Here is a 47,022-nt window from a genome sequence, read left to right as displayed (position 1 = left end):
GATTAAGAGTCCGTTGCTCTGCCAGCTGAGCTAACTGCCCATGTCATTGACAACACAAATAATAATATCAATATTTGTGTTGTTTGACAAGCCCTTTTTTAATTTTTTTTGAAAAAAGCTGGCAAAAAGGTAAAATGGTTTATTAACTTTGCTTGGTGATGGTGCTTGCTAAGCGTTCAGAACGTGATCAATCGCTGCCAGCTCCTCAACGCTAAAGCTAAGGTTATTAAGTGCCTTAACGTTATCGACTAGTTGACTTGGTCGGCTGGCACCGACAAGGACACAAGCGATCTCCGGTTCCCGCAAGTTCCAGGCAATTGCCATTTCCGCCAATGACTGCCCCCGCTGTTGGGCAATTGCAGTTAGTTGGCGAACCTTATCGATGGTTGCGACCACCTGGTCTTCATGGAGGAACGGACTTGTTGACTTCGCTGCCCGGGAATCGGCAGGAATACCGTTAAGGTAGCGGTCGGTTAACAAACCTTGGGCAAGTGGGCTAAAGCAGACCGCTGCCTTTCCTTCTTCTTTTAGAACGGGTAGAAGATCGGTCTCAATGTGGCGATCAAACATGTTATAACGTGGCTGGTGAATAATAAATGGGGTATGGAGGTCCTTAAACACCTTAGTAATCGCCGCGGTTTGCTGACCGTTATAATTGGAAATTCCAATATAAAGTGCCTTTCCCTGGCGAACGAGTTGGTCGAGTGCTTCGGCCGTTTCTTCGATTGGTGTTTCAGGGTCCGGACGGTGGGAGTAAAAAATATCAACGTAGTCTAATCCTAACCGCTTGAGACTCTGGTCAGCACTAGCAATGATACTCTTGCGCGAACTCCAGTTACCGTAGGGACCAGGCCACATTTCGTAGCCGGCTTTACTGGCAATAACCATCTCATCACGGTAGGGTTTCATGTCCGCTGCCATCATCCGACCGAAGTTTTCTTCAGCACTTCCGGGGACCGGACCATAATTATTGGCGAGGTCATAGTAGGTGATTCCCAGGTCAAATGCCTGGTGGACAATGGCCTTTTGGTTTTCATACTGGTCAACACTACCAAAGTTATGCCAGAAGCCAAGACCAATTGCGGAAAGCTTCAGACCGCTATTCCCGACCCGGTTATAGCGCATTTGTTGGTAACGGTTTGAATTTGCTTGATACATTAGATCAACACCCCTGTTTTAAGGTAACTGGTGGCCGGCAGCTAAGTAAAGGTCGTACCACTCCTGGTTGCTTAGATCAATATCGGCCCCTTTGGCACTATCAGTAATGTGGGCGGGGGTCATCGTCCCCATGATCATTTGGATTTGGGCCGGGTGCTTAAGGATCCAAGCGGCAGCGACCGCATTCTTACCCACACCATACTTATCCGCTAACTTCTTCAGTTCTTTATTTAATTCTGGATAATCAGGGTTGTTAATGAAGGTCCCTTCGAAGTTGCCGTATTGGAATGGTGACCATGCCTGGATGGTGACGTGTTTGCGCCGGCAGAAGTCAAGGAGGCCGCCATCGTGATCCGTGCCGTCAGCGTTACTGATGTTAGTGTTAATTCCAAAGTCGACCATTCCGGTATGCATTAGGCCAAATTGCAGTTGGTTGAACATTAAGCGCTGGGTAATGCTGTCTTGAACCATTTGGAATTGCTGGGGGTTAAAGTTGGAGACCCCGAAGAACCGCACTTTACCGCTTGCCTGTAAGATGTCAAACGCGGCCTTAATTCCTTCAAGGTCCATTAATGGGTCCGGACGGTGGAGTAAAACAGCATCCAGGTAGTCAGTGCCCATGCGCTTTAGGACACCGTCAACCGCGTCAAGAATGTGCTGCTTGGTAAATTCGTACCGTCCCCCGAAAACAAAGCTACCGTGACTACGGGCCGGGTCGATGATAATTCCCACCTTGGATTGGACAAAGAGGTCTTCCCGGTTGACCTTAGCCAGTTTGAGGGCCTTACCGAAGACTTCCTCAGATTTGCCCTGGCCGTAGATATCTGCCGAGTCAATGTAGTTGATGCCACAGTCATAAGCGGTATCGAGGACCTTCGCTGCTTCAGCCGGTGTTTTGGCCTCCATCCGCATAATTCCCAGTCCCATAGCCGGAATCTTCAAACTGGTTGCACCGAGGTTAATTTGTTTCATATATAAAAACCGTCCTTTCAGTCAACACTTATTAGCTACCTTCATGGTAGTAAATAAGTGTTGGACCGACAAGACGGCACTTTATTTTTACCAGGTTACCTGTTGGTACCCTCGTCATTATTAGGGAACCAGTCACCGATATGGTCCGCTTCAAACTGGTGGTAGAGGTCGTGAAGCCGCTTTTCCTTGATTCGGCGGGTCTGGTCATTGTATTCACAGGTGGGGTGTTTGAGTTTATAGTCACCCTCGTTAAGGTAACCCCACGCACACATCACGTCCAGGATGGGGAAGAGTGACCGCCCATGGTTAGTAATACTGTATTCCACCTGGACGGGAACGGTGGGGATAACGGTGCGCTTGATAATGTGGTCCGCTTCTAGTTCGCGGAGTTGGGAGGTCAACGTCTTCTTAGGTGCTGTATCAAGGTAGCGTAAAATTTCACTATACCGCTTGGTTCCTGTCTTCTCTAAGTAGTGGAGGATCAGGGGCTTCCACTTGCCCCCAATTACGTTAAGGGTAATCTGGATTTCGGTCAGTGCTTCTTTCTTTGCCATAATGAAGTTCCTTTCAAATAAAAAAAGAGACTGAGGAAATCCTCAGTCTCTGTAAACCTCTGATGGGCAGTCAGGGGATCGAACCCTGGACCCACGGATTAAGAGTCCGTTGCTCTGCCAGCTGAGCTAACTGCCCATAACCTCTCAACAAGGTACTTTATTAAATTACCATCGAATCTGATTTTTGTCAATGTTTCCTGCTAAAAAAATTCAAATTAGCTGTGCTATAATTATACTAGCAAACAGAGAAGGAAATAATGATCATTTACACCCACTGGAGGGACTATTAAATGGCAAAAAAAATCTTAGTTGTTGACGATGAAAAGCCCATTTCCGATATCATTAAATTTAACCTCGAAAAAGAAGGATATGAAGTTGTCGTTGCCTTTGACGGGGAAGAAGCACTTGAAAAAGTGGAGGCGGAAAACCCAGACCTGATTATTTTGGACCTAATGTTACCAAAGATTGATGGCTTGGAAGTAGCCAAGCGGGTGCGGGCTAAGCACACGACCCCAATCATCATGGTAACCGCGAAGGACTCAGAGCTGGACAAGGTGCTGGGACTTGAGCTGGGGGCCGACGATTACGTTACCAAGCCATTTTCTAACCGGGAATTGGTGGCCCGGGTTAAGGCGAACCTACGGCGGGAAGCCGCGGTTCAGGCACCGGCTCAAGAAGAAAATACCGATATTAAGGTTGGTGACATCACAATTCACCCCGAAGCCTACACCGTTACTAAGCGGGGGGAAAATATTAACCTTACTCACCGTGAATTTGAGTTACTGCACTACCTGGCCCAACATATCGGTCAGGTAATCAACCGGGAACACCTCTTGCAAACGGTTTGGGGCTATGACTACTTTGGTGATGTACGGACGGTCGACGTGACCGTTCGGCGACTCCGGGAAAAGATTGAGGACAACCCTAGCCAGCCGAAGTGGTTGATTACGCGGCGTGGTGTTGGTTACTACTTAGCAAATCCTGATCAAAATTAGAGGCTAACTAGTTGTGAATAGCAAGTTAAAATTTTATCAATCAATTCGGGTAAAAATCGCCCTCGTTTTCGCGTTAATGCTTATGCTGACGTTGGAATGCGTTGGGGCGGTTTTTGTGCGTCAATTGGAGCACCAAAACCTGAATACGTTTAAACAAACAATTGAACTACCTTCATACGTTGATAACGCCCTAAGCGAACAGTTGACGCGGGGGAATACTAAGCGGGCCAACCAGTCCATCCGCCAAATCTTGTCAGAAGTTAATAACAGTAATATTTCTGAAATCCGGGTGATTGATAGTAAAGGGGTCATCCGGGGGACGAGTGCTTCGGATAGCCGGAGCGTCATTGGCCAAAAGTCAACGGATAGTATGGTAAAGGCGGCCCTATTGAATAATCGTTCCCATTCGGAAAACGTGTACGACAGCTCTAACCACAACCGCTACTACATCAATGTAGTCCCGCTTAACGATAATAATAACAACGTTGTGGGGGCCGTCCAATTGCGGGCCAGCTTGGAGAGCGTCTATTCCAACATCAACAGTATTACCTTAATCTACCTTTCAGCAGCCCTGATTACGATCGTCTTGTCACTATTCTTAGCGATCCTTATTTCCCAGGAAATTACCCAGCCAATCGAAGAAATGCGTAAACAGACGTTACGGATTGCACGGGGGGACTTCTCCGGCCAAGTTAAGGTGATGGGTAATGATGAGTTAGGCCAGCTCGCCGGGGCGGTAAATAACCTGTCCGTGCGGGTTGAAGAGGCCCAGGAGTCATCCGATTCGGAACGGCGGCGACTCGACAGCGTCCTCTCCCACATGTCGGATGGGGTGTTAGCAACGGACCGGCGGGGCAACGTGACGATTGTTAACAATATGACCCTCCAATTACTGGGGGTGGACCATGAGGACGACTTGATCGGTAAGTCAATTATTGATGTCCTTAACATTCGCCATGACTATACCGTCCGTCAGCTGATTAATGAGGATCAGCAAGAGATGATTATTGACATGTCCAATGCCGGAAATGACCTCATCTTAAACGCCTACTTCTCACCAATTCAGCGGGAATCAGGCTTCATCAGTGGGTTGGTTTGTGTCCTTCATGATGTTACCAGCCAACAAAAGGAAGAGCGGGAACGGAAGCAGTTCGTTTCTAATGTTTCCCACGAGCTGCGGACACCATTGACGAGTGTCCACAGTTATGTGGAGGCGCTAAGTGATGGTGCCTGGAAGGATAAGGAGATCGCGCCTAAGTTCTTAACCGTTATCCAAAATGAAACTGACCGGATGATCCGGATGATTAATGACCTGTTAAGCATGTCACGGATGGACTCAGGGACGACGAAGCTCAACCTAGAATACGTTAACATTAAAGAGCTATTCAATTATATTTTGAACCGGTTCGATATGATTATCAAAAAGGATGAAGATAGCGGCGAAAGTAGTAAGAAGTACACCATCGAGCGCTACTTTACCAACAAGGACCTGTGGGTTGAAATCGATACGGATAAGTTTACCCAGGTGATTGATAATATTATGAATAATGCCATTAAGTACTCTCCTGATGGTGGGGTCATCACGACCCGCCTGCTGGAGACCCATAATCACGTTATCTTAAGTATTTCTGACCAGGGGCTCGGTATTCCCCGTAAGGACCTCGGCCGAATCTTTGATCGTTTCTTCCGGGTTGATAAGGCCCGGAGTCGAAAGCAAGGCGGAACCGGCTTAGGACTTGCCATTTCCAAGGAAGTCGTTAACATGCTCGGTGGTCAGATCTGGGTTGACAGTGTTGAAGGGAAGGGTTCCACCTTCTACATTTCACTGCCGTACGTACCTTATGAAGAGGAGGATGATTGGGATGATCAAGAAACTAAGGACTAATTGGTTAGCAATTGCCTTGGCACTCGCGGTAATCCTCAGTCTCTTCTTGTCGAGCCTGATCTGGACGAACCCCTTCCAGTATGAGGGGGCTCGTCGGGAAAACATTCGTGGTAATCAGCAGTACACGACTCAGTCGATGGGGGATGTTTACTTGCCAACAACGGTGGTACGGACAGACCGCCGGGGCAACCAGACCACCCTATATAGTCCTGAAGTAACCCTTGTTCGGGAGATGCGGGATAGCATTCGCTCCTGGCAATTTGGCCGGGTATCCGCGGTTAAGACTAATAATAGTGATGTCTACCTTAGTTACCTCCGTCACCGTAATTCACTGATGTTAAGTTATCCGAATGCGGTCCCCACACTAATCTTTAACGAGACCTTTTCTCAGGAAATTAACAGTGACCAGGTGGGCCAAATTAACCACATCGTGATTCCGTTATCCGGGCCCCGGGAGGTCTACCTCCTTAGTGATCACCACTACGGGATTTACCGTCTCCGGGTCAACAAGGGCTCCTTTTCAAAGATCGTTCAATTGGCTAAGGGAACGAAGCAGATTCCCGTTGACCATAAAATTGTCAATGGCCAAACGATCACAACCTATCCCCGGGAATTTACCCTCCCCACCTTCGCCTTCCAGATAACCAACCAGAATATTGAAACGCTGAGCTCTAACCTAATTAGCGGTAGCCGGCAGAGTAATATCACGACGACAAGAAATGGCGACCGGACTATTTATACGAGTGGTAATAACCGCCGTCTATCCTATAACCGTGTGGTGGGAACCATTAATTACCGGTCCTACGCAAGTGATGAGTACCGGAGTACCGAACAGCTTTACTCTTACTTCTACAACCGCCTAGTCAAAACCGGGGTACAGCTAAATAATATCCGCTTTGATGGCACTAGTGCCCATGACCGGCGCTTTACCTACCGGACCTTTATCGACGGCTTCCCGGTTTTCAATGATGACGGCTACGGTAGTATCACGATGACGGATAAGAACGGGGCGGAACAGTGTCAAATGAGTCGCTATTCCCTGCAGGTACCGCTACCGACAAGTCAGCGGCAGGAAAAGCTCCCGTCGAGTACCACAGTCTTTAATCTGCTGCATGCTAGTCCCCACTTTAAGGAATTTAAGGGGCTACGGATTGGCTACCTCTGGAAGAGCGGCGGAAATAAAAAGGTGGTTAAGTTGACGCCGACTTACTTCGTTAAGTACCACGGCAACTGGGTTGATTACGAAGAGTTTGTAAAGTAAGGGGGTCAGTGAAGTGAACTTTAAACGAATTCAGTGGATTTTTCTAATTGCTTTTCTGGCCTTTGACATTATCGTCGGTTGTGAATTACTGTTACAGAATCGTTTTACCATTGCCAATGGTGGCCAGAATCGGCAGGAAACGGTGCTAAAGGAAATGCGGTCTGATTCAATTAGCTACGGGCCCCTCTCCAAGAGCCAGCCGAACGCCTACTATATTTCTGGTAGCCGGTCGGGCGATGGTGGCCAGCTGGAGCAGGAAATGACCAAGCTGCATAACCAGACGGCCCGCTTTGCCAACAGTCAACTAAACAGTGAATTTGATTCCCCCATTCGCGTTAACGCGGACCATCCGGAGTGGCAGCTCAATAAGTTGATCAAGCGGAGTCGGAACGTCCCCCTGGGAAGCCACTACCACTATAATGCCCAGCTTTCGGATAAAACGACCGTTGTTTATACCCAAATGGTCAAGCACCGCCCCGTGATGGTAAGTGATGGGCAGTTGCGTTTTCACTTAAATAATAACCACCAGGTCACTGGGTTTACCCAGGCCTATATTGAAAACGCGACGACCCTGCAGCAACGTTCGGCAACCATCAGTCAGCGGCGGGCGGTAATCTGGCTTTACCGTCATAATCAAATTCCAAATAATTCACAGATCCGGTGGGCGATGTTAGGATACACTAAGTTGTTAACGACCAATAACCGTAACCGGTCCGTCTATGTACCGACCTGGGCCGTCCAGATTAAAACCGCCGGTACTTACGAACGCTTGAACGTCAATGCCTTTAACAGTACGGTTATGAAGTCATCACCGGACACGGTTAACATGGACGGTATTAAATAAGCACAAAGGAGCAGTCGATAGTGGAAGAAAAAGATTCGTTACGTTACAGCATCCTTGCCAGTGGTAGCACCGGCAACGTTACTTATCTTGAAACCAACCACCACCGGATCCTAATCGATGCCGGTCTCAGTGGTAAGAAGATTGAGGGGCTGATGAAGAAGATCAACCGCTCCCTCGCTGATGTAGAAGCGATTTTTGTGACCCATGAACACACTGACCATAGCCATGGAGTCGGCGTATTGGCCCGGCGGTATGGAATGGCCGTGTACGCCAATGAAGGAACCTGGCAGGCAATGGCTAGTAAGGTCGGCAAGATCCCCGCGGAACAAAAGTTTTTGTTACCACCGAATAGTGTAAAAACCTTTGGGGATATGGATATTGAAAGCTTTAGTGTTTCGCATGACGCTGCCCAGCCGCAGTTTTACCAGGTTCACCACAATAACAAGACCTTCTGTATCTTAACGGATACGGGCTACGTCTCCGACCGGGTTGCGGGAACGATTCGCGATGCGGATGCCTACCTGATGGAATGTAACCACGATACCGAGATGCTACGGATGGGGCCGTACTCCTGGCCGCTGAAGCAGCGGATTCTTGGCGATGAGGGGCACCTATCCAATGAGGAAGGGGCCGATGCGTTGATGGATGTGGTTGGCCACCGGACCAAGGAAATCTTTTTGGGCCACCGCAGCCAGCATAATAATATGCGTTCCCTAGCCCACCTAACCGTTGCCAGCCTGATGAAACAGCATGATTTCGGTGTGGGCCATGACTTCCAACTGGCCGATGCCGAACCGGAGCAACCTAGTAAATTAATGGTCCTATAACAGTAAATTCAAAGATTCTTCACAACTATGCATTATGTTGAAAAGGAGAAATCGTTTGGAGGAATGAGTAATGAAAGATGATCAACCACAGCGTAATCGCTTTTGGGTTAAGGTAGCGGCCGTTGGGCTTGTCGCTGGTTTAATCGGGGGCGGACTGGTCCTAGGGGTGAACGGTGCCATTCAGCACTACCGTGAGACAACCGCAACGAGGGTTCCCAGCGGTTCTAACCGTTCGGGTGGCACTAAGGTAAACGGCAATAAGGCCAATCTGAATACGGAATCAACCAAGGCTTATAACTCCGTCCAGGGGGCCGTAGTTAGTGTCATTAACAAGCAGAAGGTCCAACAGAGCGACGGGATGGTTGGTCCGTTTGGTATTGTTATCCCCGGTGATGATAGCAACTCTAGTTCCAAAAATAGCGGTAAGTTACAGACGGCTAGTGAAGGTTCTGGGGTTATCTATAAAAAGGCGGGAAATAGTGCCTACGTCGTTACCAATAACCACGTGGTTTCGGGTTCTAACGCCCTCCAAATTATCCTAAGCAGTGGTAAGAAAGTGAATGCCCAGCTAGTCGGTTCAGATGCAGCAACGGACTTGGCAGTTCTCAAAATTAACTCAGCCGACGTAAAAACGGTTGCTGAATTTGGTAACTCCAATTCGATCAAGGCCGGTCAAGATGTACTGGCCATTGGTTCACCGATGGGGAGCGAATATGCCAACACGGTTACCCGGGGGATTATTTCGGCGAAGAACCGGACAATTAAGGCCGGGACCGATGGCACGTTGACGTCGGTTATCCAGACCGATGCCGCGATCAATTCTGGTAATTCTGGTGGACCGTTGATTAACATGGCCGGCCAGGTAGTGGGGATCAACTCGATGAAGCTCTCTTCCAATACCGATGGTTCTTCGGTTGAGGGGATGGGCTTTGCGATCCCAAGTAATGAAGTGGTCAGCATCATCAACCAATTGATCAAGAAGGGCGGCATTGAGCGGCCAGCACTGGGCCTGGGGATGGTTGACCTAAGTAATATCTCCGCGGACCAGCAAAAGACAATCCTGAAGTTACCATCCAGCGTGACGAAGGGGGTTGTCGTGGCCCAGGTTGCTAGTGGCTCGGCAGCCGATAACGCTGGTCTTAAGAAGTACGATGTTATTACTAAGCTTGGTAATACCCAGGTTAGCGATACCGGCGAACTGCGGGCGGCCCTATACAAGTACAAAGTTGGTGATACGACGAAGATCACCTTCTACCGCAATGGTTACCAGCAGACCGTGACGGTCCACCTTACAAAGGCGGCCGCTAATGATGATAGCAGCCAACAAGAGCAGGATGGTGAATAGTTAAGGGAGTCGGTTACGACTTCGTTCTTTAAGCCGACAAGTACAAAATGAGGTCCAGGGTTCAGCTTTTGCCGGACTTTGGACCTCATTTGTATACCACGGCGTTTGCTGTTGGGCGATATGGAGACTTTTCTTTTGGCCTAAGCGGACTAGTGTTAAAATAGCAATAATACATTTGATTGGACGGTGGAAAAAATGAATAATCGGCAGTTTAAATATCCAGATACGAAGGCCTATGAATTTGTAACTAACCGTCTTGCCAAGCGGGGGGTCAAGCTCGATGACTTGGCAGAGATTATTTACCAATCACAACGGGAGTTTGAACCAACCCTGACGATGGACCGGGTGCAAGAGTACCTCCAAGATGCACTGCACAAACGGGAACTATTAAATAACGCGATGGTGATGCTGGAACTAGACCGGCTAGTTGAAGAGAATAAGGTGGCAGAGCCCCTTTCCAGTATTATAAAAAATGATGTTGGCGTGTTTGGCGTTGACGAAACGTTGGCCCTGCAGATCGCTAATATTTACGGGACGATTGGGACCACCAACTTTGGCTACTTTGACCGGGTAAAAAAGGGAATTATCGCTAAGTATGACCACGACCAAAGCCACGTTAATACGTTTATTGATGACCTATTAGCGGCGATTGTGGCGGCCGTTTCGGGTAAAATTGCCCACCAGTATGCTTAAAATAGTTGAGAAGAGCACCATGAGGCGACAAGGATGCGGAATTTCGCATCCTTGTCGCTTCTTGTATACCGGGCCGCTAACTTTTGATCCTGAGATGACCCCGCTTGTAAAATGAAAACATGAAAGCACTGTGTACAACTGCTGGTCCTAATAGTGATAATTAGTAGTAGCGGGTACGTAAGGAAGTATGATTATCACTTTTAAAAACGAATAATCCAGGAATTTAAATCAGTTATTATTCAGCAAGCCACGGTCTGTTGCCTAAAGACCACAAGCCGTGTTATTTTAAGAAAGAATTATGAAAAAATTAACTTCTACTTTTAGCTGTGGATAAGTAGGTGGAAAACTTTTGCCTGACGGTTGACTAAATTAAGAATGCCGGTATGATACTATTCTGGACTATTTAAAGTTATCCACAGGCAGAACGCTATCCAGTGGATAAGTGGATAAACTTAGTGGATAGTTAGCGGCAATTGTTGATATACCGGCGTTTGTGTACTGATAACGCGAACGGTTGTTTTTGTGGATAACTGTGGATAAGTCGGTTCTCAGAAAGCGGTTTTATCTGAAGGGCAGAAGCGAACATTCGGAGATTAATTACTAGTTATCAACTGCCTGTGGATAACTGTGTGGATAACTTGTGGAAAGCGGTGGATATCTTGAATATTAAAATTATTGGTGTTGGTAAGTTAAAGGAAAAGTACTTCAAGGCCGGAATTGCGGAGTACCAAAAAAGACTGGGGCGGTTTTGTAAATTCCAAATTGTCGAGGTCCCGGACGAGAAGGCACCCGAGTCGCTAAGTCAGGCCGAAATGGACGAGGTAATGGCTAAGGAGGGGGAACGGATCCTCAGTAAGATTAAGGACCGGGAATACGTCTACGCCTTAGCAATTAAGGGTAAGGAGCGGACTTCTGAAGAATTCGCGGAAGAAATTAACCGCCTGACGACTTACGGCCACAGTGACATCACCTTCGTCATCGGCGGCTCACTTGGCTTGAGCCCGGCCGTTTTGAAGCGGGCCGATACGCAGATCTCCTTTGGCCGGTTTACCCTGCCGCACCAACTAATGCGCTTAGTTTTGAGTGAGCAAATTTACCGGGCCTTTACCATTATTAACGGCCTTCCCTATCACAAGTAGAGCGTGTGGTCACCATTCTTGGCTAAGTGAACTATACTAGAGGTGTAATTAATAAACGGATGGAGGAATTAAAGATGAAAAAAGTGGCAATTATTGTTGGCAGCGTCCGTCCTAATCGGCGGAGTATCCAGGTAGCTGAGTGGTTGCGTAAGCAGCTTGTGAAGAGTAATCGGGTTCAATTTGACATAGTTGACCTGCAACGGGTGAACTTGCCGATGATGGATGAGCCACACTTACCATTCACCGGCCTGTACACCCATGCTAAGACCCGGCAGTGGAGTCGCTTGGTACAGTCTTACGATGGCTTTATCTTTGTCTTCCCACAGTATAACTGGGGTTATCCAGCCGTTTTAAAGAATGCAATTGACTACCTCGCAAAAGAATGGCAGGGGAAGCCAGTTAGCCTAGTTACCTTTGGTGGCCATGGTGGTAGCCAGGCACAAATTGCTATGCGCCTGGTAATTACCGGCTTAAAGATGAAGCTGTTAGTGGTTAATCCCCAGATTGACCTGATGCCAACGGATTCGCTGGCACGGGCAGACTACCGCCTGCATACGCATGACGATGAGGTGGCACTGTTACGGACAGAGTTTGAAAATGTTTTGAAGTAAGTGACTAGGGGCTCGGCCCGAGGTCTTTTTGAAGTAGTATTAAAATCGGTGAGGCGGTGAAGACGAAGTCGGCAACGACTTCTGTCACACGCCCACTGATTTTTATTTTGGCCTGGTAACGTGATTGCCGCGCGATATTTTTTGTGATGATTGTCACCTAGTCGGATGGAGGTGCGGCTAAAATAGTAATAAATCGGTCTGATTAATTCGTGAAAAAGTTTGCAATCTCGGCGAAAGTGTGTAATTATTGAAAGCGTATTAAAAGTAAGTACAGAAAGAGGTTGTTATTAATGGAACGTCAATTTGATTTTCTGATGCCAAGTGTTAACTTCTTTGGCCCTGGTGTCATCAAGAAGATCGGTGACCGGGCTAAGATGCTCAACATGCATAAGGTTCTGGTAGTAACTGGGGGCCACATCGGAAAGATCAAGAACGGCCCAGTGGACCAAACTATAGATTCACTGAAGGCAGCCGGCGTTGAATACGTTATCTTTGATGGTGCCGAAGAAAACCCTAAGATTCGGGACATCAAGAAGGGAAAGCAAATCTACCTCGACAATCATTGTGACAGTATTATCACGGTCGGCGGGGGGTCTGCCCATGACTGTGGTAAGGGAATCGGTATTATCCTGACGAATGGTGATGACATCACTAAGCTGGCCGGGATTGAAACCCTGGACAAGCCGTTGCCACCATTGATGGCGGTTAACACGACTGCCGGGACTGGTTCTGAATTGACCCGTCACGCCGTAATTACTAACGAAGATACCCACCTTAAGTTCGTGGTTGTTTCATGGCGGAACATTCCACTGGTATCCTTTAACGACCCAATGTTAATGCTGGACATCCCACAAGCCACCACGGCCGCTACTGGTTTGGATGCTTATGTTCAGGCAATTGAACCATTTGTTTCCGTGGACCACAACGACATTACCGATAGTCAATGTGAAAAGGCCATTAAGATTATCCAAAAGTACCTGCCAGAGGCCGTTGCTAATGGTCATAACGTGGAAGCACGGACCAAGATGGTCGAAGGGGAAATGCTGGCTGGGATGGCCTTCAACAACGCTAACCTCGGCTACGTTCACGCAATGGCACACCAACTGGGTGGTCAATACGACGCTCCTCATGGTGTCTGCTGTGCATTGATGCTGCCAGTAGTTGAAGAATGGAACATCATCGCCTGCCCAGACCGCTTTGCTAAGTTGGCCGAAATCATGGGTTATGACATTTCTGGGCTGACCACGATGGAAGCTGCCCACAAGTCGATTGACGGCATGCGTGAATTAGCTAAGGCCATCGGTATTCCGGACTCCATCAAGGCCATCGGTGCCAAGCCAGAAGACTTCGAATTGATGGCAGAAAATGCCCTCAAAGATGGTAACGCCTTCTCTAACCCACGTAAGGGAACTAAGGAAGAAGTTGTTAAACTCTTCCAAAAGGCTTACGACGGTATTTATTAATTAGGGATAATAACTTTAATCCGTAAAAAGTAGCCAAAAAATCTTAACAGAAATAGCTGGAGCCTGTGACTTAAATCTGTTATATCGATTAAAAGTCAACAGCGCGGTACACAAATGGGGTCCAAAGTTCGGTAAAACCGAACTCTGGACCCCTATTTGTACTCGCGGGGGCATGACTACGAAGTCGTAACCGACTTCTGTCATGCCATACTGCATTGTGGTAGGAAATCGATTAAAATGAGGTTAGTTACACTAGGAGTCCCGATTAATTCTAAGGAGAATAGTTATGAAAGTATTGCATGTCTTAGCACAACTACCATCGAAAACGGGAAGTGGGGTTTACTTTTCCAATGTCATTAAGGGTTTAAAGGAGAGCGAGAATGCCTGTATTTATGGCTGCTTCCCCGAATTCGATAATAGTACGGTCCCCGGTCAGCACCAGTACCCGGTTGTCTTTCCCAATGCCGACTGTGACTTCCCGCTGCCGGGGATGAGTGATGTAATGCCTTACCGCAGTACCGTTTATGGTGAGATGACCCCCACGATGATTGCTAATTGGCGGCGTGCCTTTACGGCAACGATTAAGCAGGCCCTTGCCGAATTTCAGCCGGACGTTATCTTGTGTCACCACCTCTGGTTCTTAACTTCTTTGGTGTGCCAGCTAGCCACGGTACCGGTCTATGCCTTTTGCCACGGTACCGACTTACGGCAAGCAAACCAGCATCCGGCGTTAAAGGACCGTTACGTCACGAATTTGGACCGGCTCCAGCAGATTTTTGCGCTCAGTCACTTGGAAAAGCAACGGATCCAAGCGGTTTATGGCCTGCCGGCAGATAAAATAACCGTTATTGGCGGTGGCTATGACCCGGCCATCTTTAACCCCCAGGGCCGGGAAGCACACACGAATATTGAAGTAGTTTATGCTGGGAAGATCGCGGCTGCCAAGGGGGTCTTTGCCCTAATGCCAGTGTTTGACCGGTTAAGCAAGAAGTACCCGCAGGCCCGGTTAACCCTGGTGGGCAATGTCGGACCGGTAGCTAAGCAACGGCTGGCCCCCTACTTGCAAAATCCCCAGATTCACCTGCGGCCGGCCGTCCCGCAACGGCAGTTAGCAGACCTTTACCGCCACAGTGATATTTTTGTCCTCCCGTCATATTACGAGGGTCTTGCCCTGTCAGCGATTGAAGCACTGGCATGTGATTTACGGGTGGTAATAACCACGATCCCCGCACTACAGGAACAGCTCGGGCCACTGGTTAACAATAGTGGCCTGATCTCATACGTTGACCTACCACGGATTGTTAACCAGGACGAGCCCGTTAAAGCGGACCTTCCGGCTTTCTATGACCGCCTACAAGCGGCATTAGAAAAACAACTGACGGCGGTCAAAGAAGGACAGCCCTTCCCAACCGCCGTTCGGACCGCCATTCAATCTAACAGCTGGCCCCGGTTAATCCAACGGATCCAACAGATAATTGAAAGTAAATAAATTAATCCCCTTCGCGGTGCTCTGTAGCAGACGACCGTGAGGGGGATTAGTTATTTATTTTAGTGCGTTTTGGTATGGTGGAGTAATTTCCGGATAACCAGGTAGTAGACCAGGCCAATGACAAACCAGCCGGTCCCGAGAACCTTAGCTACCGGGTGTAAGTTGAGCAGAACGGAAAAGACAATTATAAAACCGATAATTGGAACGACGAGGTGCCGGAGGTAGTCGGTTGAATGCTGGCGCCGGATGTAGTGGTTGATCACGGCAAGGTGAAGAACACAGAAGGAGAAGAGGGCCCCACAGTTAACAACTGACGAAAGAGTCGTGGAATGGTTCATAAATAAGATCCCAATTACGATGGAGACCCCGGCAACCAATAGGGTCGAAACATACGGTGTTTTATACTTTGGGTGAATGGTGGCGAAGATGGTGGGCATGTTCTTGTCCCGGGCCATACTGTAGAGAACCCGGGCCAGTGCAGCCTGCATAACCAGGGCACTTGCCAACCCCAGGGCCAGGATAGTGATGATGGTGGTTAGAATTAAGAGTGGTTGACCACCAACCTGGTAAGCGATCCGGTAAAAGGCGGTGTTGATATCGCCGAGGGTTTTATAGTTGGGGTGGATAAGGCCCGCCATGTAGGTTTGGCTGACGAAAAGAAGACCGATCAAAAAGAGGGTCCATAAAATAGCTTTACCAACGACTTTATTACCACCCTTGGTTTCCTCAGCCATCGTACTAATGCCGTCGAAACCCAGAAAGCTAAGTACCGCAATTGAAACGGCACTTAAGATGGCGGTCATGCTAAAGGTCTGGGGATTGTAAAACGGCTTTAGGGTGACCCCTTCGCCGACCCCGTGGCACAGACCCCAAATCCCGCAGGCAAAGAAGATTGCGAGCGTAATTAGCTGGACGATAACGAAGATCTTGTTGGCCCGGGCGGTAAACTCAATTCCCCGGATATTAATAACCGTATTGATCACACAGAACAGGACTAGCCAAACGATTGGCGAGATGTTGGGAAGCAGTCCTTTTAAAGCATTGGCGGATAGAACATACAGGAGGGCGGGGATGAAGATGTAATCGAGCATGATCATCCAGCCGGACATAAACCCAATTGTGGGCCCAATTCCCCGCTGGGCATAAGCATAAACAGAACCGGCGATGGGAAAGGCCTGGGACATCTGACTATAGCTAACAGCAGTGAAAAACATTGCAATCATTCCGACCAGGTACGCCATGGCCACCATCCCCTTGGCCGGGACAGCGACGGAGCCATAAATCCCGAAGGGGGCCACCGGGACCATTGCAATTAGTCCGTAAAAGATGAGGTCCTTACAGGTTAACTTACGACTCAGTTCTTGTTTGTAGCCGAACTGTTCAAGATCATCGGCTGGTTTATCATTTTTTTCATCATTTGCCATACTGATCCCCTCTTAATTTAATACACGATTAGAAACAGATTAGTATAAGATAATAATAACATGATAAATAACCGTTATCAACATGTTAATTATTGATCAAGACTGTTAGGACGTGCATTGTCAACTAATTACGGTATAATTGACATATATGAATTAACTGCTTACATTTATCGGCTAGGAGGAATAACAATGCATAAAGTTGGTATTATTGGTTTAGGGCATGTCGGAACTACGGTTGCCCATATCCTATTGATGAAGGACCTGGTGGATGAGTTAGTACTAATTGACCAGGACGAGAAAAAGGTTGAGGCGGAGTACCTTGACTTTAGTGATTCCTTTGCGCGAACGTCATCATCGGCGGTGATCAAGTGTAACAATTACGCTGAACTGGCAGATGCCGACCTCATTGTAACGGCCTTTGGTGACGTCAGTGCGACTGCCCGGACCGGGGACCGTTTTGCCGAATTACCGATTAACCTCAAGAACGCGGCACTTGTCGGCAAGCAGATCAAGGAGAGCGGCTTTAACGGGATTTTAGTCAATATTTCGAACCCCTGTGACGTCATTGTTAACGCCCTTCAACAGGCGACGGGTCTGCCCCACCAGCGAATCTTTGGCACGGGAACCTTTCTTGATACAGCCCGGATGCAGCGGGCGGTAGGTGCTCACTTTGGCGAAGCACCCCAAAACGTCAGTGGCTTAGTACTGGGGGAGCACGGTAACTCCCAATTTACTGCCTGGTCGACGGTCAAGCTTGATGGTCAGGCGGTAACCGAGTTAGCCGACCAGGGACAGATTGACCTGGCACAACTGGACCAGGAAGTGAAGAACGCGGCCTTTAAAGTCGTCGCCGGGAAGGGGTACACTTCCTATGCTGTTGCCACGTGTGCCGTCCGCATGGTGATGGCCGTTTTCCAAGATAAGCATGAATTCATGCCGGCCTCCGTATACCTGAAACAGTATGGTTGCTACATCGGTTACCCGGCCATTATCGGCAAGCAAGGGGTTGAAAAGGTTAAGCCGGTCAGTCTAACGGCCGAAGAAACGGCCAAGTTGGAGAACTCTGTTAAGACCATTACCGCCAAGGCGCAGGACTAAGGAAAGTACAAGTTTCGTTCACTTTAATATCGTGAAATCGTCCACCAGCCAGTGCCCAAATTGAGCTATACTAGTTATTAAAATGACTATGGATGGTGAAAAAATGGTAAAGTCAGCCCGGAATAAAACAATTGATTTTGACCTGGCACATGCTCCGGCTGGTGTTCTAGCACAAATTAAGACAGCTAAGGATGATCTGACGACCCGGTCAGCAATTATCGACCAAAGCATTAACGGTGACTCATTTGCGATCCTACCGCAATTGCCGGACCACGTGGCTGATTTGGCGCTGGTTGACCCACCCTATAATTTGAATAAGCACTACGATGGCCTTAACTTTAAGCGGCTGGCGGATACTGACTACCAGTCCTTTACCCAGCGGTGGATTGACGCATTAAAGCCCAAGTTGACGGCCACTGCGAGTTTATATGTCTTTTCCGACTGGCAAACCAGTATTGCAATTGCCCCGATCTTGGCGCGCAACTTTACCATTAAGAACCGGATAACCTGGCAACGGGAAAAGGGCCGGGGGGCCAAAACTAACTGGAAAAACGGGTTAGAAGATATTTGGTTTTTGACCCAGGATGACAAGCAGTACACCTTTAACGTGGACCAGGTAAAGCAACGGCGGCGGGTCGTGGCCCCTTACCGGGAAAATGGGCAGGCCAAGGACTGGCAAGAAACGGCGGCCGGCCGTTTTCGTGATACCATGCCTTCTAACTTTTGGGATGATATTTCAATTCCGTACTGGTCAATGCCGGAAAACACGGGGCACCCTACCCAAAAGCCGGAGAAGTTGTTAGCCAAAACCATCCTGGCTAGTTCGAACCCTGGCGACCTGGTTATCGATCCCTTTGCCGGGGCGGGCTCCAGCATGGTAACGGCTAAAAAGTTGGGCCGGCACTATGTCGGTATTGAACAGAGTAAGCTGTATACGGCGTGGGGGGTCTACCGCCTCATGCAGGCTGACCAGGACCATAGTATTCAGGGCTACCAGGACGGGGTCTTTTGGGAACGTAACACGAGTGCCCTGCAGCGGGCCAGCCAACACAGAAAAGGTAATTAAGTTGAATAAATAATAAGCGGCATACGCATATTCTTGAATACGCGTATGCCGCTTTCTTATACCGTTAATTGATTACTTAGGGTAGCTAAATGAGTTGTCACCGCTCTGGGTAGCCAGGCGGATTAGGTCGGCGTTAGCAGTGTCGTGGTCAAGCGTGCCACCATCTTCTTGGTGCCGCCGGCCAAGGTCATTGTCACCACTGTCGCTATCAAGAATTACCCCTGGTCGGTTAGCAGCGTGGACCTCGTTATCCCCACTTGCGTTGTTAACCAAGTAGTGGCCGTGAACTGTTAAACGGTGGGCCGTAAAGTCGCCAGAAGCTAGGTCGGCCTTCCCGCCGTTGACCTTTACCCGGTTCAGTTCGATGTCGCCGCTATCGGTCTTTAGGCGGACTGCCCGTAAGTTAGTCCGGTCGATTTCAAGATCACCAGAATTAGTGGTTAACGTGCCACCGTTGAGTCGGCAGTTATTGACGCTTAGGTCACCTGCCGTCGTTTTAACCTGTCCCTGGGCGAGCCGTACCTTTTGTAGGTCAATGTCAGCGTTGTTCTTAACGGTCAGTTTTGTTAGCTGGCTTCCTTTTGGTACCGTAATGACGATCCGGTTAGTACTACTGGACCAACTAAAGTTGAAATGTTTAGTCCGACTGGCAGGGGCCTGGGTAACGGTGAGCTGGTCATCACTTACCTGGGCCTTAACGTTAGCTGACCGACGACCGGTGTACTGAACGTTATAGTCGGCCCCTTCCTTAATTACCACATCGGCAGTTGTTGCTGTAACTTTCACCCGGTTAAAACTCTTTTGGGTAAGCGTCCGGCGGCTGGTCTGAGTCACCGTCTCCTGGTTAAAGGGGTTAAACGGGTGACGGTGGCTAAAGAAGCCGACCAGGGCAACGATGGCGCCAACGACAATGAGGCTTCCGCCAATGCTAAGTGCCTTTTTCATCAGGCCACCTCCTTAAACTTAGTCTTGAGGTACTGAATTAGATTTTTACATCCCCGAATGAGCCATTTCCCGGCCCAGATCACGAGGGCGAAGACGATAATGAGCAGGCCCAGTAAAAGTATTCCGCCACCGAGGTAGAAAATCCCGGCCCACAAGTCACTGGCAAAGAGAGAGGCGGCAAGGGCAAAGGCAGAAACACTAAAGCCCAGTACGATCCCGATTAGGCCAATGACCAGGCCGAGCAGTTCTAGCGCCAGGGGAACCAGGATCAGGATAAGGACCACCACTAGACAAATGTAGAGTACTTTCTTCAGGCGCCGGTTATTGGCTGCGCTAAGTGGTGTACTAGTTGGCCCTGCCGAGGTGTCAGTGGTCTTACTAATGATTTCCTGGCTGAGCTGCTCGGGTGTTCCCAACTGGTCAACGATTTCCTTAACGGTTGAAAAACCGGCATCCTCGATGTATTCGTTGTAGAATTCAACGGCGTCGTCGCGGTCGTTAGTGCTGAGTTGGTTCAGCCGGCCCTTGAGTTGTTGGATGTATTGTTCGCGGGCGTTCATTGTGTTCCCCCCTTTTCGTTTGAATTGAAGACGCGGTCCAGGCTTTCCTTGTAGTCATTCCAAAGTTTCCGGACCCGGTTAAGGTGTTGATCACCCTTGGGTGTAATGCGGTAGTAACGGCGGTTGCGTCCCTGGTAATTCTGCTGGTAGGTCGTTACATAACCCCCCTGGTTAAGGCGGCGTAAGACCGGGTACATGGTTGATTCCGAAATGGAGATCACCTTTTGCATTTCCTGGGTGAGCGCGTAACCATAGTAGTCTTGTCGTTCGAGAATCGCCAGGACCATCCCGTCAAGGAGGTCGGCGGTAATGGTAATTTTCATGTTGACGCTCCTTTACTATCTTTTATCTAATATTATATCCTATATAGTATTATATTGGCAATAAGTAAGGGAAAAATAAAAAGGTGGATTGCACCACCTTTGCTAATTATTCTTTTACAAAGCCAGTTTGCTTAAGTTTGGCACCATACATCAGTGTGTTTTCGACTGGGCACTTCTTAGCAACGTCGGCCAGAAACTGTTGAATGTCTTCTGCTGACTCGTTACTCCGGATATGTGGTTCGTAACGAATCTCGGTAAACTTATAGCGGCTTTCCCCATCGACTTCTTCGCGCCCCAGGTCACCTTCAACGTTTACCCAGAAGGCCTGTAAGTCGAAGTGGCGTTTCCGGGCCAATTCAGTGGCGGTGATTGACTGGCAGGCGCCAAAGGATGCTAGGAGAATCTCCACCGGGTTCATTCCCGTATTCGTGCTTTCTGGTTCGTCAAAGGTAATTTCAAATCCCCGGGTACCGGCAGCCACCTGCATCCCCGTAGTGGTCTTAGTGGCTTTAACTTTATATGTGCTCATTATCACAAACCTCCTCTTTTGTCCCGAGTGTACCCGATCCGCTAGTGGGGTGCAATCAATATGCTTCTTTGACCTGGGAAATATTAATGCCTATAATTTAGAGTATCAATTGATGATGAAATGGGGAGGTTAGGATGAAATATTCGCACCGGTTAAGCGACGCCGTTCATATCTTGGTATATTTAGAAATTTTAGGCAGTGCCAGTAGCTCTACCATTGCCGACAGTGTCAACTCTAATCCCAGCCTAATTCGGCGCCTAATTGCCCGGATGGTTAAGGCCCAGATTTTAAACCGGCAGGGGCGGGGCAGTGAAATCAAAATTAGCTTAGGGCGTCCGGCCACGCAGGTCAGCCTCCTTGATATTTACCAAGCGGTTGAAGATCACCAGCACTTTTTAAATGTTGATCCTGAAGTTAACCATAACCAGGACCTGGGACGGAGTATGCCGACGGTCCTGGCAGGAATTTATAATGAAGTTCAAGTGACGGCGGAACAAAGGATGGCCCAGATTAGCCTCCAGTCAATCATCACCGCGGTCCGTAAGCAGATGCAGCGTGAGGATAAGTAGTTATGTAGCTAAAAGAGTCGACAACGCGGTACATAAAAAGGCATCAAGCATTCGGTAAATCCGAACGCTTGATGCCTTTTTATACTCACGGGAGGTAGCTCTTTTTTTACAAAGCAGGATGCTTCATCTGAATGTGTTTGCGGGCAGCCTCGATAAAGGTGTCGCCAAACGGCTGGAAGCCATACTTAGCGTAGTAGCCACGAATGTAGTACTGGGCATGGATAATAATTTCTTTCCCCGGGAAGTGCGCCTTAATTCCGGCCAATAGTCGGTCCATCAACGGCGCCGATAGGCCGGTCCCCCGGTAGTCCTGCGCGATTACTACCCGGCCAAAGGTAACGTGGTCCCCGTCAACAAAATAGCGGGCATAGGCGACGAGTTGGTCCCCGTCCTTGCAGAGGAGGTGGCGGGCCTGCGGATCATGATCGTCGGGGTCATAAACCGCACTCTGTTGCTCGGTATTGAAGACGACGGCCCGGAGTTTTAATAGTTGGAATACTTCATAATTAGTTAATTCATCAAATGCTTTGTCAGACCAATTCAATGCTATATTCTCCTCACTTAACTTCGTGTGGCGATGACTTTCCGGCGAGAACCAGTAAGACATCTTCCAGTGAGAAGTCTACCATGTTTTTCACTGCGTTATTGGTAAAGAAGGCAATGTGTGGTGTCAAAATGACGTTATCCATCTCGTGAAGTTCGGCAATCAGGGGAACATCACTGAGGCCTTTTTTACGGCGGTCGGTCATGATGACCTTTTCTTCACCTTCAAAGGTATCCAGGGCAGCCGCAGCTAACTGGTGGTCTTTTAAGGCGGCAACCAGGTCGGCGGTTACCACGACGGGCCCCCGGCTAGCGTTTACTAGGCCTGCGGTTGGTTTCATCAGGGCAAAGTCGGCCGCCGTTAATAGGCCGGTTGAAGTGGGGTTAAGGTCGACGTGGAGGGAAACGACATCACTACGCTTGAGTAGTTCTTCTTTGGAAACATACTCGACGATTCCCTTTAATTCTTCGCGGGGTTGAACATCAAAGCCAAGAACGTGGGCCCCCAAGGCGTTTAACAGCTTTGCTAGTGTTCCACCAATCCGCCCGACCCCGATGATACCAATTGTGGCGGTGTGGATTTCCTGGGCCTGTTCATCGCTAAACCAGCGGAAGTCACCGGCTGCCACTTGAGAGTCAAACCGGTAAGACTTCCGTAAGAGACGGAAGATTTGCATCAGGGCGTGTTCGGCCACTGACCGCGGCGAGTAGGCAGGAACGTTCGTAACGGTCAGCCCGTTTGCGTGGGCTGCCGCCAGGTCAATCATGTCAAAACCCGCCGTCCGGGTCGCAATTTGCTTTAACCCGTTGGCCTTCAATTGGGGGTAGACCGCGGGATCCACCTTGTCCCGTTGCTGAATCACCAGACCGTCGACATCCTTGGTGAGGTCGACAGCGTCATTGATTAGCTTAGGGGTGGTTACAATATCGAGCTGATGGTCGGCAGCAAAAGCGTTGATAGCGGGCATTTCATCATCGCGCACACTGGTCATTAGTATCTTAGTCATGGTTAGTCCTCCTTTAGGAAAGTAGCAATTCGTTCAACGGCTAATTTGATGTTCTCCATGCTGGTAGCGTAGCTCAAACGCAGGTAACCCTGGCCACCGGCACCAAAGTAAGAACCGGGGATCACCGCAACCCGGCCCTGTTCGGCTAACGCAGTAGCGAAGGCAACGTCATCATTACCGGCACTAGCCGGAATGTGAGCGAAAACGTAAAAGGCACCGTTAGGGGTAGCCAGTTGGAAACCAAGCTGGTGTAAGGCGTGGACGAGGAAGTCACGCCGCTCTTGGTAGGCCTGCTTCATTTCTAACGTAGCCTGCCGACCGGCCTCACTACCAAAGGCAGTAGTTGCCGCGGCCATTGCGGAGTCGGTAGCGGACGTGATCATCATTCCGCTCAGGGCGCTGACGGGGCCCATTAATTCCTTGGGACCAGCGATGAAGCCAATCCGGTAACCGGTCATGGCGTGGGACTTAGATGCCCCATTAAGAACTAGGGTTTGTCCGGGAAGAAATTCGGCGATTGAAGTGTGGTGACCATCATAAATCAACTCGGAGTAAATCTCGTCGGCAATTACTACCAGGTTGGTATCCTTCACGGCCGTCGCCAGGTCAGCAATTTGCTGCCGGCTGTAGGTTACGCCGGTGGGGTTGGAAGGGTAATTTAGGATTAGGGCCTTGGCCTGGGGATGGTTGTTGATGGTTGCCTTTAACTTATCCGGGGTCAGTACGAAGTCGCTATCACTAGTGTCGATTTCGACGGCTTTCCCGCCCAGGATAGTGATGATCGCCATGTAAAGGGGGAAGGTTGGGGTTGCCACTAAGACCTCATCCCCGGGATTAATTAGGGCTGATAAGGCGGCGTAGATTCCCTGGGTCGCTCCTACCGTGACGGCAATTTCTCCGTTCGGATCGTAGTCGAGTTGGTACCGGTCGGCTAGGAAGTGGGCAATGGCCTTCCGCAGTGCTAGCGTGCCGACTCCCGGTGCGTAGTGGGAATCATTATTGGTAATGCTATCGATGGCGGCCTGCTTCATTGCGTCTGGAACGTTAAAATCGGGCTCGCCCAGGGTAAGCTTGACAATACCGGGGACCGCACTGGCCTTGGCATCAAATTCACGGATACCAACCGGCTTGAGACGGGTGAAGTTACTGTTTAGTTGTTTCATTAGGTTCGCTTTAGTTGCTGGTATAAAAATTCCTCCTTAAAAGATAAAAAAGACCCGGGATAACAATATCTCCGGGTCTTTTCATCAGATTGGAATGAGTATGATGAGGAGGGATCCGGAGACGTTAGGTCATCCGGAAACCGCCAATGACAAAATCACTGCTGGCTAGCGGATGGCGCTTCGCTAAACCAGAAGTAATAAGCGCAATCGACATGTTGCAGACGTGATTTCATCATGGGGTCCCTCCTTGATTAACTGATTGTTAATTATTCTAATTATTTTCTCATTTTTGTCAAGACCTAAATTTAGTTTATCACATCGATCAGGCCCATTATCCGCATTGAATAGGCATTAAGGGCCTTTAATAATTCTTAATAAAAATATTTCACTTTTTTGGTATATTACACTTGTGTTATATCACAAATATGCTATAATAGTAATCGTAAAGGAAGTGAATGGCAGTGCAGATCGATATAAAACGATACTTAGAGGTCCACAATTTAACTATCTACCAAGTATCCAAGCGTTCTGGATATGGCTACACGACTTTGCATAAATCATTCAATAAACCACAGTCGAGTTCGACGTCGCTTAATTTACGCGACTTAGATGCTTTAGCACGGGCTGAGCATCGGGCCATGTGGGAAGTCCTACGGGATTTAGAAAATCACTATTTGAAAGATGATGATAAGTCGTTGTAGGTATAGCAACGCTGGCTACTTTGAATGATCAATCACGATTGCAATTAATCTTAAATAAATAGTATGAGGGGGTACTGCAAAATGGCACAAAATCCAATGGATCCATTTAACAGCGATATGAATGACATTTTTAACCAATTAATGGGTGGAATGAATGGCTCAGCAAACCGTCGTTACATGATTAATGGTCATGAGGTAACACCGGAACAATTTGCCCAATACCGGCAAAGCGGTCAGTTGCCTGGCGGTATGACCCCACAACAAGGTGGTCAGCCGGGTCAACAACCAAACGAAGGCAAGGAGAGTATTCTCCACAAACTTGGCCGGAATTTAACTGAAGAAGCCCGGCAAGGCGAACTTGACCCTGTCATTGGTCGTAACAAGGAAATTCAAGAAACCGCCGAAATCTTAAGTCGGCGGACGAAGAACAACCCAGTGCTGGTTGGTGATGCTGGTGTTGGTAAGACGGCGGTTGTCGAAGGCCTGGCCCAAGCAATTGTCGATGGCAACGTTCCGGCACCAATCAAGGACAAGGAAATTATCAGCATTGACATTTCTGGCCTTGAAGCGGGCACCCAATACCGGGGCAGCTTCGAAGAGAACATGCAAAAGCTGATCGATGAAGTCAAGAAGGCTGGCAACATCATCCTCTTCTTTGACGAAATTCACCAAATCATCGGTGCCGGTTCAACCGGTTCTGACAGTGGCTCTAAGGGAATGGCTGATATTATTAAGCCAGCCTTATCCCGTGGTGAAATTACCGTAATTGGTGCAACGACCCAGGATGAATACCGGAACACCATCATGAAGGATGCGGCCTTAGCACGGCGGTTCAACCCGGTAACGGTTAACGCCCCAAGCAAGGCCGACACGGTTGCCATCCTGAAGGGAATTCGGGACCTGTACGAACGGCACCACAACGTTAAGTTACCAGATGACGTTCTTCAAGCAGCGGTTGACTACTCTGTTCAATACATGCCACAACGGTCACTACCGGACAAGGCAATTGACCTAATCGATATGACTGCTGCCCACCTGGCTGCTAAGCACCCAGCACATGATGCTAAGCAGATTGAAAAGGAAATTGAGAGTCAAGAAAAGAAGCAAAAGGAAGCTGCTAAGAAGGAAGACTACAAGGCGGCCCAAGCTGCTAAGGATAAGATTGCTGATCTGAAGAAGCAATTGAGTCAAAATTCCGAAGACGAACAAGTGACGGCAACGCCAGAAGATGTTGCCAAGGCCGTTGAACAAATGACTGGTATCCCGGTTTCCAAGATCGGTGCGAGTGATGTTGAACGGCTGAAGGACATGGACAAGCGGCTGGAAGGCAAGGTAATTGGCCAAGATGAAGCGGTTGAAGCTGTTTCCCGGGCCATCCGGCGGAACCGGGCCGGCTTTGACGAGGGTGACCAACCAATTGGTTCCTTCCTCTTCGTTGGGCCAACCGGTGTTGGTAAGACGGAACTTGCTAAGCAATTAGCCCTCGACATGTTCGGTTCTAAGAACGACATTATTCGTTTGGACATGTCTGAATACTCTGACCGGACAGCGGTTTCTAAGCTGATCGGGACGACGGCCGGTTACGTTGGCTACGACGACAACTCTAACACCTTAACCGAAAAGGTTCGTCGGCACCCATACTCCATCATCTTACTTGATGAAATTGAAAAGGCTAACCCACAAGTGATTACCCTCTTGCTTCAAGTCTTAGATGATGGTCGCCTGACGGATGGTCAAGGTAACACCATTGACTTCAAGAACACGATTATCATCGCTACTTCTAACGCGGGCTACTCCAACGATGCCCCGGTTAAGTTGGGTAATGACGAGGATGAAGAAGACTTGATCAAGAAGTTGACCAACTACTTCCGTCCAGAATTCTTGAACCGGTTTAACGCCATCGTTGAATTCCACAGCCTGACCAAGGAAGACCTGCAAAAGATCGTTAACTTGATGCTGGATGACGTTAACAAGACCTTAGCTAAGAAGGGCATGGACGTTAAGGTTACGCCAACTGCTAAGAAGTACCTGATTGATGAAGGTTACGATGAAGCAATGGGTGCTCGTCCGCTACGTCGGGTAATCGAACGGGAAATCCGTGACAAGGTCACTGACTACTACCTTGACCACCTGGATGTTAAGCACTTAGTTGCCGAAATGCAGGATGGTAAGCTGGTCATCGTCGACGCTAATGATGCTGCTAAAGACGACAGCGACCAATACCAAACACCAAACGATCAAAAAGACGAAGATAAGTAGTCTTAACTAAAATCGGGAGCATTGACAAAAGGTATTTATACCTTTTGTCAATGCTCCTTTTTATGTCTAATAAGGGCTTGCTTTTCACCAGTCGATCTTGGATAATTGATGTAAGGGCTTTCGAAAAGGTCCCTTGTTTTGATTCGTTTGGATTGTCAAAGATGGAGGGATTATCATGAGTAAGATTTTTGCTTTTAGTATCCGTAAAGACGAAGAACCCTACTTAAAAGAGTGGGCAGCGGCGCATCCCGAAGTGGAAGTTGACTACACCGACCAGCTTTTAACACCGGAAACGGCTAAGAAAGCGGCCGGAGCCGACGGGGTAGTTGTTTACCAGCAACTGGACTATACCCCGGAGACCCTGCAGGCGTTAGCTGATCAAGGAATTACGAAGATGTCTTTGCGGAATGTCGGGGTGGACAACATCGACATGGCTAAGGCAAAGGAACTGGGCTTTTCAATTACCAACGTGCCGGTTTACTCGCCAAATGCCATTGCCGAACATGCGGCTATCCAGGCAGCCCGGATTCTACGGCAGTCCAAGCGGATGGACGAAAAGATGGCACATGGTGACCTGCGCTGGGTACCAACAATTGGTCGGGAAGTCCGTGACCAGATAGTTGGGGTAATCGGTACCGGCCACATTGGACGGGTCTTTATGCAGATCATGGAAGGCTTCGGTGCCAAGGTAATTGCCTACGATGTCTTTAAGAATCCAGAGTTGGAAAAGCAGGGCTATTACGTTGATTCACTGGACGACCTTTACCAGCAGGCCGACGTAGTATCACTTCACGTCCCAGCGATGAAGAGCAATTACCACATGATCGATGACCAGGCTATTGCCAAGATGAAAGACGATGCCGTACTGGTTAACGTTTCTCGGGGACCGTTAGTTGACACCGACGCAGTTGTCCGGGCATTGGATAGTGGCAAGCTCTTTGGCTTCGTGATGGATACTTACGAAGATGAGGTGGGCGTCTTTAACGAGGATTGGACCAACAAGGACTTCCCTGATGCCCGGTTAAAGGACCTGATTGACCGGCCAAATGTACTAGTAACACCTCACACGGCCTTCTACACCACTCACGCGGTTCGTAACATGGTTGTGAAGGCTCTTGACAACAACCTGGCAATGGTAGAAGATAAGGAACCGGATACACCAGTTAAGGTTGGTTAATAATTAAGTCAATATAAAGGGGCTGGAAAATTCATTTTCTGGCCTTTTTCTTTGGCCAATTACTATCGTAGATTTTGGGGGAAGTAGCATGAAAAAATTAGGTTGGTTAACGCTGATTTTGGCATTTATTAGTGGTTGTTTTCTTTGCCTGGGCCAGGCAGCGGCCAGTGACACAACGATCGCGGGGATGGACCCTAAAGAAGTTGCGGCGACCGTGCTAGTTGCGGGGGCAAAGAAGAATGCCGGTTGGAAGAGTTTCATTGATGGTTACCAAAACGATGGGATGAAGTTAAGTGTTTTGGTAGATGAAGATAGTTCGAATGTCCAAAAGAATTATTCTCAGCCGGGGACGGGGACCGATTACTGGTTCCAACTCGATAATGCGGACCAATGGATGATCAACGACTACACGATTAGTGCGGATGGTAAGTATGTTTACTGCTACCAGCAACGGTTCCAAGACTCAGCCGAACGGCATGTTTCACCCTTCTTAGTTCTACCGGCCTCCAAGATTGCCGCCATGCAACACTCGGCCGATGCGGATGAGATTAACCAGATCGCCAACAGCATTAAGATTAAAATGGATAATGATGACTAGTAGCGATCCGAGAATTAAATAAAAATCAGCCCTAAGCATTCGTCTTTGCTGGATGCTTAGGGCTGATTTATTTTTAATCTTTTTTGGGAACTAATGGTTTCATAAAGTCATTATCGACGCGGTACTCAACGGGGAGGCTGTTGGCCGGTAAGTTAAGCTCAAAGGCGAGCCGGTTAGGATCTAATTGATCGTCAACCTTCACCATTCCCCGGTATTGAAAGCCAAACTTTTTAGCGATCCCTTGCATAACCTTATTTTGCGGGTGAGTATCGATCCGAAAGTTAGCGTACCCCTTTTCCTGACCGATCGTGAGGAGGTTCGAGAAGAGGAAGCTACTGAGGTGCTGCCCCCGGTAATGACTATTGATTGCTACCCGGTGGATGGTTAGGTAGTTATCGTCATTATTGTGCCAGGACCCACCAGTTATCTTTTGGTAGTCCTCTTCCGGACCAGGCTTAAGCGTAGCTACACCAACTATCTGGTCATTGACAACCAGTGCCCAGGATTGGTGGTGGGTAATGTCATTAATAATCGTGTCCACTGTGGGGTGGCCATCTTGCCACTGTGGGCTCCCTGCTGCTTTCAATGCCTGCCGACCATCTTCAATTACCTGCTTGATGGTTGGTAGATCATGCATATAGGTTCGTCGTAAATAAATTGAGTTCACGTCCCTCACCCCTTATTAAGAATAACCATTACCAACATTATTGCCGAATTGGCTCTAACATTCAAGTTCGGGGTTTGGTTATGAAAAGGGGTTGCGGTAAAATTAAGATATATGCTAAGGAAAGGATGGGGAAAATGGACTTAACTTGGGAAATAATCCGGTGGATCCTGTTAGGGATTGTTGTTATTAACGAACTGGCGGCCATTTTCACCGTCTTCCGGGAAAAAAGGGATATTGCGGCTACCTGGGCCTGGCTATTGGTGCTGACCCTGATTCCCGTGATCGGTTTTATTATCTACGCCTTCTTGGGGCGGAAGCCAACCCAACGGCGGTTAAACCGAATCAAGTCCCAGACCCGGTTAAAACTCAGGGAAGCGGTGAAGCAGCAGCAAAAGCAGTTCAGCAATATGCCCAAGCCCCGCTTTTCAATTGCCCAGGTGTACCGGCGGACGATTATGCTCTTTCAAAGCATTGACGAGTCCTTTTTGAGTCGGCATAACCAGGTTGATATCTTCACCAATGGTAACCAACTCTTTGCTAAGATGTTTGATGACATTGCCGCGGCCCAGAAGAGTATCCATATCGAGTTTTACACAATTTATAATGACCGGATCGGTAACCAGCTCCGGACCCTGCTTGAGCAGAAGGCGGCCGAAGGGGTCGAGGTCCGCGTCCTGTATGACTCTTGGGGTTCCATGGGTGTAAAGCCCAGCTTCTACGCCAAGCTCCGTGAACTAGGTGGGTACGCGACACCATTCTTGATGACCCGAAGTAACATCTTTGACTTCCGGATCAATTACCGGGACCACCGTAAGATCGTGATGCTGGATGGCAAAATTGGCTATATCGGGGGCTTTAATGTCGGTGACCAGTACCTGGGACGGCTACCAAAGTTCGGCCCGTGGCGTGATACCCACCTCCGGGTTGTCGGTGGGGCAGTTTTTGGTATGCAGCGGCAGTTTATCGGTGACTGGAACGCCTCAGTAAAAAGTGAGGCTTCGCGGATCGCCCACTACCATCCTTATTTTCCAGAAATTAAGGTTCCCAATGGTAATACGGCGATGCAGACGGTGGCGAGTGGCCCCGAGGGTGAACTTGAGAAGATTAAGATGGGCTACCTGCGCCTAATTAATGCGGCTCAGGACCACATCTGGATTCAGACCCCCTACCTAATTCCCGATGATAGTATCCTCGATGCGCTCCGGGTGGCTGCCCACTCCGGAATTGATGTCCGGATTATGATCCCCTGTAAACCGGACCACCCTTTTGTGTACCGGGCTACCCAGTACTACGCCCGGGCATTGGCGAACGAAGGGGTGACGATTTATACCTACCAGCGCGGGTTTCTGCACGCCAAGACAATAGTAATTGATGGTCGGATGGCGTCGGTCGGGTCCGCCAACCTTGATTTTCGAAGCTTCAAACTTAACTTTGAAATCAACGCCTTTATCTACGACCGGCAACTGACGGACCGCTTAGAACAGATCTTTGTCGATGATATTCGCAGTTGCCGGGTGATGACGCCCGCCCGGTTTGCCGAGCAGTCCCGGTGGTTACAATTTAAGCAATACTTTTCTCGATTATTATCCCCGATTTTATAGTACGTAAGGGGAGAAGGCCTCAAGTGTTCGGATTCCCCGAATGCTTGAGGCCCTTTGTACTTTACCCACCTTTTTAGTTACTACCAGAATATATGTTCGCTAGGTATGCTAAAATATGAATAGCTTTTTTACGGAAAGGATGAAAGATTGTGGGTAGGCTTAGCTTTGTTTTAGGAACCGCTGCTAAGGACCACCAAGGTGTTTTAGTGGACCAGCTGGCGGACCAATTAAAGACGGCTCCGGCAACGGATAGCTTCTTTTATATCGTTCCCAACCATATTAAATTCCAAACAGAAATCGAAGTCTTAGACCAGCTCCGCTCCCGCCAAGGGAAGGGGAGTGCCGATCGTTTTGCCGCATCCCGGGTGCAGACCCTATCGCTCAGCCGGTTGGCCTGGTTCTTATTACGGGATACCCCGGTTCTGCAGCGCCCCCGCTTGTCTAAAATTGGCCTAACGATGTTGGTGGCCAAGGTTGTCCAAGAACACCAGGATCAGTTGCAACTGTACGCCAGTGAGGCCCAACAACAGGGCTTTATCCAAAAACTAACGGACCAGTTAGCGGAACTAGCCGGCGCTAATATTTCGGCAGATGACCTAACCGCACTTTTAAAGCGGGTGGAACAAGATCCTAATCAGCAAGTAGACCAATCCTGGCTAGCGAAAATGCACGATGTGGAACTGATTTACCACGCCTATGAGGAACGTTTTACTGGCCACTTCTTGGGTAATACTGACCTCTACCAACAGTTAGTCCAGTATCTACAAACTAACGCAGCTGCTAAGGGGATGCACTTTTTTATTGACCGCTTTACCCAGTTTACTCCTGGAGAGCAGCAGGTGATCGAAGCGATGATCATGAACGGGACCGCAACCACGATTTCCCTAGTCCTCGACCATGGTTATCCGGACCAAAACCACCCGGATGCCAGTGCCCTTCCCGAGCCCACCGACCTCTTTTATCCGGCAGCGATGCAGTACCACCGCCTATGGAAGTTTGCCCGCCAGCACCCCACTAAGGTAGACCTAGTCACTAACGTGGTAATGGCCACTAGTGACCGGGTCAGTCCCACCCTCCAGCAGGTAGACCGCTTTTTTGCGGACTATATCAAACGGCCGTTGGATCTGACGAGTGGACCAGCCGTTAATAACCCGACCGACCTCCAATTTATTACCACGGTGAGTCGCCGAACGGAACTGGAGCGGGTGGCAACGATGATTCACCAGCTGGTGGTAAAACAGGGCTACCGTTACCGGGACTTTTTAATTTTGAGCCGGCACCTGGATAAGTACCAGACCATGATCAACCCCGTTTTTGCTGCCCATGATATCCCGATCTTTAATGACCACGAGCGCCGGATGGATAACCACCCCCTCGTTACCTTATTAACGACGCTCTTTAACCTGCCGCTTTACCATTACCGGACGGCCGACATTATTCAGCTGCTAAAAACCTGGCTATTCGCTAAGTATAACCCGGCGACGGGGGATTACCAGGCACTGAGTCAGGAGGCCGTTTTTGCAACGGAAAATTGGTGCCTAAAGCGGGCAATTGAAGGCGTGGCGACGTGGACGAATGCCTCGTCACCACTGTGGCAGGTGGATGCCCCCGCGACCGAGCAGTCCTCATTACCTGAGCAGTTGGCGCAGGTCCGCGACTTTGTAGCCAACCACCTACTACGGTTCTTTACGGACCTGAAGACGGTCACCACCGGCCGTCAGTTAGCCGGTCACCTGTACCAATTTCTGGTTGATAATGGGGTGACTAACCGGTTGGCGGCCTGGCAAAAGTACCAGGCGGATAAGAACCTCGACCTGGCCCGGCAACCGCAGCAGGTGTGGAGTACCTTTTGTCAAATCTTAGATGAGTACGTCCAGATTCTCGGGGATACGCCGGTAAACAGTGACAACCTGCCAACCGTCTTGGCTAACTTCGGCGAACTGCTCCAGGCTGGTTTCGCGGCGGCCCAGTACTCCCAGATTCCGGCTACCCTGGACCAGGTGACGATTTCCGAAACCGGGATTACCCAAAACCAAAACCGGAAGATTGTCTTCATGATCGGGTCGACGGATGATGTGATGCCTGAAGTCCAGCAGTCAGAGGGCCTTTTGACTGACCAGGATAAGGAAATCTTGAGCGACTACCTTGATCCGGACCGTCAGTACCTGCCGGCAGGGGCGACCGGGCAATTACGCGAAGAACCGTTTCTCCACTACTCGGGAATGTTAACCGGGACCGAACGACTAATCATGACGGCCCCCACAGCCAACGGGGATGACGAACCACTGACCCCGTCGCTGTACCTAACTGCGATGGCCCAGTACTTCCACCAACCGGTAACGGCCTTTCCGTTGGCCGCTAGTCCGGCGGGCGACCGCCGGGTGCTTGACTATGTTTCAACTCCTGCGGCGACCCTCAGTCAGTTAGTTCAGGTGAAACGCCAGGCCCAAAATAACCAGCCCAAGGGCCCGGTAAAGTTAGCTAGTGGCTGGCAGGACGTTCGCCAGGCCCTGATTCAGTTGGCCGCCCAGCAACAAAATTCAGCGGATGCTCAAAAACAGGCCGCTGGTGTTCGGTTAGCCGACCGCCTGCGGCTAGTGGCGGCCGGCTTTAACTACCGCAACCAGGTTGACGATTTAAATGGCCAACTGGCGGCGGCCCTTTACCTACGCCATAACCGCGACCAGCAGATCCTGTACTCGTCGATTTCGCAGTTACAGGACTACTACGTTAACCCGTACGAGTACTTTCTTAAGTACGGGCTGGGACTAAAGAAGCGGGACCAGTTAGCGATGTCGGTCGACCGGATCGGGACCTTTTTCCATAAGGCGATGGAGTGGTTTGTCAACGCGGTTAATGCGACGGCATCATTAGACTTTGCCCAGCTAGCCGACCAGCCGCAGCAGTTAGACCAGCTGATTACCCAGGCGCTTAAGGTGGCCCAGGATGACCAACCGGACCTGACGATTTTGATCCAGTCATCACACCAGGCCGCCTTTCAATACCAGCAACTGGCGGGAATTGTACGGACGATGCTGACGACCCTCTGCCGGCAGGAAAAGTATACCCAGTCGCGGCCGCTCGATACCGAGATCCGGTTTGGGCGGTTAGGGGCCAGCAAAAAAGATGACCTCCAACCGTTGGAATACCCACTACGACCACGCAATACCCATATTTACCTCCGGGGGCGAATTGACCGAATTGACCAGCTCAACCGGGATAATAAGGACTACCTGACCGTGGTGGACTACAAGTCCGGTGACCGGACCTTTGACCTCACGGCGGCCTACTATGGGCTCTCCCTCCAGCTGTTAGCCTACCTCAACGCCATTAGCGGGAATAAGCAGCAGTTGCCAAACCGCTTGCACACCCCCACGACGAACCTTCAACTAGCAGGGGCCTTATACCTCCATTTGAGTAACCCGGTAATCAGGGCCAGCAAGCTAAGCGGGGCCGCGGACCTTACGAAGCTGCGGATGAAACAGCACCAATACAAGGGGCTCTTGTTAAATGACCCAGCCCTGCTAGAACAACTGGACCGGAGCCTCGACCAGGGGGCCTTGCTCTACCCGTTACGGAAACGCGGTGAGAAGATTACGGATAATAAGGGGGCCTTGCTGGTTACCCCTGACCAGTTATCCTGGTTGCAGGAACGTAATAAGCAGTTGATTATCGGTGCCGGTAACGATATTCTTGCCGGCAAGGTAGGGCTACGACCGTACCGTCTGCTGAACGGGAGCAGTTGGCAAACGGGACTGGACTACACCGACTTTAGTGATATTTACCAGTTTGACAACATGCTCGACCAGCAAAACTACCGTCAGTTGGACCCACACATTGCCCAGGACCAGTTCAACCAGCTCAACGACGATGATGGAAAGGATGATAAGCAGTAATGGCAGCAATTAACTTTACTCCCGCCCAGCAACAAGCAATCAGCGACCGGGACCAAAACATCATTGTCTCGGCTTCTGCCGGATCTGGGAAAACCGCGGTTCTCGTAAACCGGGCGGTCGAACTGATCAAAGAGGGGCGGGCCACCGTGGACCGGCTCTTGTTGGTAACCTTTACCGAAGCGGCGGCCAAGAACATGCGGGATAAGATCCGGGCCCGACTCCAGGAAGTGGCCCAAGAAAATCCCCGCTTGCGGGACCGGATGAATGACCAGGTGAACCGGCTGGCTATTGCCGATATCAGTACGATTCACGCCTTTTGTCTGAAGTTAATCAAGCGTTACTACTTCCTGATCAACCTAGATCCCCAGTTTCGCCTGGTAACTGATGAAACTGAGCGGGTCTTACTCCAAGAGGACGTTTGGCACCAGGTTAGTGAAGATCTGTACGCCAAGGCCGATGAGGAGAGTGCCGCGGCCGCTTCCTTTGGTCAGCTTGTCTTGAATTTTTCCCGGGACCGGGATGACCAGGGCCTCAATGACCTGGTTTTACGGCTGGCGGAGATTGCTAGTGCCCAGCCCGATCCCACTGCCTGGTTAAAGTCGTTACCGGCGAGTTATGAAATTGGGGACCAGGTTCTCCAATCGAACTTTTACCAGGCCCAATTAAAGCCCCTGGTTCAGCAGCAGTTAGACCAGTTGCAACGAGACTATGCCGAATTGACGAAACGGGCCGAGCTAGAGGGGCTGGACAAGGCAGCCGCGGTCTTGAAGGCGGACCAGTTACTCATTGACCAGCTCCAATCTGCAGTTGACCCGTCCCGGCTAACAGCGGCGGTTATCCAGGGGACTTTGGACCAGGTTTCCTTTGGCAGCTTTAGTGGCCGCCCAGCCAAGGGGACGGCAGGGTACGATGACTTTCGCCAACTCAACCAGGCCCGGAACCAGCTGAAAAAACAGTGGGTCCAAGCGGCCAGTCAGGTAACTGACCAGGAAGCGGCCGTCAACCTTCTCGACCAGTTTATTGACCAGGTTAATGAGCTCCGGGAAAAGGCCCAGGCAGCCCAGCTGAAGTCGGCAACGCTTGAGTCACTAGAAAAGGACCAGCAACAATTTACCCAAGCCCGTCAGCGACTGGTTCCGGATAGTTGGAACGCGATCCGGGCGCTGTTCAACGGTGCTAAGTTCAAACGGATGGCGGGTAAGCCTAAGGATGACCCGGTAGCGGCCGCGGTTTATGCTGACCTGAGTACGGCCCGGCAGGGGTTGAAAAACCGGCTCTCCAAGATTCAGACAAACTTTTTTGCCTATGATGAGGCCCAGCTCACGACCGTTTCCCACCAGGCCCGGCGCCTTTTGACGAAACTGAGTCAGGTGACGATTACCTTCCGCCAGGCCTACCAGCAAGTCAAGCACCGCCGTCACCTCCTGGAATTTAACGACCTGGAACACTATGCCTACCAGATTCTTACCCCACCCGAGGACCAGCCGGACTGGCAGGAGCTGGTTGCAAAACTCAAGCAGCACTACCAAGAAATCATGGTTGATGAGTACCAGGACACCAACCGCCTCCAGGAAGCAATTTTAAGACGGTTGACAGACCAGGACCGTCACAACATGTTTATGGTTGGGGATGTCAAGCAGTCGATCTACCGTTTCCGGCAGGCCGACCCTTCCCTCTTTTTGACGAAGTACCAACGCTACCGCCAAGATGACCAGGGGGATGAGGCAATTGTCTTGGGAGAAAACTTTCGTTCGATGAAGAACGTGACTGACTTTACCAACCTGCTTTTCAGCCAGCTGATGGGCGCGGACGTGGGGGAAATTGACTATGATGAAGACGCCCACCTGAAATACGCGGCCACGGATTACGATACTGCGGACAACCAACCCCAGCCGACAGAAATTATGCTTTACGATGCTAATGCTGACCAGTCGGCCCCACACGAAGACGAAAAGTTGGCCGGTGAGCTACGGATGGTGGGGATGCGCATCAAGCAGTTAGTTGAAAATGGTGACCAGCTGTTTGACCGGCAAAGTGGTCAGATGCGGCCGGTCAGTTATGGTGATATCGTACTGTTGGAACGAACCAAGAGTATTAATAACACCCTGATGGCCGAATTTAGTAAGCTCGATATCCCCCTTACCGTGCATGACGTGGAGAGTTATTTTCAGGCGACCGAGGTCCGGGTAATGATGGCCCTCCTCCGCCTGATCGATAACCCCCACCAGGACATTCCACTGGTGGCGGTCTTACGGTCACCATTAGTGGGACTGACGACCGATGAGCTCGCCTTTATCCGTTTGCAGAACCGGACGGCCGACTACTATACCGCCCTGCGGACCTTCCGGCAAAACTATCCGCAGCACCACTTGCAAAGTGCGGGACTCCTCGCTGGTCCAGGGGACCCCATCAAGCAGTTAGCTAAGAAGGTTAGTCATTTTCTGGATGAACTAGCGACCTTCCGGCAAACTGCCCAGCAGCAGTCTTTAGTCGACCTGATTTGGCAAATTTACAATACGACCGGTTACCTGGACTATGTCGGGGCAATGCCGGGTGGGGCCCAGCGTCAGGCTAACTTACACGCCTTTTACCAACGGGCCCATGATTATGAGCAGACGAGTTTCAAGGGACTTTACCAGTTCATCCGCTTCATTGAGAAAATGCAAGAACACGATAAGGACCTTGGCGTGGCCCCCACCCAGTTGGCGCAGGATACCGTTAACGTGATGACCATCCACGGAAGCAAGGGACTGCAATTCCCGATTGTCTTCCTAATTGACGCGACGCACGGCTTTAACCACCAGGCAACGCGGGAGACGGCGGTTGTCGATGCGGTCAACAAGGTTGGAATTGAGTATACCGACCCTAACCGGGTTTGCTATGACACGCCGCAGCGGCAAGCGATTATCAGCCAGGTCCAGCAGGGGGAACGCGCCGAGGACTTGCGGGTACTTTACGTTGCCCTGACCCGGGCTGAACAGCGGTTATTCATCACCGGTTCCTTTAATGAAGAAAATAGTCGCCAGTCCCTAGTCAGCGTCTGGAACGGCTGGCAAAAGGCCTTTCAGTCAACCGGAACGTTGTTGGGGCCCCAGGTGCGGGTCAATGCGAACTCCTTTATGGATTGGATTGGCCTGGCCCTTGCACGGTCGGCCCACTTCCGTGCTAAACAGGTAGCCCCAGCTGGTATGGAACTGGCGGAAAGTGTCATGGCCGACTATGACCGCTACCAGGACTTATTTGCTGGTCAGCGGTTCACGGTCGCCACCTTCACGGCTGCCGATGTTGACCAGGCGTTAGAGCAACTGGCCACGGATACCGCTGCTGGATTGCCAACGGAATCAAAGCTACCGGCCGACCAGGCTGACTTAAGCAAGGTCTTGAAATTACTGGACCACCAGTATCCCTATCAGGTCGCGACCCAGACGACGGCCTACCAGTCAGTAACTGACGTTAAACGGCTCTTTGAATATCCGGACAATTCGGCCGAGGCACAGTGGGACTTTACGCAGCAACAGCGCTCTAAACAGGCGCGGGGGATCTACCTCAACGACCGTTTTGCGGAACCGGACTTTATCAGACGGACTGATGAGACGCCCGCACCGACTGATGTGGGGACGGCCACCCACCTCGTCCTTCAAAAGCTACCGTTAACGGCCGCGGCGACCACACCAGCTGGGGTTAGTGCCGAGTTACAACGCTTGGTCGACCAGCACCTGATCACACCAGCAGTCGCTGACCGGGTTAACGTGGCTGGGATTAGCCGCTTCTTTGCGACGGTGCCGGGACAACAGGTTCTGGCCCATCCCGCTTCCTACCACCGGGAAACACCATTTGCGATGGTCATGAACGGGGCGGAACTCTTTAAAGAAATTAAGACCAGTAATAATGAACAGGTCCTCATCCACGGGATTATCGATGGTTACCTGGAAACGCCGACGGGGATTATCCTGGTGGACTACAAGACGGACCACCTCTATCCGGGTAACGGACCAGAAGAGGTCGTCGCCCGCTACCAGGGGCAGCTTCGGTTATACCAGCAGGCCTTAAACCTAATGAACCCGGTGCCGGTTGTTCAAATGGGGTTATATCTGGTAGAATCAGGACAGTTTATAACGATTGAATAAAGGTGTGGGGATACTAATGGCAACAATCAAGGATATTGCTGAGACAGCGGGGGTCTCGGTGTCAACGGCATCACGGGCGTTAAATAATAACCCCCGGATCAGTTTAAAAACACGGCAACGGGTACGGGCGATTGCCGATCAGTTAGGCTACCAGCCAAATTACAATGCGCAAAACCTAACCCGGGGTGAGTCGAACATGGTCGGGCTGGTTTTTCCGGTCACCAGTGATACTGCACCGGCTAACCCCTTCCATATTGACTTAATGCGGGGAATCAGCGTCGCCTTAAAGCCGCGGCATTATGAAATGGTGGTTGCCATTGCACCTACCGTGGCGGATTTACTGGCCAGTGTTAAGTCCATGGTCAACCAGTCTAAGGTTCATAACTTTCTCGTCTTTTACACGGTGGAAAATGATCCCGTGACTAGCTACTTGCGTCAGCAGGGCCTAAATTTTGTCGTCATTGGGCATCCGACCGCTAACCACCCTGACCGGTACGTCGATAACGATAACGTGGCCGCGGGGCAGGCGGCGACCCAACACATGTTGGATAACCGGCAGGCGCACCAACCGGTCTTTATCCAATCAGCCGCCGATTGGGTGTATGAGCACTCCCGCCGGCTAGGGTACGAGGCCTGCTTAGAAGAGCGGGGGATTAAGTCGCACTGCTGGTACTACCGCCCTGATGGGGAAACGATCACCGAATTTTTGGCGGCTAACCCGACTATTGACTCGATTATTTGTGCCGATGACTTGCTCTTGGTACAGGTAAATAGCCAACTCCAGTCATCCGGTTACCCGGTAGCCTGCTTTAATAACAGCCGGCTGGTGGGGATGCTCCTTCGCGACAACGAACGGATTGACATGCAACCACGAAAGCTGGGCCAGGCGGCGGTGAACCTGCTCTTTGAACCAGCTAAGCACCACGAGATTGTAGAATTTAAAGTATACGATTAAGAGAATGAAAGAGTGTGGTAGAAGTCATTGACGACTTTGCCTTCACGACGCGTTACAAATAAGGGCCTCAAGTATTCGGTTCTTCCGAATGCTTGAGGCCCTTTGTACACCCCGCCGTTGACTTTTGATCTGTATAATAAACTGTAAGTTTTGGTCACACTAGTGTCTTAGTTGCAGTCACCACGGTAAGCCGTTAAACTGCATAGTAGGATCTAGTGGTGGAAGCCACTTTGACTGGAGGAAAGAATTGATGGAAGAAGTATATATTGTAGCGGCCCAGCGAACACCAATTGGTAAATTTGGTGGTGCGCTAGCTACGATCCCGGCGGTTCAGCTGGGGGCAGCAGCGATCAAGGCGGTACTGGATAAAAGCGGACTGGATTACGCCGCGGTTGACCAGGTCCTGATGGGTAACGTTGTCCAAGCGGGTACTGGTCAAAACCCGGCCCGGCAAGCGGCGATTGCGGCGGGAATCGACCAGGCGGTACCCGCAATTACCATCAATGATGTTTGTGCATCTGGCCTGTCGAGCATTAACCTGGGGGCTAGTCTGATTCAATCCGGCCAGGCAGCAGTAGTAGTTGCCGGGGGGATGGAGAGCATGTCCCGGGCACCCTACCTCCTGCAGCGGGCTCGGCAGGGTTACCGCTTCGGTGATGGGCAACTGATTGATGCCTTACAAAAGGATGGCCTAAACGATGCCTGGGGCGGTTACCCGATGGGGATTACCGCGGAAAACGTTAACGACCGTTACCATGTGACCCGGGAAGAACAAGACCAGTTCGCACTGACGAGTCATCGTCGGGCGGTTGCTGGCCAGCGCCAACACATCTTTGATGAAGAAATTGTTCCAGTGACCGTCAAGACCCGGAAGAAGACGGTGGTAGTTGACCAGGATGAAGCGCCCCGTCCGGACACCTCTTTAGAAGCGTTAAGCAAGCTGCCACCGGCATTTAAAAGCGGCGGCGCGGTGACGGCGGGGAACTCTTCCGGCCTCAATGATGGTGGTGCGGCGGTTGTTTTAGCCTCTAAGGCGGCCGTTGACAAGTACCACCTGCACCCGCTGGCACAGTGGGCAGCCTCGGCGTTGGTGGGTCTGGATCCCGCATTGATGGGACTGGGACCTTACTATGCCATCAGCAAGCTGTTTAAACAGACCGGGTTGACCACGGCCGATGTTGACGTCTTTGAACTAAACGAGGCCTTTGCTAGCCAGGCACTGGTCTGTCAACGCCGCCTGCAGATTCCAGATGACAAGTTAAATCCCTATGGTGGGGCGATTGCGCTTGGTCATCCATTAGGGTGTTCAGGGGCGCGAATCCTCGTTACCCTAGTCCACTTAATGCGGGCTACTAACCAGCATACCGGGATTGCTAGCCTCTGTGTCGGTGGGGGGATGGGCGCCGCCACCTTAATAAAATGTTAAAAAATTACCGGGGCCGAAATCCTATGGTCACGGTTTTTTCTTCGCTTTCATAATTGAAACCGGTTAAAAAAGTTTGCGCAAACGGTTGCGCAAATCGTTTTCATTTGGTATATTTATCATTGCAATAATTGATAAAGCGTTTTCAAAACGCTTAGATAGTTAGTGTTGTATAAAGGAGTTGTTTGTAATGAGTCAAGAAAAGTCTGCAACGGCTGGTTTACCGACACTCTCAAAGTCAACCATCTGGATGATTAACTTTGGTTTCTTGGGTGTTCAAACAGCCTTCACTCTGCAGAGTTCACAAATGAGTCGGATCTTCCAAACAATTGGTGCCGACCCGAACAAGCTGGGATGGTTCTTTATTTTGCCACCACTGGCTGGTATTATTGTTCAACCAATTATTGGTTATTACTCAGACCGGACCTGGGCACCAAAGCTCGGTGGTCGTCGTCTACCTTACTTACTGCTGGGGATGATTGTGGCGGTAATTGTTATGATGCTGCTGCCAAACTCTGGTAGTTTCGGTTTCGGGTACGCGTCACTAGCGGCCCTCTGGTTTGGTGCCATTACCGTGGCCCTCTTGGACCTGTCATCTAACGTGGCCATGCAGCCATTCAAGATGATGGTTGGGGACATGGTTAATGATGACCAAAAGAGTTATGCTTACGGAATTCAAAGTTTCTTATCAAACACTGGTGCCGTTTTGGCAGCCATCTTCCCATTCCTGTTAACCTGGTTTGGGGTTTCAAACACCGCTAAGAAGGGTGTTGTTCCGAACTCAGTTATCATTTCCTTCTATGTTGGTGCTGCACTGTTAGTTATTACTAGTTTGTTTACTGTTTTCCGGGTTCACGAATATGACCCGGCAACCTACGCTAAGTACCATGGTATTAGCGAAGAAGATAACACCCAGGGTGGTAACTGGTTCACGCTGTTGAAGCATGCACCAAAGGCCTTCTGGACGGTTACCTTGGTACAGTTCTTCTGCTGGTTCGCTTTCCAATACCTCTGGACTTACTCCGCCGGTGCGATTGCCAAGAACGTTTGGAACACGACCAACGCTACCTCCGCTGGTTACCAAGCTGCTGGTAACTGGTACGGTGTCCTAGCTGCCGTTCAATCAATTGCGGCCGTTATCTGGTCATACGTTTTGGCCAAGGTTCCTAACAAGTACCACAAGGCCGGTTACGCCGGTAGTCTGCTGCTCGGTGCGATTGGTTTCATTTCCGTCTTCTTCATCCACTCCCAAGGTGCTTTGATTGTTTCTTACATCTTGATCGGGATTGCTTGGGCCGGAATGAACACCTACCCACTGACCATTGTGACGAACGCATTGTCCGGTAAGCACATGGGGACTTACCTGGGACTCTTCAACGGTTCCATCTGCTTCCCACAAATCGTTGCTTCACTGCTTAGTTTCGGACTGTTCCCACTGCTGGGTAACTCACAAGTTAACATGTTCATCCTAGCTGGGATCGTTCTTGCTTGTGGTGCCCTTGCTGTTGGTACGATTAAGGAAACTTACGCTGAATAAGCGTTTTCATTACCAATCATTCAATAAAAATTTTATACTGAAGGCGAGAAGTCAGTGCTGGCTTCGTCGTCTGTCTGGTAGGATTTGAAATAAGTAAAGAGACTGGCTTGTCCAGCCTCTTTTGATAGAGAAAGGACTTGAATTCAATGAAACAAACATTCGATATTGCTCCATGGCATGTTGCAACACGAAAGTGGGATCCAGAAGACAAGCGTCTCCAAGAATCCATGACTAGTTTGGCCAACGAGAACCTCGGGATGCGGGGTTTCTTTGAAGAAGGCTACACTGGTGACCACATGCAAGGGGTTTACCTTGGTGGGGTTTGGTTCCCAGACAAGACCCGTGTTGGTTGGTGGAAGAATGGTTATCCAAAGTACTTTGGTAAGATGATCAACGCGGTTAACTTTATGAAGTTAGTCATCAAGGTTAATGGCGAACAACTGGACCTAGCCAAGCAAACACCAGAAGACTTCAAGTTAGACTTAGACATGAAGCGTGGTGTCTTAACCCGTGAATTCACGGTTAAGATCGGCGGCACTGAAATGTACTTTAACTTTGAACGGTTTGTTTCAGCCGTTCAAAAGGAATTAGTTGGCCAACGTCTCCACATTAAGAACCGTGGGAACGGCGATGCTAAGGTTGAAATCACCAGCATGATCGATGCCGACGTTTACAACGAAGACGCCAACTACGACGAACAATTTTGGAACGTTTTAGGGAAGAAGGCTAACGGTGAACACGCCGAACTGACTTCCATGACCAAGAAGAACGACTTTGGGACGCCACAATTCATCGTGGGGATGCAAACGACTTCCAAGACTGACTTAGACCATGTTGGTGATGGGACCGACGAAAAGGATGCCTACAACACCTTTGCGGGTACGGTTGCAGCTGGTAAGGAAGTTAACTTCGAAAAGCGGACCGTGGTTGTTACTTCCCGGGACTTTGATACCCAAGAAAAGATCGAACAACACCTGGACGAATTGAGTGACCAATTCGACGGCCAAAGCTTTGACGACCTCCTTGACCCCCACGTTAAGGAATGGGCCGACCGCTGGACCAAGTCGGATGTTGAAATTAATGGTGACGATGGTGCCCAACAAGGGATTCGTTTCAACCTCTTCCAACTCTTCTCCACTTACTACGGTGAAGATTACCGGCTGAACATTTCACCAAAGGGCTTCACCGGTGAAAAGTACGGTGGTGCTACTTACTGGGATACTGAAGCTTACTGTATCCCAGTTTACCTGGGGGTTGCGAACCCAGAAGTTGCCCGTAACCTGCTGATGTACCGTTACAAGCAACTGGATGGTGCCTACATTAACGCCCAACAACAGGGCTTGAAGGGTGCCTTGTTCCCAATGGTGACCTTCAACGGGATTGAATGTCACAACGAATGGGAAATCACCTTCGAAGAAATTCACCGTAACGGTGACATTGCCTACGCAATTTACCTGTACACCAACTACACTGGTGACAAGTCATACGTCCTGCACGAAGGTGCCAAGGTCTTAACCGAAATTTCTCGTTTCTGGGCGGACCGGGTACACTACTCACAAAACAAGAACAAGTACATGCTGCACGCGGTTACTGGTCCGGATGAATACGATAACAACGTTAACAACGACTGGTACACCAACTTGCTGTGCCGTTGGACGCTGCGGTACACCCTGGAAATTTTGGATGAAGTCGATGCCGACGTAGCTAAGAAGCTGAACGTTTCTGAAGACGAAAAGCGTCGTTGGAAGGGTATCGCCGACAACATGTACCTGCCATACGATAAGCAACGGGACATCTTCCCAGAAAATGATGGCTACATGGACAAGGACCTGACCCCAGTTTCTGAAATTCCTAGTGACCAACTGCCACTGAACCAAAACTGGTCATGGGACCGGATCTTACGTTCACCATACGTTAAGCAGGGTGACGTTATCCAAGGTCTCTGGGACTTCATCGATGACTTTACGAAGGAACAAAAGAAGAACAACTTTGACTTCTACGAACAATACACGGTTCACGAATCAAGTCTGTCCGCTTCGGTTTACTCCATCATCGCTTCTGACATTGGTTATGAAGACAAGGCCGTTGAACTGTACGAACGTTCTGCCCGGCTCGACCTGGACAACTACAACAACGATACCTCTGATGGTCTGCACATCACTTCCATGACTGGTTCCTGGTTGGATATTGTTCAAGGGTTCGCTGGCATGCGGGTTCGTGACGGTCAACTTCACTACGCACCATTCCTGCCAAAGAAGTGGGACTCCTACCAATTCCGTCAAATGTTCCGTGGCCGGATCTTGAAGGTTAAGGTTGACAAGCACGGTACCAAGATTGACTTAGTTTCTGGTGACCCAATTACGATTGATCTCGACGGCAAGAAGCTCGAATTAAAGTAGTGACGGGGGCAATAAGAGAATGAAGTTTGAAGATTTAAAAGGATTTGCTTTTGACCTTGATGGTGTGATTGCTGATACGGCCCGGTTCCACGGCCAGGCATGGCACCAATTGGCTGATAAGGTTGGTACCGAATGGACACCAGAACTGGCGGACAGCTTAAAGGGTGTTAGCCGGATGGATTCTTTGGAATTGATCCTCAAAGCGGGCGGTCACGAAAATGACTACAGCCAAGATGAAAAGGTTGCTTTAGCAACGGAGAAGAACGACAACTACATTAAGTTAGTTGAAACGTTGACACCAGCCGACATTCTTCCCGGGATGAAGGACTTCCTGGACGAATTGAAGGACCATGGTTACCACATCGTTTTGGCCTCTGCTTCCAAGAATGCACCAAAGGTCTTGAAGTACCTACAAATTACGGACTACTTTGAAGGCATTGTGGACCCGGCTAAGCTGACGCACGGTAAGCCTGATCCAGAAATTTACAGTGAGGCTGCTAAGTTAATGAACCTGCCAGCTAACCAAGTGGCTGGCTTGGAAGATGCCCAAGCGGGGATTGAGTCCATTAACCGCGCTGGCGAAACGTCAATTGGTTTCGGGGCTTCCTTGAAGGATGCTGACGTTAAGTTTGCCGAAACCGGTGAAGTTTCACTGGCTGCTATTAAGAAGCAAATGGCTTAACAATCCTTTATACAACCTATCAATCACTAGCCGTTTGCTTCTGAACCAAAGAGAAGTAAGATGGAAATCAGTTATGACTTCTGTCTTACTTCTCTTTTTATTTTGGAGGTATTGTAATGAAAAAGTGCTTAATAGCAATCTTGCTGGGCCTGATGCTACCGTGTCTATTGCCGGTGAAAAGCCAGGCCCGCCTCCGGCTAACCGACCAGCAAGTTGGGGCCCTAGTCGGTCTCAAACTTTATCCGGAATGGATCCAGCAGCAGACCGACCAACAGACGCTGGTCTACGGGGTGGTTAAACCAGAAGACCGGGTACCGGCCCAGGTAGCTGATGACAGTTACCTAATTGCCGACGGGGAGGCGGATAGTCCGATCCTTTATTACCAGACTACTGCTAATAACCGGGAAGTAGTTGTGGAATCGGCCCCGCACCGGCACGGTCATTTGAAGAGTAGCAAGCTTAAAATAAAACAACTCGTCCGACAGTTTTACCGTACTAAGAGCCAGCAACGCCGTGTTAATACAATTGTTAGTGCCC

The 47,022-nt window shown here is 49.8% G+C and carries 39 protein-coding genes and 1 tRNA gene; 27 read left to right on the top strand and 13 right to left on the bottom strand.

The genetic code is table 11. From position 1 onward, the window contains the following. Nucleotides 1–168: 168 nt before the first annotated feature. From ACI31H_RS03580 to ACI31H_RS03565, 4 genes are all read right to left on the bottom strand, one after another. Complete coding sequence (locus ACI31H_RS03580; protein ID WP_439770628.1) at nt 169–1,158, bottom strand: aldo/keto reductase; 990 nt, start codon at nt 1,156–1,158, stop codon at nt 169–171. Between the two features lie 18 nt (nt 1,159–1,176). Then, nucleotides 1,177–2,130: an aldo/keto reductase gene (locus ACI31H_RS03575; RefSeq protein ID WP_439770627.1), complete on the bottom strand. Its 954-nt coding sequence runs from the start codon at nt 2,128–2,130 to the stop codon at nt 1,177–1,179. A 95-nt stretch (nt 2,131–2,225) separates the two neighbouring features. Next, entirely contained in the window at nt 2,226–2,684 is a 459-nt protein-coding gene (locus tag ACI31H_RS03570) for a winged helix-turn-helix transcriptional regulator (protein ID WP_439770626.1), read from the bottom strand. Between the two features lie 63 nt (nt 2,685–2,747). Next, nucleotides 2,748–2,820, bottom strand: a tRNA-Lys gene (locus ACI31H_RS03565). Nucleotides 2,821–2,974: 154 nt separating this feature from the next. On the opposite strand from ACI31H_RS03565, the gene yycF reads away from it, so the two are divergent. From yycF to ACI31H_RS03510, 11 genes are all read left to right on the top strand, one after another. After that, the gene (gene yycF / locus ACI31H_RS03560) at nt 2,975–3,679 is read left to right on the top strand and encodes a response regulator YycF (protein ID WP_439770625.1); all 705 of its coding nucleotides are present in this window, start codon (nt 2,975–2,977) and stop codon (nt 3,677–3,679) included. A gap of 13 nt (nt 3,680–3,692) precedes the next feature. After that, nucleotides 3,693–5,564 carry a cell wall metabolism sensor histidine kinase WalK gene (gene walK / locus ACI31H_RS03555; protein ID WP_439770624.1) on the top strand — a complete coding sequence of 624 codons (1,872 nt, stop codon included), beginning with the start codon at nt 3,693–3,695 and terminating at the stop codon, nt 5,562–5,564. Next, nucleotides 5,542–6,825: a YycH family regulatory protein gene (locus tag ACI31H_RS03550; protein ID WP_439770623.1), complete on the top strand. Its 1,284-nt coding sequence runs from the start codon at nt 5,542–5,544 to the stop codon at nt 6,823–6,825. Before walK ends, ACI31H_RS03550 begins: the two co-directional genes overlap by 23 nt. Nucleotides 6,826–6,838: 13 nt before the next feature. Continuing rightward, nucleotides 6,839–7,669, top strand: coding sequence for a two-component system regulatory protein YycI (locus ACI31H_RS03545; protein ID WP_439770622.1), 831 nt, complete (start codon nt 6,839–6,841; stop codon nt 7,667–7,669). 20 nt (nt 7,670–7,689) lie between these two features. Next, nucleotides 7,690–8,496, top strand: a complete 807-nt coding sequence (locus ACI31H_RS03540; RefSeq protein ID WP_439770621.1) for an MBL fold metallo-hydrolase — start codon at nt 7,690–7,692, stop codon at nt 8,494–8,496. A gap of 70 nt (nt 8,497–8,566) precedes the next feature. Further along, nucleotides 8,567–9,841, top strand: coding sequence for a S1C family serine protease (locus ACI31H_RS03535; RefSeq protein WP_439770620.1), 1,275 nt, complete (start codon nt 8,567–8,569; stop codon nt 9,839–9,841). Nucleotides 9,842–10,036: 195 nt separating this feature from the next. Then, nucleotides 10,037–10,534: a phosphatidylglycerophosphatase A family protein gene (locus tag ACI31H_RS03530; RefSeq protein ID WP_439770619.1), complete on the top strand. Its 498-nt coding sequence runs from the start codon at nt 10,037–10,039 to the stop codon at nt 10,532–10,534. A 659-nt stretch (nt 10,535–11,193) separates the two neighbouring features. Continuing rightward, entirely contained in the window at nt 11,194–11,673 is a 480-nt protein-coding gene (rlmH, locus tag ACI31H_RS03525) for a 23S rRNA (pseudouridine(1915)-N(3))-methyltransferase RlmH (protein WP_439770618.1), read from the top strand. 74 nt (nt 11,674–11,747) lie between these two features. After that, complete coding sequence (locus ACI31H_RS03520) at nt 11,748–12,284, top strand: NADPH-dependent FMN reductase (protein WP_439770617.1); 537 nt, start codon at nt 11,748–11,750, stop codon at nt 12,282–12,284. A 290-nt stretch (nt 12,285–12,574) separates the two neighbouring features. Further along, nucleotides 12,575–13,747 carry an iron-containing alcohol dehydrogenase gene (locus ACI31H_RS03515; protein WP_439770616.1) on the top strand — a complete coding sequence of 391 codons (1,173 nt, stop codon included), beginning with the start codon at nt 12,575–12,577 and terminating at the stop codon, nt 13,745–13,747. Between the two features lie 286 nt (nt 13,748–14,033). After that, nucleotides 14,034–15,236, top strand: a complete 1,203-nt coding sequence (locus tag ACI31H_RS03510; RefSeq protein WP_439770615.1) for a glycosyltransferase family 4 protein — start codon at nt 14,034–14,036, stop codon at nt 15,234–15,236. A gap of 59 nt (nt 15,237–15,295) precedes the next feature. Here the strand turns inward: ACI31H_RS03510 and ACI31H_RS03505 are convergent, their stop codons facing one another. Next, nucleotides 15,296–16,660: an APC family permease gene (locus tag ACI31H_RS03505; protein WP_439770614.1), complete on the bottom strand. Its 1,365-nt coding sequence runs from the start codon at nt 16,658–16,660 to the stop codon at nt 15,296–15,298. A gap of 189 nt (nt 16,661–16,849) precedes the next feature. Here ACI31H_RS03505 and ACI31H_RS03500 point away from each other — a divergent pair, with 189 nt between their 5' ends. Then, entirely contained in the window at nt 16,850–17,758 is a 909-nt protein-coding gene (locus ACI31H_RS03500; RefSeq protein ID WP_439770613.1) for an L-lactate dehydrogenase, read from the top strand. Nucleotides 17,759–17,861: 103 nt separating this feature from the next. Then, complete coding sequence (locus ACI31H_RS03495) at nt 17,862–18,824, top strand: DNA-methyltransferase (RefSeq protein WP_439770612.1); 963 nt, start codon at nt 17,862–17,864, stop codon at nt 18,822–18,824. A 72-nt stretch (nt 18,825–18,896) separates the two neighbouring features. On the opposite strand, the gene ACI31H_RS03490 is transcribed toward ACI31H_RS03495, so the two are convergent. The 4 genes from ACI31H_RS03490 to ACI31H_RS03475 form a co-directional block, all read right to left on the bottom strand. Next, nucleotides 18,897–19,769, bottom strand: coding sequence for a DUF4097 family beta strand repeat-containing protein (locus ACI31H_RS03490; protein ID WP_439770611.1), 873 nt, complete (start codon nt 19,767–19,769; stop codon nt 18,897–18,899). Continuing rightward, nucleotides 19,769–20,329: a DUF1700 domain-containing protein gene (locus ACI31H_RS03485; RefSeq protein WP_439770610.1), complete on the bottom strand. Its 561-nt coding sequence runs from the start codon at nt 20,327–20,329 to the stop codon at nt 19,769–19,771. Before ACI31H_RS03485 ends, ACI31H_RS03490 begins: the two co-directional genes overlap by 1 nt. After that, nucleotides 20,326–20,652 carry a PadR family transcriptional regulator gene (locus ACI31H_RS03480; protein ID WP_439770609.1) on the bottom strand — a complete coding sequence of 109 codons (327 nt, stop codon included), beginning with the start codon at nt 20,650–20,652 and terminating at the stop codon, nt 20,326–20,328. Before ACI31H_RS03480 ends, ACI31H_RS03485 begins: the two co-directional genes overlap by 4 nt. A 106-nt stretch (nt 20,653–20,758) precedes the next feature. After that, the gene (locus tag ACI31H_RS03475) at nt 20,759–21,181 is read right to left on the bottom strand and encodes an OsmC family protein (protein WP_439770608.1); all 423 of its coding nucleotides are present in this window, start codon (nt 21,179–21,181) and stop codon (nt 20,759–20,761) included. A gap of 134 nt (nt 21,182–21,315) precedes the next feature. Between ACI31H_RS03475 and ACI31H_RS03470 the strand changes: the two genes are divergently transcribed. Beyond that, complete coding sequence (locus ACI31H_RS03470; protein WP_439770607.1) at nt 21,316–21,750, top strand: Rrf2 family transcriptional regulator; 435 nt, start codon at nt 21,316–21,318, stop codon at nt 21,748–21,750. 106 nt (nt 21,751–21,856) lie between these two features. On the opposite strand, the gene ACI31H_RS03465 is transcribed toward ACI31H_RS03470, so the two are convergent. From ACI31H_RS03465 to ACI31H_RS03455, 3 genes are read right to left on the bottom strand one after another with little or no spacing between them, the layout of a single operon-like run. Further along, a complete protein-coding gene (locus tag ACI31H_RS03465; protein ID WP_439770606.1) occupies nt 21,857–22,294 on the bottom strand; it encodes a GNAT family N-acetyltransferase in 438 nt (145 codons plus the stop codon). 13 nt (nt 22,295–22,307) lie between these two features. Further along, on the bottom strand, nt 22,308–23,300 hold the full coding sequence (locus ACI31H_RS03460; protein ID WP_439770605.1) for a D-2-hydroxyacid dehydrogenase: 993 nt from the start codon (nt 23,298–23,300) through the stop codon (nt 22,308–22,310). Nucleotides 23,301–23,302: 2 nt separating this feature from the next. Next, nucleotides 23,303–24,487, bottom strand: a complete 1,185-nt coding sequence (locus ACI31H_RS03455) for an aminotransferase class I/II-fold pyridoxal phosphate-dependent enzyme (protein ID WP_439770630.1) — start codon at nt 24,485–24,487, stop codon at nt 23,303–23,305. Nucleotides 24,488–24,924: 437 nt separating this feature from the next. Here ACI31H_RS03455 and ACI31H_RS03450 point away from each other — a divergent pair, with 437 nt between their 5' ends. The 4 genes from ACI31H_RS03450 (at nt 24,925) to ACI31H_RS03435 (ending at nt 29,198) form a co-directional block, all read left to right on the top strand. Further along, on the top strand, nt 24,925–25,164 hold the full coding sequence (locus tag ACI31H_RS03450) for a transcriptional regulator (protein WP_439770629.1): 240 nt from the start codon (nt 24,925–24,927) through the stop codon (nt 25,162–25,164). Nucleotides 25,165–25,245: 81 nt separating this feature from the next. Beyond that, the gene (locus ACI31H_RS03445) at nt 25,246–27,423 is read left to right on the top strand and encodes an ATP-dependent Clp protease ATP-binding subunit (RefSeq protein ID WP_439770604.1); all 2,178 of its coding nucleotides are present in this window, start codon (nt 25,246–25,248) and stop codon (nt 27,421–27,423) included. A gap of 175 nt (nt 27,424–27,598) precedes the next feature. Next, nucleotides 27,599–28,600 (top strand): D-2-hydroxyacid dehydrogenase, encoded by a 1,002-nt coding sequence (locus ACI31H_RS03440; RefSeq protein ID WP_439770603.1) that lies wholly within the window; start codon nt 27,599–27,601, stop codon nt 28,598–28,600. A gap of 88 nt (nt 28,601–28,688) precedes the next feature. Further along, a complete protein-coding gene (locus ACI31H_RS03435) occupies nt 28,689–29,198 on the top strand; it encodes a hypothetical protein (RefSeq protein ID WP_439770602.1) in 510 nt (169 codons plus the stop codon). A gap of 73 nt (nt 29,199–29,271) precedes the next feature. Here ACI31H_RS03435 and ACI31H_RS03430 read toward each other — a convergent pair whose 3' ends face one another. After that, nucleotides 29,272–29,865 (bottom strand): GNAT family N-acetyltransferase, encoded by a 594-nt coding sequence (locus ACI31H_RS03430; protein ID WP_439770601.1) that lies wholly within the window; start codon nt 29,863–29,865, stop codon nt 29,272–29,274. A gap of 134 nt (nt 29,866–29,999) precedes the next feature. Here ACI31H_RS03430 and cls point away from each other — a divergent pair, with 134 nt between their 5' ends. From cls to ACI31H_RS03385, 9 genes are all read left to right on the top strand, one after another. After that, nucleotides 30,000–31,466, top strand: a complete 1,467-nt coding sequence (gene cls / locus ACI31H_RS03425) for a cardiolipin synthase (RefSeq protein ID WP_439770600.1) — start codon at nt 30,000–30,002, stop codon at nt 31,464–31,466. A 149-nt stretch (nt 31,467–31,615) separates the two neighbouring features. Next, on the top strand, nt 31,616–35,362 hold the full coding sequence (locus ACI31H_RS03420) for a PD-(D/E)XK nuclease family protein (RefSeq protein ID WP_439770599.1): 3,747 nt from the start codon (nt 31,616–31,618) through the stop codon (nt 35,360–35,362). Then, nucleotides 35,362–39,489 carry a helicase-exonuclease AddAB subunit AddA gene (addA, locus tag ACI31H_RS03415; protein WP_439770598.1) on the top strand — a complete coding sequence of 1,376 codons (4,128 nt, stop codon included), beginning with the start codon at nt 35,362–35,364 and terminating at the stop codon, nt 39,487–39,489. Before ACI31H_RS03420 ends, addA begins: the two co-directional genes overlap by 1 nt. Nucleotides 39,490–39,505: 16 nt before the next feature. Continuing rightward, on the top strand, nt 39,506–40,444 hold the full coding sequence (locus ACI31H_RS03410; protein WP_439770597.1) for a LacI family DNA-binding transcriptional regulator: 939 nt from the start codon (nt 39,506–39,508) through the stop codon (nt 40,442–40,444). Nucleotides 40,445–40,694: 250 nt separating this feature from the next. Continuing rightward, nucleotides 40,695–41,870 (top strand): thiolase family protein, encoded by a 1,176-nt coding sequence (locus ACI31H_RS03405; RefSeq protein ID WP_439770596.1) that lies wholly within the window; start codon nt 40,695–40,697, stop codon nt 41,868–41,870. Between the two features lie 187 nt (nt 41,871–42,057). Beyond that, on the top strand, nt 42,058–43,404 hold the full coding sequence (locus ACI31H_RS03400) for an SLC45 family MFS transporter (protein WP_439770595.1): 1,347 nt from the start codon (nt 42,058–42,060) through the stop codon (nt 43,402–43,404). Nucleotides 43,405–43,550: 146 nt separating this feature from the next. Further along, entirely contained in the window at nt 43,551–45,803 is a 2,253-nt protein-coding gene (locus ACI31H_RS03395; RefSeq protein ID WP_439770594.1) for a glycoside hydrolase family 65 protein, read from the top strand. A 19-nt stretch (nt 45,804–45,822) separates the two neighbouring features. After that, nucleotides 45,823–46,485, top strand: coding sequence for a beta-phosphoglucomutase (gene pgmB / locus ACI31H_RS03390; RefSeq protein ID WP_439770593.1), 663 nt, complete (start codon nt 45,823–45,825; stop codon nt 46,483–46,485). Between the two features lie 116 nt (nt 46,486–46,601). Then, a partial coding sequence (locus ACI31H_RS03385; RefSeq protein WP_439770592.1) for an Lreu_0056 family protein occupies nt 46,602–47,022 on the top strand: 421 nt, incomplete at its 3' end.

The sequence above is a fragment of the Limosilactobacillus sp. genome (assembly GCF_051873035.1).
Lineage (GTDB): Bacteria > Bacillota > Bacilli > Lactobacillales > Lactobacillaceae > Limosilactobacillus.
Note: the sequence above shows the minus strand (reverse complement) of the source record. Positions and strands in the feature narration are given on the sequence as shown.

What these genes read in the sequence shown, in the direction of transcription:
- addA (WP_439770598.1), top strand. Translation starts at nt 35,362, where the DNA reads ATGGCAGCAATTAACTTTACTCCCGCCCAGCAACAAGCAATCAGCGAC.
- ACI31H_RS03400 (WP_439770595.1), top strand. Translation starts at nt 42,058, where the DNA reads ATGAGTCAAGAAAAGTCTGCAACGGCTGGTTTACCGACACTCTCAAAG.
- ACI31H_RS03480 (WP_439770609.1), bottom strand. Translation starts at nt 20,652, where the DNA reads ATGAAAATTACCATTACCGCCGACCTCCTTGACGGGATGGTCCTGGCG.
- ACI31H_RS03530 (WP_439770619.1), top strand. Translation starts at nt 10,037, where the DNA reads ATGAATAATCGGCAGTTTAAATATCCAGATACGAAGGCCTATGAATTT.
- cls (WP_439770600.1), top strand. Translation starts at nt 30,000, where the DNA reads ATGGACTTAACTTGGGAAATAATCCGGTGGATCCTGTTAGGGATTGTT.
- pgmB (WP_439770593.1), top strand. Translation starts at nt 45,823, where the DNA reads ATGAAGTTTGAAGATTTAAAAGGATTTGCTTTTGACCTTGATGGTGTG.
- ACI31H_RS03410 (WP_439770597.1), top strand. Translation starts at nt 39,506, where the DNA reads ATGGCAACAATCAAGGATATTGCTGAGACAGCGGGGGTCTCGGTGTCA.
- ACI31H_RS03535 (WP_439770620.1), top strand. Translation starts at nt 8,567, where the DNA reads ATGAAAGATGATCAACCACAGCGTAATCGCTTTTGGGTTAAGGTAGCG.
- ACI31H_RS03470 (WP_439770607.1), top strand. Translation starts at nt 21,316, where the DNA reads ATGAAATATTCGCACCGGTTAAGCGACGCCGTTCATATCTTGGTATAT.
- yycF (WP_439770625.1), top strand. Translation starts at nt 2,975, where the DNA reads ATGGCAAAAAAAATCTTAGTTGTTGACGATGAAAAGCCCATTTCCGAT.
- ACI31H_RS03505 (WP_439770614.1), bottom strand. Translation starts at nt 16,660, where the DNA reads ATGGCAAATGATGAAAAAAATGATAAACCAGCCGATGATCTTGAACAG.
- ACI31H_RS03405 (WP_439770596.1), top strand. Translation starts at nt 40,695, where the DNA reads ATGGAAGAAGTATATATTGTAGCGGCCCAGCGAACACCAATTGGTAAA.
- ACI31H_RS03575 (WP_439770627.1), bottom strand. Translation starts at nt 2,130, where the DNA reads ATGAAACAAATTAACCTCGGTGCAACCAGTTTGAAGATTCCGGCTATG.
- ACI31H_RS03395 (WP_439770594.1), top strand. Translation starts at nt 43,551, where the DNA reads ATGAAACAAACATTCGATATTGCTCCATGGCATGTTGCAACACGAAAG.
- ACI31H_RS03500 (WP_439770613.1), top strand. Translation starts at nt 16,850, where the DNA reads ATGCATAAAGTTGGTATTATTGGTTTAGGGCATGTCGGAACTACGGTT.
- ACI31H_RS03490 (WP_439770611.1), bottom strand. Translation starts at nt 19,769, where the DNA reads ATGAAAAAGGCACTTAGCATTGGCGGAAGCCTCATTGTCGTTGGCGCC.
- ACI31H_RS03510 (WP_439770615.1), top strand. Translation starts at nt 14,034, where the DNA reads ATGAAAGTATTGCATGTCTTAGCACAACTACCATCGAAAACGGGAAGT.
- ACI31H_RS03460 (WP_439770605.1), bottom strand. Translation starts at nt 23,300, where the DNA reads ATGACTAAGATACTAATGACCAGTGTGCGCGATGATGAAATGCCCGCT.
- ACI31H_RS03550 (WP_439770623.1), top strand. Translation starts at nt 5,542, where the DNA reads ATGATCAAGAAACTAAGGACTAATTGGTTAGCAATTGCCTTGGCACTC.
- ACI31H_RS03475 (WP_439770608.1), bottom strand. Translation starts at nt 21,181, where the DNA reads ATGAGCACATATAAAGTTAAAGCCACTAAGACCACTACGGGGATGCAG.
- ACI31H_RS03515 (WP_439770616.1), top strand. Translation starts at nt 12,575, where the DNA reads ATGGAACGTCAATTTGATTTTCTGATGCCAAGTGTTAACTTCTTTGGC.
- ACI31H_RS03445 (WP_439770604.1), top strand. Translation starts at nt 25,246, where the DNA reads ATGGCACAAAATCCAATGGATCCATTTAACAGCGATATGAATGACATT.
- ACI31H_RS03435 (WP_439770602.1), top strand. Translation starts at nt 28,689, where the DNA reads ATGAAAAAATTAGGTTGGTTAACGCTGATTTTGGCATTTATTAGTGGT.
- ACI31H_RS03440 (WP_439770603.1), top strand. Translation starts at nt 27,599, where the DNA reads ATGAGTAAGATTTTTGCTTTTAGTATCCGTAAAGACGAAGAACCCTAC.
- ACI31H_RS03580 (WP_439770628.1), bottom strand. Translation starts at nt 1,158, where the DNA reads ATGTATCAAGCAAATTCAAACCGTTACCAACAAATGCGCTATAACCGG.
- ACI31H_RS03495 (WP_439770612.1), top strand. Translation starts at nt 17,862, where the DNA reads ATGGTAAAGTCAGCCCGGAATAAAACAATTGATTTTGACCTGGCACAT.
- ACI31H_RS03520 (WP_439770617.1), top strand. Translation starts at nt 11,748, where the DNA reads ATGAAAAAAGTGGCAATTATTGTTGGCAGCGTCCGTCCTAATCGGCGG.
- ACI31H_RS03570 (WP_439770626.1), bottom strand. Translation starts at nt 2,684, where the DNA reads ATGGCAAAGAAAGAAGCACTGACCGAAATCCAGATTACCCTTAACGTA.
- ACI31H_RS03485 (WP_439770610.1), bottom strand. Translation starts at nt 20,329, where the DNA reads ATGAACGCCCGCGAACAATACATCCAACAACTCAAGGGCCGGCTGAAC.